Raw genomic sequence first — 55,175 nt, forward strand, 5'->3', positions numbered from 1 at the left:
CCCCAAAAGAGAAAAATTCTCTTCTGGAGTTTGTGAATGTGGCTCCCTTATTTCAACAGATAAAATGTCTCATCAACACCATTTGACAGAGAGCCAGGTAATTACGGTGTTCGAACAGTAAAAAAGCTCCCCGAACGATGCATAGCATCGCTTCGGGAAGCCGTTCCTACTTTATTATTTTGCCAATACCGCTTCGATTTCATCCAATTCTTCATTGCTGAAAGCAAGGTTTTCCAATGCCTTCACGTTATCATCGATTTGGCTCACTCTGCTGGCGCCAATCAATACGCTCGTTACTTTTCCGTCGCGGAGAATCCAAGCCACGGCCATTTCAGCCAATGTTTGTCCGCGTCGTTGCGCAATTTCATTCAGCGCGCGTGATTTCTCGATGGTTTCCTGCACCCGCTCCGCGTTCAGGAACGGTGACGAAGGTCTTCCGGCACGCGAATCTTCCGGAATGCCGTGCAAATAGCGGTCGGTCAACATGCCTTGCGCCAACGGGCTGAAGGCGATAGTGCCCAATTTATTTGCTGACAATACGTCCTGCAAGCCATCCTCGATCCAACGGTTGTACATATTGTAGGCTGGTTGGTGGATGATGAACGGTGTCTTCAATTCTTTGAAAATGGCGGCTATTTCAGCGGTCTGCTCCGCTGAATAGTTGGAGATACCGATATAAAGAGCTTTGCCTTGGCGGACCATCAGATCCAATGCTTGCGCTGTCTCTTCGAATGGCGTTTCCGGATCCGGACGGTGCGAATAGAAGATATCCACATAATCGAGGCCCATCCGTTTCAGACTCTGATCCAGGCTCGCCGTCAAATATTTCTTCGAGCCCCATTCCCCGTATGGACCGGGCCACATATCATAGCCGGCTTTGCTGGAAATGATCAATTCGTCCCGGTAAGGCAGGAAATCCTTCTTTAAAATCTTGCCGAATGTTTCTTCGGCGCTGCCTGGAGGCGGACCGTAGTTATTCGCCAAATCGAAATGGGTGATCCCCAGATCGAAGGCGCGCTGGACCATTTTGCGCGAGTTGTCGAACAGATCCACCTCGCCGAAGTTGTGCCAAAGCCCCAGGGAAATGGCTGGCAATTTCAATCCGCTGTTGCCCACGCGGTTATAGATCATTTTGTCGTATCTGTTTTGTGCCGGTTGATACATGTCATCACCTCAACAAGTTAATATATCCATTATAGCGTTTTCATTATTGGAGCGCAAAGCTTTTACAAAAAACGGACGTTGAATTCCAGCGCTTCCGTCTTCCGGGTTATCGGACAACTTCGCCTGCGACGGTGCTCCGATTGTCTGATTCTCCTAAGTTATCGGACAACTTCCGATGCGACGGTGCTCCGATTGTCTGATTCTCCTAAGTTATCGGACAACTTCCGATGCGACGGTGTTCCGATTGTCCGATTCTTCCGGGTTATCGGACAACTTCCGATGCGGCCGTATATGTAATTCGCAACAGCACACAAGCCAAAAAGGTTGTCCATAACTTGGACAACCTCCCGCATTCTGTTAGGTATCATTCATGCAGCTCCAACGGCAAGCCGTCCGGATCTTTGAAAAAAGTGAATTTCTTGTTCGTGTAGTCGTCCCAGCGGATCGGTTCGGTCTCGACGCCTTTGCGGTTCAATTCAGCCACAGTTGCTTCGACATCCTCCACGTAAAAACAGAGATGGCGCAATCCGACCGATTCCGGGCCGCTCGGTCGCTCTGGAGGATTCGGGAAAGAGAACAGTTCGATTTCGCTATCTCCGAGTTTGAGATCAAGTTTGAATGAGTCCCTTTCAGCCCGGTAGTTTTCTCGGATGATTGGCAATTCCAGCACCTCCGTGTAGAACGCCTTAGAAACATCGTAATTGGAGGCGATGATCGCCACATGGTGAATCTTTTCTAATTTCATGCTAACAGTCCTTTCGGTTTCAGGTTTCTTCCATTTTATCATTATCTGCCGCTGCGTACACGCATTCCATATTAGCTTCGGAACGATTTCTATTTCTATTCCGGACGGACTTTTGATATAATGAGGATATCATCAGAAAGTTATAATCGATTTGTTGCACTGATTGTTCACCGTCAGGAAGAAAGGAAGGTACATCCTATGATTATTACAACAACCGCCCATGTCGAGGGCAAAAAAGTCACGGCCTATCAAGGCATCGTTTTCGGAGAAGTCATCACAGGCATCAACGTATTCAAGGATCTTGGAGCCGGCATCCGCAATATCGTCGGCGGCCGTTCAAAGAGCTACGAGGATGAATTGACTGTCGCGCGCGAAAATGCCTTGGCAGAAATGGAAATTCGTGCGTCCGCAAAAGGCGCAAATGCCATCATCGGCATGAAAATGGATTATGAAGTACTGGGCGCTGACAATGGCATGCTGATGGTCACCTGCAGCGGAACCGCCGTGAAATTGATGGATGAATCGGACTATTTAGGCTAAAACTATCGGAAAAACGGGGCTGTCTCATTGCGGGGCAGCCCCTGTTTGTCGTTATGCGGTTACGTTCTCTGCAACCATACTGCATTGCTGAAATCTGCACTGTTCTTCTCCGGCGAACGGAGGCTTCGCCGGAGTTCGGCCCACATTATGCTCCTGTTCTCCGATTAACGAGGCTTCATCGGAGGTACGAGCGATCCTTGCCGGCGTTCTCCGGTGAGCGGATCCTTCATCGGAGTTGGGAGTTACTCACAGCATTTCGTCACGCCCTCCGCCTAGCGTGAACATAATAAAGAAAAAGGTCCTGCCTCGTTTATTCCGAGACAGGCCCTGCTTTCAGTATGTCTTTTTGCGCACGGGCTTTTTCTTGCTCGGAGCGAACGGTTTGAAGGAAATGGCATAATTGCCGGTTTCGTCTTTCCCTAGCAGCAGGGCCGTCGAAAAGCTCTTGCCGTCTTTTTTCTTGAAACCGGAAAGGCGCTTCGTTTCCTTTCGGGCCAAAAGCTCTTTGGCTTCCTCGGGAGACAGATAACGGCGGGCGATGTAGCGGGAAATCCGGAACGGGCAGGCCTCACCGTAGTCTTGGCATTGGAGATAACTGCCTTTGATGATCGCTTCTTTCCCGCAGACTGGACAAACGCCGACCACCGCACCGTCACCGGCCGCATCAATGCGCTCCGCGATGCCTTCGGACTGCAGCATCTCGTTCTTCGTACCGAGGATTTCCGTGACGAAATGTTTGATGTTCTCCAGGAAATAAGCCTGGTCGCCTTCGCCTTTGTGGATTTTCGCCAAATACTTTTCCCATTCGGCAGTGAAGGCGACATCACTCATTTTGTTGCCGGCCACGGCTTCGCAAAGCAGCGTACCCTTTTCGGTGATCGCCAGCTGGTTCTTCGCGGCTGTTATGTAGCCCCTGTCCTTCAGGTTTTCGATGACGCCGGCACGGGTCGCTTCCGTTCCGATGCCGTGCGTTTCCTTGAGAATCGCCTTGTCTTCGGCATCATCCACTTCTTTGCCGGCGTTCTTCATGGCTGCGATCAGCGTGCCTTCTGTGTAAGGCTTCGGCGGGGTGGTCTTCTTCTCCTTCGTGGCCAGGACGGCCGTTCCGGTTTCCCCTACCGTGACCATCGGCAGGATTTTGTCCTCCGGTTCGCCTTTTTTTCTGGTGTTGCCTTCCAGCTTCTTCCATCCGAGATTCTTGATGATCTTACCGGATGCCACGAAGTCCAGTCCGCCTATATCCGTAATGATGGTCGGTTCATCGTATATGAAGTCCTCCTCGAACATCGCCATTGTCCGGCGCAGGACGAGGTCATAAATTTTCTGCTGGCTCGCATTCAATTTCGCGATCCGTGCCTGATCGGGCACTTTTTTCGTCGGGATGATGGCGTAATGCTCCTGCACTTTGGCATCATCGACGTATTTCTTGCGCGGGGTCAGATTCGGCTTTTCAATGGTGTGACCCAATATCCCCAAGTAGCCGGAAAGATTGGCCTTCAGATAGGCAAATTCATTTTTGGTGATGACCGTCGAGTCCGTCCGCGGATAGGAGAGCAGCTTTGCCTCATACAGGGACTGCACGGTCGCCAGGGTGTCTTTGGCACCCATCTTGAATTTGGCATTGGCCGCCCGCTGCAGGTCGCTCAGGGAATACAGGCGAGGCGCCAGTTCCCGCTTGTTTTCGTTTGCTTCATAGCGTTTGATGAGGGCCGGCATCTCCGCCGCTAAGCCATGCGCTGAGATGAATGCCTTCATTTCTTGTTTGGACTCAAATTCATGCTGATACTTCGCTTCGAAGGTTCCGTTCGTGACCGTGACCCGGGCAAGGCACTCGTAATGCGTCTCTTCCTTGAAGGCCGCAATCTCCTTCATGCGCTTGTAGATCATGAAGAGCGTCGGGGTCTGCACGCGGCCGACCGAAAAGGCTCCTTCTTTGATCCCGGCCTTCTGCAGCGCAATGGTGTACAGCCGGCTCAGATTCATCCCCACCAGCCAATCGGCGATTTCCCGGCTTTGGGCCTCGATGTAGGATGGATAGGTGTCCTTTCCGTCCAACAATTCGCTGAAACCGCGGCGGATTTCATTGGATTCCAGACTGTTGATCCAGAGGCGCTTCATTTCCTTCTTTTCTGCGCCGGCGTGCCGGATGATCGAACGGGCGATGTTTTCCCCTTCGCGGTCCGAGTCGGTGGCGATGATGATGCGGTCTGCTTCCTTGAGCTGCTGCTTGATGTTCGCCATCTGTTTGCCTTTTCCGTATTGAATCTTGTATTTATAGCTTTCCGGGAAAATCGGCAAGTGCTCCAGGCTCCATTTTTTCCATTTCGGATCATATTCTTCCGGCTGCAGCAAGCCCAACAGATGACCCGATGCATGCACGATGACCGTTTCGCCATCGAACAGGCTGTCCTGGATCACGTAGTTCCCGGCAACAGTCGCCTTTTTTTGGAATGAGCTCGCGTAGGCGGCCGCCTGTGATGATTTTTCGGCTAAAATGACTGTTTTCATTTCAAACTTTCCTCCTTGACAGGATTGCCGTTTTATCGTGCTACGGCAATCGATACCTCACAATTATAACATACGCACAGTTCCAGATATGGATCGAAAAAAGGACTGCGATGGGCAACAAAAGCGCCCACGCAGTCCTTTTCGGCAGTATCGTTCTTAATCGTCCAGCTTGAGTTTCTGCAGCGCCTCGAATAAGGCGTTGTTAACCGGCTCGTCATCTTGATTCTGTTTCTTCAGATATTTTTGGACATCCTGCTTCGCTGCCTTGCCGCCGGAGCCTTTTTTGCGGCGTTCGTTGAAAGCCGACAGCTTTTCGCGGTAGCCGCATTTGCAGGTGAATATCTGGCCGTCGCCTTCGCCGTGCAGCTCCATTTTCTTCATGCACTGCGGGCAGCGGGCATTGGTGACGCGCGCCACATTCTTGCGGTAGCCGCACTCGCGGTCCTGGCACACAAGCATCTTGCCCTTTTTGCCGTTCACTTCCAGCATCGGCTTGCCGCAGTCCGGGCAGGTTTTGGTGGAGATGTTTTCGTGCTTGAACTTGCCGTCGCTCGTCTTGATTTCCGAAACGATTGCTTGCGTATAGGCCTTCATTTCAGCGATGAAAACCTCTTTCTTCAGCTTGCCGGCAGCGATCTGTTCGAGCTTCTGCTCCCATTCGCCTGTCAAAGCCGGGGATTTCAGCTCTTCCGGAACCAACTCCAGCAATTGCTTGCCTTTGGAAGTGACATGGATTTCCTGTCCGCGTCTTTCGATCATGAAGGCATTGAACAGCTTCTCGATGATGTCGGCGCGTGTAGCCACGGTTCCCAAACCGCCCGTTTCCTTGAGCGTCTGCGCCAGGGCTTTATCGGTTGTTTCCATATATTTGGCTGGATTTTCCATCGCCGTCAGCAAGGTCGCTTCGTTGAAGTAGGCCGGCGGTTTCGTTTGGCCGGATGTCTCGCTCACGTATTGGATTGCCAACACATCGCCGGTTTCGATCTTCGGCAGCAACTGCTCCTTCAATCCGTCTTCCGCTTCTTCGTCCTCGATGCGATTGCTGTAGACTTCTTTCCAGCCGGCAACGGTGACCGTCTTCCCGCGGGCAACAAAATGCTCGCCGCCGATATCCGCGCGCAAGGTCAGCTGCTCGTATTCGTAGGCCGGATACAACACAGCCAAGAAGCGTTTCACAACCAGATCATAGATTTTGAGTTCCTGAGCCGACAATTTCCCGATCTGGACAAACTCTTCGGTCGGGATGATAGCGTGGTGATCGGAGACTTTGCTGTCGTCGACGAACGATTTGTTCGCTTTGATCGGCTTCGCCAACACCTTGTTGACGAGCGGACGGTATTCCTTGATGGCGCAAGCCTTCAGACGGTCCGGCAGTGTGGCCACGATGTCGTTCGAAAGGTAGCGGGAATCCGTGCGCGGATAGGTCAACAGCTTGTGCTGTTCATAGAGTTTCTGCATGATGTTCAGCGTCTCTTTGGCGGAATAGCCGTAGAGCTTGTTGGCGTCGCGCTGCAGTTCGGTCAGATCATACAAGCCGGGCGCATAAGATTTCTTCGGTTTCCGATCGACCGCCACAACAGTCGCCTGCTGCTTGTCCAACTTTTTGACGATGGCGGTGACCTTATCGCGGTCAAAGCTCTTCGTATCGTTCGTTTTGCTATCCTGCCAGATCAGCTTCAGCTTCGTGTCAGTCTGGGCTTCGATGCCGTAAAAATTTTTTGGCTGGAATTTTTTGATTTCCTCTTCGCGTCTGGCGATGATGGCAACCACCGGCGTCTGGACCCGGCCGCAGTTCAATTGGGCGTTGAATTTGGTCGTAAGCGCACGGGTCGCGTTCAGTCCGATGTACCAATCCGCCTCCGAACGGGCCACAGCCGACTGATACAGATTTTCGTACGCCTTGCCCGGTTTCAAGTTCTGGAAACCGTCTTTGATGGCCTTGTCCGTCACGGATGAAATCCACAGCCGCTTGACCGGTTTATTGACTTTCGCCTTTTCGATGATCCAGCGGGCGACCAGTTCCCCCTCGCGGCCGGCATCGGTTGCGATGATGATATCGGAAACGTCATTGCGCACCAGTTGGGACTTGACGGCGTTGAACTGCTTGCCGGATTGCTTGATGACCATCAGCTTCAGATTCTCCGGAAGCATCGGCAGATCCGCCAAGTTCCAGTTTTTGTATTTCACATCATAAGCTTCCGGATCGGCCAGCGTCACCAGGTGGCCCAGTGCCCAAGTGACAATGTAATCCTTCCCTTCCAGATACCCCTGGCCCTTTTTCTCACATTGAAGCACGCGCGCGATGTCGCGCGCCACCGATGGTTTTTCTGCTAAAACTAAACTTTTACCCATACTATATTTTCCTACTTCCTAATTTCTTGTTTCGACAGGTCCTACTATATCACAGAATTTTTATGCGGGCCCTTCCTTTTTGTTTTCCATTATGCAGGTTTCGGGACCGGTAAATCCGCTAGGGCCGACGATTTCACCCTTCTCGATCGTAAATTAAATTTTTTTGAAACGTGGTGAACCTCAATTGCATGCATGGCATGTCCCCCGTTATTCGAATCAATTTTTGGCTGGCTTGAAATGCTCAATTCAAATGCTTGTTGCCTCATTCCAAGCCTGAACGGGATGGTTCTGTCCCATAAGTCCCGAATGTGCTTATCGATTGAGAAGGCCCCCGGATTTTTACATTATAGTCCTGATCGGTACCGGACACTAGTTTCATTTTCACGAACGGACTCCGAAACGAGTAAAGCCCCGCAGATGTACTACTCGAATCTGCAGGGCTTCATGCCTATTTAATTTGGTTGGTATCCTTCATTACATCAAATAGCGCAAACAACTTTCCAAATCTGCTCTGCTTTGGGATACTTCTTTCGTTAGTTTTCTCTTGACTTCATCATTATCGATCACCAGTCTGTGTCGTTTGAAGAAGGCATACAACTCTTGCCTGAACGCTGCATTCAGGCTTTCGAAATCCAACGGCAAGTGGGTTCCATCTCCCATTGCCACATAATTTTGATACTGTTCCTTCGCCCAACTTTCGGCACGTTCAGAAAAGCCGTCAGCCAGTTCTCGGTTTTCTTTAGATACCCTTTCCCAAGCGAATACATTCTTCGGTTGCAAATAGCTTGACCACAGGGCATCCCTTTGTAAATGAAAGAAAACATTCCGATATTTTTCCAGGTAATACCGCAAGAGCGTTTCTTGGATAAAATCTTTATGCACGGCATAGCAACGCTCTACTTCGCTTTTCTCGCTGTCGTTTGCATCATGTTCAAATTTATAAGTGAATCCTCGTATGGCGCCGTCCACATGAACTACTGAAGGGCCGTAGTTGGCAAGCAACCTGTCTTCTTTTAGGACATCAGTCGATCCGAGATCGAAGTATCTACGGAAAGCTTCAAATAAGCTATAGTCCACCCGGATGAAATCATTCATCGGAACGGCAGGCATCGCTTCGCTGAGTTCCGCGCGCTGAGGGCCTTCCCACGAAGATTCCAAAAACGAGCGCATCCTATCAAAGCTAAAATAATCATCGTCAAAGCCCGACCTCTTTGAGGACATTAGAAAGGCCAAATAGGAACCTATTGCAAACAGCAACACCAGCATCGTGATAAGAAGCCCTCGGAGACCGTCTACAACAAAGCCAATCATGGCAAGTGTTGGAAAAAGAATAAGGACTATATTTTTTATGTTTTTCATGGCCAAAACCCCACAAATTTTTTAGTCAGATTCATCAATCTTACCCTCTTTCTCAGGTAATAAACCGTTCAGCATGACCGCGAATCGTACCCATGCAACCCCATTATACTGGAGTGCACAAGCTATTTCCATTGATAGCTCAGCTTATGATAGGCATGTGCAAAGATGGTCCGTTAGACGTGAGAAATTTGTTCGGGCAAAAAGCCAAAGAAAAAATTCCCAAAAAAATAAGCCATATGGAATGCGCTCTTCAACGAGAGCGTTCCATATGGCTTTTCTTCACCCTTTTTTCAGTTGCGCCGCCAGCAATGGCGCCAGGATCGGTTCCAGGATCAGATAGAAGCCTGCGTTCCCGAGGCCATGCATCAGATCGAAGGGGATCCCCACGGCATAATACGCCCAAAAAGTGTTGATACCCATCATTTTCACCGTGAGCAGCGAAATGATGAATCCGTAGAGTATCCCTCCGAGGAAGGAAAAAACCACAAAATAAGCTTTGTGCGCCTTTTGGTAGAACGGCTTCATGAGCAGTCCGGTGACCACGATCAGCACACCGAAACTGGCGATCTGGGCAATCGTCCAGGGCCCCATCCCCAACATAAAATTAGTCAGGATGATGGACAAGATGGCCACTATGAAGCCATCCGCCATCCCCATCGTCAGCGTCAGGATGATCAAAACGGCCGTCACGGGCTGGACGTTCGGGATGAACTGGAAGACAATCCTTCCGACATAGCACAAAGCCGTCAGAATGGACAACAAGGCGATGCGTCTGACGCCGAACTTCGGTTTGTCCGGTCTTACATTTCTGTCAGATTCCAAACGATTACGTCTCCTTCTTGGAGCGCCACATCAGCGGCTCCGACCATCGAAGGCTCACCGTTGACGTCGAACAGCCAATATTTGGCTTTCGTTTCGGCGGTCTCTTCCACTTGCGCTTGCCCGTCGATGGCTGTGATGAAACCGTCCGCTTCTTCAATAGTATAATTTTCTTTCATGACATCCAACAAGTTGGCGCCCGCTTCGACCGCGATTGTTTTTTCAGAACCCGTGATGACTGTTCCGCCATCCGTCAAAGAAATCGATACGCTGACCGTTTCTGCAGCTTCTGAGCTGACCGCAACAGAAGAAGATTCCGCGACTGAAGTCGATTCTGCCGTGTCCGCAGGGGCGCACCCGAATAATACCAAACTGAATGATAAAGCCAATAATAATTTTTTCATCTTTCTTTCCACCTCTGATCTGTATTTGATAGAAGTTCCCTCGCCAACGGCCGGGATAATGCAAAAAAAGTCCATGCGCCATCGCATAGACAAGTAACGTCACCGTTTTACCTCGAAACGGCACGCATGCAGTAAATAGCATCTTGGAATAAAGACCTGACTAAGACGTTCATGACGTCATCACAGTGGCGGGACCGCGTTGGATTTTCACCAAACTTCCAAATTCCAAGTGTCTTTGAATGGTTTTCCTATCCCCTCCATTTTACCCAAAGCAGAAAAAAATACAAGACCAGTTGCGCTTTTCTGTGCGCCCTGGCCTTGCGATTGATGACAAGTGTGTCAAGTCAATTTTCGATTTTCTGTTATGCCTTCAAGCTTGTGCCGTTGGTTGCGATAACTTCTTTATACCAATTGAAAGATTTTTTCTTGTAGCGGTTCAGCGTGCCGGAGCCATCGTCATTACGGTCGACATAGATGAAGCCGTAGCGTTTCTTCAGTTCCGCAGTCGAAGCGCTGACCAAGTCGATACATCCCCAGGTCGTGTAGCCCATCACTTCCACACCGTCCGCGATCGCTTCAGCGACTTGCACCAAGTGGTCGTTCAGGTAGTTGATGCGGTAATCGTCGTTGACTGTCGGATGGCCGTCTTCGCCCGTCACCAACTGATCGACCGCACCCAAGCCGTTTTCAACGATGAACAATGGTTTTTGATAACGATCCCAGAAAGCGTTCAGGACGATGCGCAAGCCTTTCGGATCGATCTGCCAGCCCCATTCGGAAGCTTCCAGGTAAGGGTTTGGTACGCCACCGAGAATATTTCCCGCTCCTTTCGCTTTCTTGGACTTGTCCGCCGTATCGGTCGAACTCATATAGTAGCTGAAAGAGATGAAATCGACTGTGTTCTTCAGGATTTCTTCGTCTTCCGCTGTGATGTTCAGCTCAATATCGTGTTCGCGGAAATAGCGCTTCATGTAGCCAGGATATGCGCCGCGGACATGGACATCCGAGAAGAAATAATTCTGGCGCTCCGCTTCCATCACGACGATGACATCGTCGGGATGGGAAGTCAACGGGTAGGTAGGCATTGCCAAGACCATGCAGCCGATCTGGAAATCGGGATTGATTTCATGGCCGATCTTTGTTGCGGATGCGCTGGCGACCAATTCATGGTGGATCGCTTGGTAAAGATCGGATTTCGATAGTTGTTCCTTCGGCGTCGCAATCCCGCCGCTCATGAATGGCAAATGGATGATCGAATTGATTTCATTGAATGTCAGCCAGTATTTGACTTTGTCTTTATAGCGCGTGAAGACCGTACGCACGTAGTTTTCGTAGAAGCCGATCATCTTGCGGTTGACCCAGCCATCGTATTCTCGCGCCAAGTGCAGCGGCGTTTCGTAGTGGGACAGCGTGATCAGCGGCTCGATGCCGTATTTTGCCAACTCGTCGAACAGGTCATCGTAGAACTGCAAGCCCGCTTCGTTCGGCTCGGTTTCGTCGCCGTTCGGGAAGATGCGTGTCCATGCAATCGATGTCCGGTAGGTTTTGAAGCCCATTTCCGCAAACAGTTTCACGTCTTCTTTGTAGCGGTGGTAGAAATCGATGCCTTCCAGTTTCATGTTGTCCGGAGTCGGTCCGTCCGTGATCGGCCCGAAGCCGCCCTTCGGTGTGACGTCCTGGACGGAAAGCCCTTTGCCGCCGACGTCATAAGCCCCTTCATACTGATTGGCAGCTGTCGCGCCGCCCCACAGGAAATCTTTCGGAAAATTCAGTTCAGTCAAAATCCTACATCCCTTTCATGGTAGCGTTTTAATACCTTCCATTTTACCGTAACCGCTCCGGAAATGAAACCGTTAACCTAGCATGGCCTATTTCTGCTATGATAAGGGAGAGAGAAATTCCCGCGTCCGTTGCCCTGCTATCCAAATCGTTTGACACGACTTCACAAAAGCGTTACATTTTATTTGTAGTTACGATTACACGCGTAAACGAATCATTTCTGTATTTCCGGAGATCGGAGGAGTGAATAAAATGGACGAACACGACCATTCCCAGCACAAACCTACTGTCGATGCCACTCACAACGATAAGCCCACCAGCCACATCCACCCCAATGAAGCGCACAATGAAGAACGCGCAGGCCATGAACACCATGAACAGATGGCCCACAGTCTCCCTAGCCACTCAGAGCCTGTCCCGCACATCCCAAAGACTACTGCCGATATGCCGCCCGAAGCGCATGCACACGAACACGGAGCAGCCCCAGACCCTGATCATGGCAATATGGATCACGGCAGCGGACACGCAGGCCACCACGAACAGATGGTGGTTGATTTCAGGAAACGATTTTGGGTGACACTCGGGTTGACCATTCCCGTCACCTTGCTTTCCCCGATGATCATGATGCTTTTCGGCTTCCATCTGGACTTTCCCGGGGCAAATGTCATCGTCTTTGTGCTTTCCACCATCATCTTCTTTTATGGCGGGAAGCCTTTCCTGAAAGGCGCTTGGGATGAATGGAAAAAACGCTCACCGGGCATGATGCTGCTGATTTCCTTGGCCATCATCTCCGCTTATATCTACAGCACCTTCACCGCTTTTTTCATAACCGGCTCGGACTTTTATTTCGAACTGGCGACCTTGATCCTGATCATGCTGCTCGGGCATTGGATCGAGATGAAATCACAGATGGGCGCATCCAAGGCACTGGAAGAACTCATCAAATTGATGCCAAAAGTTGCCCACAAACTGGACAGCGCCGGCAACACCGTCGAAGTCTCGATTGAGGACCTCGTTCCCGGCGACCGCATTCTGATCAAACCCGGCGAGAAAATCCCCTTGGACGGCAAAATTTTCGAGGGCGACTCCACCGTGGATGAATCCATGCTGACGGGGGAATCCGTTCCGGTCGAAAAACAACCAGGCATGGCTGCTATCGGCGGATCGATAAACGGCAATGGCGTGTTGAAATTGACAGTGGAAAAGGTCGGGAACGAAACCTACTTGGCGCAGGTGATCCAGATGGTGACCAATGCCCAGCAACAAAAATCCAAGGCCCAAGGATTGGCGGATACGGCAGCCAAATGGCTTTTATACATCGCCGTGGTGGCCGGCATCCTGACTTTCGGCTATTGGCTGTTTGCAGCCGACCAGCCGTTCGCCTTGGAACGGCTGGTGACCGTCCTCGTGATCGCTTGTCCGCACGCGCTCGGACTGGCCGTCCCTTTGGTGAATGCCGTATCGACATCCATCGCAGCCAGGAACGGCTTGCTCATCCGCAACCGGACGCAATTTGAAGCAGCCCGCAAGATCAATCGGATCGTCTTCGACAAGACCGGAACCTTGACGGAAGGCAACTTCGGAGTGACCGACATCATCCCCGCGGAAGGCATAGCGGAAAAGGATTTATTGACGCTGGCCTATTCGGTGGAGCTGCAATCCGAGCATCCGATCGCAAAAGGCATCGTCCGAAAGGGGGAAGCCGAGCACCTCACTCCCCTTGAAGTGAAGGATTACCAAAACCTTACCGGACAGGGTCTTCAGGCCTTGGTGAACGGTGTGCCGGTTGCCGTCGTCAGCCCCGGCACGATGGCGGCACGCGCTATCGCCTATGACCGCACCAGCTACGAAGAACTGGCCCAGCAAGGAAAAACAGTCGTCTTTGTCCTGAAGGAAGATCTATTGCAAGGCATGATTGCCATTGCCGATATCATCCGGGAATCCTCTTACGAAGTCGTGGCGGCTTTGAAGGAACAGGATATCGAGCCGATCATGCTGACCGGTGATAACAGACGCGTGGCCGATTATGTAGGCAAAAAATTGGGTATGGCCCAGGTGTTTGCGGAAGTCCTGCCGGCAGAAAAATCGAAACACGTCGTCGCCTTGAAAGAGGGAAACAATAAAGTTGCGATGGTGGGAGACGGCGTCAATGACGCTCCAGCGCTGGCGGAAGCCGATTTGGGCATCGCCATCGGTGCCGGAACGGACGTCGCCATCGAAACGGCCGATGTTATCCTCGTCGACAGCGATCCGCAGGACGTCTTGACCATCATCCGCTTATCCAAAGCGACTTACCGAAAAATGGTTGAAAATCTGATTTGGGCGGTCGGCTATAATATCATCGCTATCCCGCTTGCCGCCGGTGTACTGAACAGCCAGGGCATCGTCATCACCCCTGCCATCGGAGCGGCCGTCATGTCGATCAGCACCATCATTTGCGCAGTCAACGCCCGGTTGCTGAAGCTGGATTGATTCATGGCCTGAGCGCGTATTCCCCACCGTGGACTGCAAAACTACATCCAATCCACACAATACGGCTGTACAATACTTATAGAGAGAGAAGAAAAGGGGGAATTTGCATGTTTGGCAGATACCTACAATGTTTCGGAGGTTTTGGCATGGGTGGAATGATGTTTATGGGCATTTTCTGGATCGCACTGATCATACTTGTCATTTACTTGGCAAGCAGGCTTATGAATGATAGATCAAGCAAAGTTTCAACAGAGGAATCCGCTTTGGACATCCTGAAAAAAGAATTGGCAAAAGGGAACATTACCGAGGAAGAATTCGACCGCAAAAAGAAACTGTTGTAATCCAAAATGAATAGGAAGAAGGGCCGGCTCCAATACAATGAGCCGTCCCCTCTTTTTTTTAGCCTTATTTATATCTGGTCGAGTATTGAAATGGCTGCAGCTAGCGAACACCAGACAGATGCCGCATCTCTCAGCGCTCTTCGCCGGCGAACGGAGGCTTCGCCGGCGTTCAGGACGCATTCCGTTAACGTTCTCCGATGAAGCGCGCTTCACCGGAGTTCAGTCCGACTGTTACCGGTGTACTCCGGTGAGCAGACCGTTCACCGGAGCTGGGGATGGACTACAAGACTACAAGCACTCCTCCAGTCCAGTGGGCGCAAAGAAGAGTCTATCTCATTACGAGACAGCCCCCTTCGTTTCGTTTGTCATTCATTATGCGCCAGTTTATGCCCGGTGCTGATCCAGCGGAATCGTCACCGTAAACACGGCTCCTTTTCCGATAGAGCTGACGACGCGCACTGTCCCGTTGTGCTTCTTGATGATGCTTTTGACGATGGCCAGACCTAGCCCTTGCCCACCAGATTTGCTGTTGCGCGAAGGCTCCGTCATATAGAACCGCTCGAAAATCTTTTCCTGGTCTTCGGTATCGATGCCGATGCCGTCGTCGGACACTTTCAGAATTGCTTGGTTGCCTTCCGTGTGCGTTTCAATGCTGATATTCCCTTGCTTCGGCGTGAATTTGATGGCATTGGCCAAAAGGTTCGTAAGCACTTGGCTGATTTTGTCCTGATCCGCGGTTATCATCAGCTGTTCACCGGATACCGTCAAGGTGATATGCTTTTTTGCAGCCGCAGCCGTGAAGTTTGTCGCGACTTTTCGGCTCAATGCCTGCAGGTCAAATCGGCTGAATGCCAACTTTTCATGGCTGCTTTCCATTTCGTTGATTTTGTCGATATTCCCGATCAGTCGGGAAATCCGATTCACTTCATCGTAACAGATCTTCAGCCGCTCGTTGCTCGGCTCCCAGATGCCGTCAAGCATCGCCTCCAGATTACCCTTCAAGGTCGTGAGCGGGGTGCGGATTTCGTGCGCAATATCGGAAGAAAGACGGTTCCGGATTTCCTGTTGGTTGTCCAGCTGACGGGAGAGGCTGTCGACGGAATGGATCAGCGCATCTATTTCGACGATGTTCGTTTCTTTAGGTGCCTGCTCCGTATAATTCCCTTTAGCGATTTCTCCTGTAAAACGGCTCACCGCAAAGACCGGTACACTCAATTTTCTGGCGATCCAAAACGCGAAAAAAAGCGATAAGGCGAACGCCAACAGCGCCACAATCAGCAGATTATTGCGGATATCGCGCATGAATGCGACATCATGTTCCGTATAGAAATACGTCCCCATCGTTCCGATTGCCAGGCTGCCGATTGTCCGGGAGTCGTCATTAAGCTCAACAGTGGTCACTGTATATTCACTTTCTGTACCGCCCATCATCTCATCCATCTGCGACATATGGTTCGACATCATCTGTCTGTTCGTCTGTTCCTCCATCGCACTGGGGCTCCAGATCAGCGCCCCTTGACTATCATAGACTTTCAGAATGATGTCGTCCTGCAATGCCTGCCTGCCGATGACCGCTATGGCGTCCTCGTCCCAGCTCTCGGTTTGGGCAAAAACTGCCTCAATTTCATCCGTGTAGCTGCTTATTTCTTCCGTTCGCCGTTCGCTGACATATTCCGAGAAGTGGCTGTTCACCAACTGCATGCTGAACCAGCCGAACAGCCCGATGATGACAATCGAAAAAAGCAGGAAGGAAAGGATCAGGTTCCAACTGATTGTCCGTCTCATCGCTTCCCTCCAAACCGGTAGCCGCTTCCCCGGACAGTCAGAATATAGCTGGGCTGTTTCGGTTCCGGCTCGATTTTTTGCCGGATGTTCTTGATATGCGTATCGATGACCCTGTCCAGACCTTCGAAATCCAGCCCTTTGACGCTCTCCAACAGTTCTTCCCGTGTGAAGAGTCGGCTCGGATTCTTGGCCAATAAGGTCAACAATTCGTATTCGGTAGCCGTCAACGCGACTTCCTGCTGCCGCACGAAAACTTGCTTCGTTTTGGGATGGATCACCAGATTTTCACCATCGAAACTCCATTTTGCTTCAACCTCGACTGGGGCAGCGCGCCTCAGCACAGTCTCGACCCGCGCCACCAGTTCCTTGGGACTGAACGGTTTGACCATGTAATCATCCGCGCCGATCTGCAGGCCGCTCAGGATATCCTTTTCGGATGACCTTGCCGTCAGCATAATAATGGGCACATTGGATTCTTCGCGGATTTTGGCACAGATGTCTGTACCGGCCAGATCCGGCAGCATCAGATCCAACACGATCAGATCCGGATGGAAGGCATGGAATTTTTCCAAAGCCTCCGCCCCGGACTCGGCACGGTATACCTGATATTTTTTGGCGGCCAGATAGGCTTCCACGATGTCCAAAATATTCGGTTCATCATCGACGATCAAAACTTTCATGCCCATCCCTCCAGCTTATTTTTTGGTTTTTCTTGGTTCTATTGTACACTGACCTGAGCCATCATGCCATTGTCCTCATGCTCCAAAATATGGCAATGATACATGAAAACGCCCTTCTCGGAGAAAGTCACGGCAAGCCGGACCGTTTCACCCGGATAAACGGCAACGGTGTCTTTCCAGCCTTGTTCATTCTGCGGCGGCTCCACCCCATCGCGCGAAAGCACTTGGAACTGGACGCCATGGATGTGGAAAGGATGAACCATACTGCCCATCATATCCTGCGCATTGTGGACTTCCCAAATGACCGTTTCATTCAGACGCTGCTCGCTATCGATGCGATTCATATCGAACTGATTGCCGTTGATGTTGACCATAAAGGACATGCCGCTCAGCGTGAACTGTTTGACGGCTGCGCCTTCTGTCGTTGGTTCCGGAATGTCGTTCAAGGTTGCCGGAAGCGTCTTCTGTACATCCGTCTCCTCCGTGATATTCAAGGAAAGGACCGTTGCATTCCCATCCATCAGCTTCAACGTTTCACCTTCGCTATAAGCGCTCAGGTCCACGATGATTTCCGCCCGTTCACCCGGCGTCAGTGTCACGGACGTCAAGGTAACTGGCTGTTCGAGGAATCCGCCGTCGCTGGCGATCTGATGGAAAGTTGCTGCATTTTCCAATCCGAACGTGTAATTGCGGGCATTCGAGCCATTCACCAAACGCAACCGAATCAGCTCATTTTTGACTGCCACATATGGATTGATGGTACCGTTCACAAGCAAAGTATCGCCGTAAGTGCCATCGGGATTATAAGTGCCTTCATAATCGAATTGGTTGTCCGCATCGAAGGTCCTGTCCTGGACAATCAAAGGGAAATCATTCACCCCATAGTCCTTCGGCAAGTCAAGCTGATCGGAATTGTCGTCCTCGACAAAAATCAGACCGGCCAGACCGGCGTACACTTGTTTAGCCGTCGTCCCCAAGGCATGCGGGTGGAACCACAACGTAGCCGCCTCCTGCTTGACAGTGAAGTCCACTTGCATCGTTTCGTTCGGGCTGACCGGGTGATGCGGCCCGCCATCCATATCCGAAGGGAGCTTCACGCCGTGCCAATGGAAAGAGGTGGCTTCGGCCAGCTGGTTTTCAGTCTTGATATGCACTTCCTGGCCTTCACGCACGACCAAAACCGGACCAAGATAGGAACCGTTGTAACCGAGCGTCTGCGTCGTTTCCCCATCCAAGAAAGCAGTCTCCCCCGCTTGTGCGGTGACCGTATAGGTGATTTCAGTAGCGGATTCGGAATCCGGTTCCGCCAGTTCCGGCAGCCGCAGTGCGGTCATTGCCTGCCCGCTTTCATCCAGAACAATGGTTCGATTTCCGCCCATCATCTGCCCCATCCCGATTAAATTGCCTGAGCTGCCCGCATCCTGGTTTGAAGTTGTCACAGTCGTACGGCTCTCCCCGCTATTGAAAAACATCGAAAAAAGATTGGCTGATACAAACAACAATAACGCCACCGAAGCAACCAAAGCCACAATCAACGAGGTTCTCCTACTCATGTTTATCCGTCCTTCCCTTTCAGGCTCTTTTGTTGCCTTCATTATACATCCTCCATGTGTAGAACAGATGGATTTTGCAATCGTCTGGCCCTGAAACGACAAAAAAATCTCCCTTTGACCTGAAATCAAAAGGAGATTAGGTTAAATTAGTCCATCCTCAGCCGAAGAAGGCCAACAGAACCCCGGCCGCAACAGCCGATCCGATGACGCCTGCCACATTCGGCCCCATCGCATGCATCAGCAAATAATTGGAAGGATTGTATTTGATGCCTTCCTTCTGTACGACCCGCGCAGCCATCGGCACCGCCGAAACGCCGGCTGCCCCGATCAAAGGGTTCACTTTTCCGTTCGTCAGTTTGTACATCAGTTTTCCCATCAACACGCCTGCAGCAGTTCCGATGGAGAACGCAAAGAGCCCCAGAACGATGATCTTTATCGTGGTAAGCGAAAGGAAAAGCTCTCCATTCGCCTTCGCTCCAACGGTTACGCCCAGAATGACGGTGATGGTATACATCATGGCGTTCTGCAGCGTTTCGGTCAGCTTCGGCACTTGGCCGCTTTCACGGATCAAGTTCCCGAGCATCAGCATCCCCACAAGTGCCGTTGCCGACGGGACAACCAGACTGACGAAGATGGTCGTTACGATTGGGAATAGGATGCGCTCATTTTTGGATACGGTACGCATCTGCTTCATTACCGTCTGCCGCTCTTTTTCGGTCGTCAACAGCCGCATGATCGGTGGCTGGATGAGAGGAACCAAGGCCATATAGGAATAGGCTGCCAATGCGATGACCGACAAAAGATGGTTGGCCAATTTTGTCGTCAAATAGATGGCAGTCGGTCCATCTGCCCCGCCGATGATGCCGACGGAGGCTGCTTCCTGAGGCGTCATACCCAAGGCCAGGGCACCGAAGAAGGCCGCAAAGATGCCGAACTGCGCCGCCCCGCCCAGCAAGAGTGTCTTAGGGTTGGCGATTAGTGGCCCGAAATCGGTCGCTGCCCCGAGGCAAAGGAAAATCAACGGCGGATAGATACCCAGATTCGTCCCTTGGTAGAGGTAATAAATCAGCCCTCCCGGTTCGCTTTCGGTAGGCGGCGTCATCAAACCGGCCAAGGGTAGATTCACCAACAGGATGCCGAATGCAATCGGAATCAGCAAATACGGCTCATAGCCTTTTTTGATGGCCAAATAAAGGAAAATGCAGGCAATGACGATCATAATGATTTCTTTATACGTAAGATGAGCTAATCCGGACATCCGGATCAAATCAGTCAGAGCTTGGATCATAGGAATCCCCCCCTTCTAGAGAATCAATAACGGCTGGTCGGATTCGACACTATCATTCGCTTTCACAAAGATGCGTCGGACAATTCCATCTTCGTCCGCAACGATCTCATTCTCCATCTTCATGGCCTCGAGAACGATGAGGTTTTCCCCTTTTTTGACTTTCTGACCCTCCTTAACCAAGATGCGCAGGATGGTGCCTGCCATCGGTGCCAACATTGTTTTCCCTTCTTCAAGAGTCCCAGAATCTTCAGCTGGTTTGTTTGTTTCTGTTTTAGGCCCTCCTGGCATGACCGCATCGTCCGGCAATTCCTTCACTTTGACATGGTAAACTTGTCCATCAATTTCGATTTCATACTTTTTCATAAAAAAACCTCCCTTTTAGATCAGCAGATGGCATTTATTTGATGCGCGTTACATCAACGATTTCGAACTTTTTTGAAGGATGTGATTCATATGCGGCGATCAAGGCCGTTATGGCCGCTACTTTGGCTCGCTGCTCATCCACACCCGGATTCGCCAGAACAGGCTGGAGATTTTCTTCCCGCTGCACCGGAGCCGAAGCGACCGCTGCCGGCTCCCCAACCAACTTATGCACCAGTTCCACCAAGAACCACAGGCTGGCCAATACGGCAAAAACAACGATCATCGCAACAACTGTGACAACCAGACCATCGCCTAAATTGAATGTTCCCATTTCTTTCCCCTCTTCCTCTTAACTGCGATAACGGGCTTGGATACGAATAACTGCATCCGCAGGCTCCGCTGTAGCTAGCGCATTCCCGTCCGCTGGTTCTTCTGCAGGGGTTGGATGGTAGACCTCTTGCAGATAAGCTTTGCCGACCTGAGGGAACAAGGCATAAGTCAACACGTCCTCATCCGTGCGCGCCAGCTCGCCCAACTCCGCCTTCAAGCGTTCGAACTCCGGCTGCAGGTGATCAGCCGGGCGATCCGTGATGACGGCATCATCCCCGATGATGCTGCGTCTGAACGCATCATCCACCGGTACGGGTGTCTTGCCGTATTTACCGTGCAGGTAATCCTTCACTTCATTCGGGACCATCTTATAGCGTTCCCCCGTCAAAACATTGAAAACAGCTTGCGTCCCGACCATCTGGCTCATCGGCGTGACCAATGGTGGAAAACCTAAGTCAGCCCGGACCCTGGGCACTTCCTTCAGTACTGCCTCGTACTTATCGCTGGCCTTTGCTTGTTTAAGTTGGGAATTCAGGTTCGAAAGCATACCTCCCGGGACTTGATAGATGAGCGCTTTGGGATCGACCGACAGCATTTTCGGATCGAGCACCCCCGAAGCGATGTACTTATCGCGGATCGGCTTGAAATAATCGGCTATTTCTTCCAATTTGGCGATGTCCAAACCGGTATCATATCCCAGTTCCTCCAATACAAGCGCCATCGATTCGGTAGGCGGCTGACTCGTGCCTTCCGAAAACGGGGAAATCGCGCAGTCGATGATGTCCGCACCCGCTTCGATGGCAGCCATATACGTCATCTGCGAAACACCGCTGGTTGCATGCGTGTGGATATTCAATGGCACATCGATCACAGCTTTGATGGCTGGGATAAGCTCTTTGGCGACTTTCGGCGTCAAGATGCCGGCCATATCCTTGATGCAGATCGAGTCCGCTCCCATTTCCGTCAGTTCCTTGGCCAAATCGGTATAAAATGGGATGGTGTGCACATCGCTGATGGTGTAGCAGATCGTCAGTTGGGCATGGGCGCCGTATTTCTTGACGGCTTCCAGTGAAGCTTTCAAGTTCCGCGTATCATTCAAAGCGTCAAAAATCCGAAAAATATCGATGCCATTTTCAATGGCCTTGCCGACGAAGCGATCCACGATATCATCCGCATAGTGGCGGTATCCGATCAGGTTCTGTCCCCGCAGCAGCATCTGCAGCTTCGCATGCGGCGCGCGCTTGCGGATTTGCCGCAGCCTTTCCCACGGATCTTCATGCAGAAAACGGATAGCCGCATCATAGGTAGCCCCGCCCCAGCACTCGAGCGCGTAATACCCCGCTTCATCCATTTTCTCCACAATAGGGAGCATGTCGTCCGTAGACATGCGTGTCGCCATCAAGCTTTGATGCGCATCACGCAGAACGGTCTCAGTAAAAAGCACTTTCTTTCCTTTTTCCAATCCGATCACATCCATTCTTTTCATTGGTGCCAGCATCACGAAATCTTTTTGTGATATTTTTAGCTATCGGTATTCTAAAAACACCTACTTATACCTCAGGAATTTCTATAACACCGCCTTCTTTGTAAGCGTTTTCCATAAGAATAGCTTACACTAAATTGACCAATAATTCAATCTGTAGATACAAATTAGTAGAAATAACAATGAGTCAATCCAGCTTGAGCAAAGCTACAAGCGCTATTTTTGTCCATATGGGCCGAATTCCGAAGCTTCTTATCAACAACCCACAAGCAGCATCGGATGCTTTTGTGCATAATGACTAATTTATTTAATTTTTTATAGAAACACTGCATTGTTAGCGCTTTAACCCCTTGTTATACTAAGGTCATATTCATTTGTGATTATCTGAACACATAGGAATTGAAACGGTTATCCCAATACACATAATAGACAAGGAGCGATTGATATGGAAACAGGAGGAAGCATTTTTGAAATGGAAGCGATTGAGGTAGCATCATCGAATCAATCAAAGATCAAGGAGCGGTTGTTCAAACTGGATGAGATTGCTCAGTTCGATTCCGAAGCCGGCAAAAAGACCATCTTTTACGAAACAGAGTTTATGGCTGGTGCGGTCTGGTGCTTGGAACCCGGTCAAAAAGTTGTGAACCACTCGCACTCCACTTCCGACGACATCTGGATTTGCATGCAAGGAACGGGCACTTTTTATCCAGGATTTGGCGAAGCTGTGGAGATTACGAAGGGGGACATCATATTCTCCGAGCGGGGCCAGCAGCACGGAATGGTCAACACCGGCAAGGAACAGTTTGTATTTGTGGGCGTGGCAGGACCGATGCCGATGGATTTCATTTCACATGAAGAATAATGCTTGATCAGGGGCTGGCTCAATTGAGTCAGCCCCTAAATTTTCGGACAACTATCCGGGGCTTCCGTTCACTGCAATTCCCCACGCCAAGTTCAAGCATATACAAAAAAAGGTCTGTGGTATTGAGCGCACTCGCTCATATCACAGACCTTTCTATTATTTTTTTAGGCTTTCTTTGTTCTGCCGTTCACCAGGTAGAAAATCGTCGTCCCTACAAGGATGATGATCACGGATAAGTAGAAGGCATAGACCTTTGATCCGGTCGCATCGGAGATAGCTCCGGTCAGTGAAGGTACAATAACCGAGGAGCTCATCCCGAAGAAATTAAAGAACCCCAGTGTCGTAGCAATGCCGCGTTTCGGTGCGTGCTCGCCCAACCATGAAATGATGATCGGTTCCACCGCCAACTTTCCGAAGAAACCATAAGAGATAAGCCCTACCATCAACAATACTTGGTTCGGTGCCTGAACTGCCAGGAAAAGCATGATTGCTGCGACTATTTCCAAAAAGATGATCAAATTGATTTTTTTATGGCTGAATTTATCAGCGATCCGGCTGAAGAACAGGGCACCCGGGATAGCTGCAAAAAATACCATCGATGAAGCCAATCCGATTGTTGCTCCCTCAAAGCCTCTTTCGGTCGACAAGAAGTTAGGAAGCCACGTATCCGTAAGGTAATAAGCGTAGCAGGTCGCAAAGTAAAGACAGTATGCCCCTAACATCTGAGGGCGCATCAAGGCCTTAAATGACGTTTTTTCTTGCGGATTTTCCGTAATCATTTTGGTTCTTGAAATGATGGCTTCACTCTCTTTATTGCCTTTGATATATTTCCGGAAGATGAAAACCATCGTGATGATCAAGAATAACGTAAAGAACAGCATATATTGCCAAGGAAGCCCCAGTTGCGCGACGAAGTAACTGGAAGAAATCATGCCAATTCCGCTACCTAACGCCGTACCGCTGTTCACGATAGCCGTAGCCAAGCTTTTTCTTGAACTCGGTACATGTTCTGCAGTCAAGGAATAGGCCACACCATAGTAGGTACCGCACCCGATTCCCGCCAACACGCTTCCGATGTAAACCACTGGCAAAGTCTGCGCCATGCCTACAACCAGTGTCCCCAATCCGAACAGCATGAAGCCAGGGATGAGGATGGTCTTCTTGCCGAAACGGTCCACCAACAGACCGGAAGGGATTTGCATCAAGACGTAACCCAGGAAATAAAAACTTGAGATGGATCCGAGTTGGGAATCCGTTGCCCCTCCGAAATAAGCGCTGATTTCAGGATAAATGGGTGCTAGAGCTGTACGGTAGACCCATATGGCGACCCAGCCGGCCGTCATAACATAAATGATTTGTTTCCAGTATTCCACTTTCTTTTCTGATACTACTTTTACTTCTTTTGTTGCTTCAGTTTCAACCATCTGATTCTCCTCCATCACTTATTATTGTATCGCTTGATTAAAGGGCCTGACTTCCAAGTTACTCCCCAAGCGCAACGGTAAGCCCTTCCATTTCCTCTTTGATTGATTCCATTATAAGCATTTAAAGCCGCGCAAGCCCTGTACATTCCACACAATAATATGTCCTATTTTGTGAAGAGTGACCAAGTCGGAGATAGGGTAACTCCGGCGAATGGAGGCTTCGCCGGAGTTCAGGATGCATTCCGTTTACGTTCTCCGATGAAGGTGGCTTCACCGGAGTTGCGGCTGATTGTTACCGGCGTCCTCCGGCCAATAGGCGCCCGACCGGAACTGACGAACGCCTTCGGACCCGTTCCTCCGATCAGCGTGCGCAAAGAAGAGGCCATCTCATTACGAGACAGCCCCACCATTGTCGTTTATTTGTTTATTTGACGAAGACAAATTCTCCTGAACGTGTATCCGAAACGCCAGCTTCCAGACTGTACACCGTCTCGCCGCGCAGAATCGTTCTTGCTACTTGCGCTCCGATTTCGCGTCCGACGTACGGGCTGATTTTATTTTTGTACTCTAAATCTTCTGTTTTTAATGTATAAGGCGCATTCGGTTTGATCAGAACGATATCAGCATCTTTACCGATTGCAATGTGGCCTTTTGAACTCAAATTGAAGCGATCAGCCGGATTTGCAGCGATGATATCGGCAAATAATCTTAAGGACATGCCGCGTTTCTGAACGCCTTCATCGAATAACACATCAACGTTGTTCTGAACGCCTGCGATTCCGCCCCAAGCTTCAAAAGCATTCTCTTTATCCTTCAGATCAGGTGTACATGGAGAGTGATCGGAAGTAACGAAGGCGATTTCGCCAGCCAATAATTTTTCCCACATGCCGTTTTGGTTTTCTTTGTCACGGATTGGAGGGGAACATTTAACGATTGGTCCAATTGCATCCAATTCGGAAGTATCAAAGTATAGATAGTGTGTGCACGTTTCACAAGTCACATCAACGCCTTCATTGCGGGCTCTGGTTACTTCTTCAACGCCTTCAGGACAAGCTACGTGGCAAATGTGGATACGGCAGCCAGTTTCTTTTGCGAATAGGATTGCGCGTCTGATCGGCTCCACTTCTGTGAAGACAGGACGGCTTGCTACATAAGCTTTCAGCGTTGTTTCGCCGCTCTTGTAAGCAATCTCTCCCAATCTGTCTGTGATTGTCGCATTTTCAGCATGAATAGCCAATACTTTGCCAGTCTTAGCAATCTGTCTCATTCCTTCGTACAGAGTGTAATCGTCCGCATTCATGAAATCTCCCTCAATCGAACGATCGCCACAGGTAGCCATGAAGCATTTGTAGGCTGCAGCGCCGCCTTCATCCAACTCTTGGATTCCACCTTCAATGTTGAATGGAACCAATCCGCCAAAAGAAGCTACGTCTGCTGTCAGTTTATTTTGGCCTGCATCTACTTTGATCTGTAACGTTTTGGCATCCACTGTCGCTGGAACTTGATTCAATGGCATCTCCATGAAAGAAGTTACGCCGCCTTTGGCACAAGCTTTTGTTCCTGTCAGATAGCCTTCCCAATCATCACGGTAGCTACCGCCTGGATCTGTGATATGCACGTGCGCATCCACCATACCAGGGCTTACAACAAGGCCTTTTGCATCGATTACTTCAGTTGCATCACCCAAGTCGTTACCGATAGCAGCTATTTTACCATCTTTGATGGCTACATCAGTTTCAATTTCACCATTATCCAGGATAACCAAACCATTTTTGATCAGTAAATCGTAATTCATTTTTTTTCCTCCTAATAATAAATGATTTATATCAATATTTTTGAAACCAAAAGTTAGATGAAACTATTTTTTGCCTTTTTTCAGCATTAGATAGATACCGAAGGCCAAGGCAGCTCCGATTATCCATGACAAATTTGATATCATCTGCAGGGCAGGTATAATCTGACCGCTTACAGAAATCAACAGGGCTGCAATCGTTGCGATATAAGCTTCCACGTTTATACCCTTATATGGGTTTTTCGAATTATCAGCATTTACATCCATATACAAAGCATCTAGGTCTATTTCCTGCTTCTTAACGAAGTAATAGTGAGCCAACATAACTCCGGCAACAGGACCAAGCACAGCGCCGATGATGTTCAGGAAAGCGAAAATGCTCGCTGAATTTTCCATCAATTTCCATGGCATGATGAGATAACTGATGACAGAAGCAATCAGAACGCCTTTCTTATAATCAACAGACTTAGGGAACAATGCCGACAATTGATAAGCTGCCGGAATGATGTTACCGGTTGCATTTGTGGAGACGGTAGTCATCAAGAATACAACTACAGCTAAGGCTGCTGCAGGGACACTATCCCATTTGTTGACGATATTCAGTACATTCCATTCCTGTACTCCAAAATGGATGGAACCTCCAATCAAAATCGCAACACTGGATAAAGCAAAAATCAAGTAAGCTACTAAAAGGCTCGCCGTTTGCCCTATTGATTGATCTCTCGTTGAGTTGGCATTCTGCGTAAAGTCGGATACGCTTGCCCCAGGAGCAGCCCAAACGGAAATGACGGAATTGATGATGATGAAATAAGCCAATAAAGGAGTGTATGATTGGACACCTGCGCCAGATGGTGCGTATGCCAAGATATTTCCTAAGCCTCCACCTACATTGATTGCCCATATAGCCATACCGCCGAATACGATGTAGATCAACGGATTCAAGATTGCTGTGAACTTATTCAGTACACCCCCGCCACCAAGACCGATCAGTACATTGATTGCCCAGAAAATTGTAAAGGTGATCAAGCCTGGCAAGTCAATCCCGAAGAAATTGAAGTTCCCTCCAATGGTCAAGAAACCTGGCCAAAATTTACCAATCAAAATCAGCAACGCCAACGACCCGGCATAGTTTTGAAGACCGAACCACGCTATGGCCGCTACTCCTCCTCGCAAGAATCCCGGAAGCTTCGCTCCTAAGTCCCCATAAGTTGATCGCAGATGCATTGCAAAAGGTATCCCATATTTAGAACCTGCTCTGCCGTTGAAAACCATAAAAGCACTGACTGCCAAAGAACTGATGATAAGAGCCAACATAACATTGATCGGCGACAGGCCCAGGAATAGGAATCCCCCTACTGCGGTATAGTTCGGAATATTATGAACCGATCCCATCCATAAGGTGAAATAGTTCTTCACACTCATATTCCTTTTTGCGGCCGTTTTTGGAACAACATCATCATTATAGCCACGTTTCTTAAAATCTTCGACTTGTGCATCACTGACAAAAAGATCAGTCACATGCATTTTCCCCTCATTATTACTTGCTTCCATTTAATAACCCTCCCAATCTTTGTAATCGCTATCAACATTTGATAAGCTTATTGTACAGTGGACCTGAAGCGTTTACATCAGAAAAGATGTACAAAGTGATTTTTATGCTTGTGCACAACCGACAATCCTTTAGTGAAGGACCAAAAAAAAAGGAACAATCAAATTTGAGTGCCATTTTGATTGTTCCTTATCCCCAACTATTGTCTTCTATTTATTGTATTCGTTCAAAGCTGCCAAAACAGCTTCCCCGCGATGGATGGCTGCCCCGTGGAACAGGAGTGCCGCTTCAAAAGCAGCCAGGACGTGCAATACATTTTCCTTACGGCTGCTGAAGCCCATATTGCCGATCCTCCAGACTTTCCCTTGCAACGGACCGAATGATGAAGCGATTTCGACACCGAAATCATGCAACAATGTGTTGCGTACCGCATCGCCGTCGACACCTTCCGGAATCAGAATAGGTGTAACAGTCGGCATTTTCGTTGTGCGGTCGCCGAAGATGAACAAGCCCATCGCTTCGATGCCGGCCTGAATGGCGCGGTCATTTTGGCTGTGGCGCTCATAACCGTTCTCGATGCCTTCCTGGATCATCATCCGCAGACCCTCGTGCAATGCATAGATCATGCTGGTTGATTCGGTATGATGGTTGATGCGCTCTTTGTTCCAGTAGCGTTGCAGTTGGCTTAAGTCCAGGTAATTGCTGCTGATATGGCGTTCATTACGGAAATCCTTGCTCAAGCCAAGCTCTTTCTGATAACGCGCTGTCAACACCTTCTCAACGCGCTCGTTATAGGTGATCAATGACAATCCGGACGGTACGCTTACGCATTTCTGGGTACCCGCGATGGCGATATCAATGCCCCATTCATCCACTTTTACAGGTGCTCCACCATAAGTGGCGACTGTGTCAACGACAAAAAAAACATCGTTCGCTTGGCAGAATTTACCGATTTTTTCCAGCGGTTGCATCTGGCCATTCGCTGTTTCCCCATGGACGAGTGCGACTATTTTAGGGTTGACCCTTTTGATTTCCGCGATGATCGCATCCTGTTCAAAGACACTGTCCCATGCTTTTTCCAAGTAAGTCACTTGCGCTTTCGCGCGTTCACAGATTTCGCCCAACAAGTACGCAAATCGCCCGTATGCAGGGATCAGCACTTTGTCGCCGGGTTCGATCAGTCCGATAAGCGCCGCCTCCAGCCCGGAACGCGATGTGCCGTCGATGGCGAAAGCTTGCTCATTTTTTGTTCCGAACGGGATTTTGATCATTTCTTTCACTTCGTCCATTATGGCTAAGAAAGCTGGATCGAACTGCCCCAAAATAGGTGTGCTCATGACCCGAAGTACATTCGGATGCGCTTCAACAGGGCCTGGTGTCATGATGGTGCGGATGGGTGTGTTGATTTCATTGAACATATATATTCCTCCAAGTTTATTAATGATCTGGTAATTTACTTACATCCTACCATTCTCAGCGAAAATGTCATTGTGCGTTATGAATAAAATAATCTGAAATTTGTAGATATTGCCTAAATAAACGCTTGCTGGTGATGGCGTTTTCATTTAAAATAGAGCCACTAGGAGGGTTTTTAATGACTACAATGAAAGAGCTTTTGGATTTGCCCCGTTTTTCCGATTTAAAGGTGCTGAATGCCGGAGCAGATCTGTCCCATACGGTGACAAGCATAGAAATATCCGAAACGCCGGATGTCGCATTTTACATCCCGAAGGACGTTTTTTTGCTGACGACTGCGATGAGCTATAAGAATGACCAACAAGGGTTGATTCCTTTGATCGATTCTTTGATGCGTGTGAACGCTGCCGGCTTAGGGATAAAAACCGGCCGCTTCCTTCCGGAAATCGATCAGTCCGTCATCAATTATGCCAATTCGGTACGTTTCCCTTTAATCCAAATCCCAAGCACTACTCCGCTCGGGACACTATCCCATCAAATGCTGAACTACTTATGGAACCAAAAGACCGAACAGATGAGCTATGCTTTGGATATCCAAAAACGTTTTTCGAATTTGCTGATGAACGATGCGAGCATTGCGCGCTTCATTTCCGACTTCGGAAAAATGATCAAAACACCGGTCATCCTGCTGAATCCTTTCCGGCAAGTGATCGCCCATTCCAAACATTTCACCCAATCCAGCAAGCCTGCCGAATATTATGTGGGGCAAGTGCATGAGAAAAAGCCGCATCTTTCGGCAGACACAACCGACTCTTTTCTGATAACCGATATGGACAGCCAAGAAATGCAGATTTCAATCTATCCTATCCGTGCGAACAACTATTTCCCATACTATTTGATCATTTTGAGACCAGAACAGATTCCTTATCCCGTATCGGAATTTGCGGTTGATCAGGCCTCGATGGTTCTGTCGTTCGTAATCTACAAAAACCTGAAAGTGGAGGAGTCCAAGCAGGACATCCGCAGTGATTACTTCAAACAATTAATAGAAAATCAGCAGGCTCCAACACTTAAGCAAAAGAATTGGCTCGATTTGGGCCAAAATTTTGGCATCGTCAATTCCCATCATTACCAAGTGATTTACATCAATTGCCGTAACGAAAAGAGTTCAATCTTCAAAGATAAATTGAGCCGGGAAAAAATCCAATTGGTTAACCAATGGCTTACAGATTCGTTAGCTTTCCACTTCCGTGATGCCTTGCTGTTCCCAATGAAAAACACAAACCATTTGCTTCTTTTGCTGCAGTCCAAAAATGAAGCGATAGATGATATCCTACGGACAACTGCAGAAGAACTTGAGAGGGTTCTTCCGATTTCTTTGGCGTTCTCCTATGGCCATCCTTGTGAAAAAATAGATATGATTGCCAACTCATACATCGAAGCTAAGATAGCTTTCGATGAAGGTTTTGCTAAAGATCCACAGCCGCTCATCAACTATTATCGCCCACAAGGCATGCTAAGCTTGTTCGAAAGGATGCAAACCGACGAAATCAAATATTTCTGTCAGTCGGTACTGCATGAACTGGCTTATCCTGAAGAAGACGCCATGATTGAATTGCGTCGGACGCTGAAGACCTACCTTGACTACCAATGCGAAATCACGCGCACCTCAAAAGCAATGTTCATCCACCGCAACACAGTGAAGTACAGAATTAACCATTGCGAAGAGATACTCGGAACACCGATCGATGATCCAAACTTCAGCCTCAACCTAAGACTGGCCCTCGAACTATCTCAAGAAGGCGATGAATAGAGAGTGAGGAAAGTCATTTAGCTCCCCATACGTTGGAGCATCCCACGAAGTGAACCTCTTTTGTTCACTACGCGGGGTGTGAAACATTAGTGGGAGCTGACTTTTCGAACACGTTTGATTAGAGTGTGATGATTCGCGGGTAAAATCGGGCTGCTTATACCACAAATAACCTTCCGAACAGCTTTCGGAAGGTTATTTGTATGTGGATTGTTGCATTTAAGAGGGGGGCTCATAATTCCATGAGCCAGTCCCCCTTTTATTTTTTTTAGCCTTATTCATATCTGGACGGGTATTGAGCCGGCTACAACTAGCGAACACCAGACAGATGCGGCATCTCTCATCTCGACCCTCGCTGGGCGCTCTTCTCCGGCGAACGGAGGCTTCGCCGGAGTTCAGGACGCATTCCGTTTGCGTTCTCCGATGAATACTGCTTCACCGGAGTTAAGTCCGATTGTTACTGGTGTGCTCCGGTGAGCGGACCGTTCACCGGAGCTGGGGACGGACTACACGCACTCCTCCAGTCAGCGGGCGCACCAACAGAAACAGGAGACTGCCTCGGGAATGAGACTGCCTCCTGTTTTTTGTTTCTTAGTTTAACTATTGACGATGCGTGTACCCGCAAACCCGGATAAAGCTTCAGTTGCCTGATCCAATGAACAGATGATGGCTTTTTTCCCTTGCATCGCAAAGTCGATGGCGGCCTCCATTTTTGGTCCCATGCTGCCGTCTGCGAATTGGCCTTCATCCAAATATTGCTTCGCTTTCAGAACGGAAATTTCTTCAAGTTTTTCTTGGTTCGGTTTCCCATAATTGATGTAGACATTGCTGACGTCCGTCAGCATCATGAATACATCGGCATCCAATTGCTCCGCCAACTTCTTGCCGGTGCGATCTTTGTCGATTACGGCTTCAATCCCGGATATTTGGCCGATTTTGTTGCGGACTACCGGAATACCCCCGCCGCCGCCTGCGATTACGATGGTATTCTGTTTCAACAACTTAAGGATCGACTCAACCCCATGAATTTTTTGCGGTTGAGGGGAAGGCACAACCCTGCGGTAGCCTCTTCCGGCATCTTCCATCATGATCCAGCCTTTATCTTCCGACAATTGTTCGGCTTGTTCTTCAGAATAGAAGATCCCGATCGGTTTTGTAGGATTATCAAACGCAGGATCATCCGGTGATACTTCCGTTTGCGTCAATAAAGTCAAGACGCTGCTCGTCAATTCTTCCTCATGCAAAGCGTTCTTCAAAGATTGTTCCATCATATATCCGATGAAACCTTGCGATTCGGCGCTGCAGACGTCCAACGGCATCTGCGGCACGACATCCTTCGCTTCCTCATTTTGACGCAGGATATTCCCGACTTGCGGTCCATTTCCATGCGTCACAACGATTTCATAATCCAATTTTTCTATTTTTGCGATCAGCTCCGCACTCATCTTGATGTTGTGCATCTGATTATCGAACGTCGCTTCTTGGTTCGGACGCAAGATTGCATTCCCGCCTAAAGCGATGACAACTCTTTTTGCCATTGATTGTACCCTCCTTCAAATCTGTTCCATACTAACAGCGCACCTGTAAGGCCTGTCAACATATCCATTCCGGACGTATGTCCGATAGCCATTATGTGTTTGATGCATTCTTCTATGGCTTTTTCTTCACTTTCCTGCTGCAAAACATGCAGCAAACGATGGATGGGCTCGTTGTAAAGACCATCCAGGGCGCACGCCAGATAGTGCTCGCTTACTGTTGTAGTTGGCTTCGGATCTTGCGCCAAACGCTTCCTGATAAGGCCTTCCGTATCCGCCGGGAGCATCCCCAGAAGCTGATCGGCTGCCAAAGCACCCACCAGAAGATCGTCACCGGACGGCGTCAACCCCTTGCCTCTGCCGATGAAGTAGCTTATCGCCTCGCTTCTTTTGCCCGCGTCACCCGAATACAGCCTCAGTATATGATTGCCTTCCAAGGTATTTGCTAAAAATGAATCCCGTGTCAAGTCTGCCATCATGAAATCAAAACCGTTCAATTTTTCGATTTTCGCCATCGATGCCACAAAATGTCGCAAGCTTCCCTGATGCAAACCTTTTTCCGTTGCATAGCGGGACTGATAATGCGGTGACCCATCAACAACAATGGTGCATCCGTCGAAAATCAGCCTACCGTCCGAGATGGACACAGGTTGGCCGGGTTGAACGGTCCCGACCAGTTTCCCCAACATGTCATCCGGAAGATACAGCGCTTTCGGCAGCCGCGGTGAAGATGTACCTGCTATCAGCATCAGATTTTCCTGATCAGCGCTTTGAATGTTCAAACTTTTATTGAATAGGCTATGGACGCGCCAAGTGCTCTTATTTTGCAGCGTGTCCGTCAAGCGTTCGTCATGGTAAGCTGCCTTTATGAACACTGCGACCATCCCCCTTTGTTATTCTTGGAAACCCAATTTTTTGGCATACGCCAAGACAGCTTTTTCGAAACATTCGATCGGTGGATGCACCGTTCCAGCTCCGATTTGACCCAATCCAGCCTTTTTGTTGGCGATGCCGGTATTGATGACCGGTGTGATACCCGTTTCAACGACCTTGCGGGCGTCGATGCCAAGGCAGATGCCTTGGAAATCCCATGTCGGTACAGAGAAGTTCGGATTCTGGTCGATACAGATTTCGCGCATTTCATTGCTTGTCTGTAGTGCATCCTGGAACCCACCGCTGCCTACGAAACGCGTAACTGCAGGCGCTGCGATCATCGCCATACCACCGACACCGAACGTCTCGGTGATGGCACTGTCCCCCATATCCGGAGCGGCATCGTCTTCACTGAAGCCTGAGAAATAAAGCCCTTGCGGAGTGTTGACCGGCCCTGTGAACCATTCATCCCCCATTCCGGCGATACGGATACCGAATTCATAGCCATTGCGGCACATTGCGGTGACGATCGTGCCCTCTTGGATTGTCCTTGCACCATCCAGGACAGCTTTGGCTGCTGCCATCATGATGTTCAGGAAGAATTGGTCCGTATCCGCCAAGAATTGCATGACCTGTTCTTTTTCTTTTTGATCCATATCCAATCCGACGATGATCGGCGCCATTTCCTTCAAAAAGGCCAATGAAGCGGCGATGTTTCTTTGGTGGAATTCATCTCCCATGGCGATTGCTTTGGCGACCAGTACGTTCACGTTCAGTCCGCCTGTTTTTGTTTGCAGCGCTTTGCTCAATGTTGGTCCCAATACGTCACGCATCCAGCGTAAACGAGTGACTACTTCATCGGAATAAGCTCCGAAACGCAGTACTGCGCCGATTCCTTCGTTCATCGTACAGAAAGCGCGGTTGCCATCTGTCCTGTTTTCCACAATCAGAACTGCCATATTTGCTGAAGTAATCCCGCCCATAGGACCGACAGCATTGACATGATGACAAGGGATCAAGGTAACCTCTCCGGATTCCAATAATTTTCTGGCATCCGCTTCATTTTCCGCCCATCCCTCGAAAAGCGCTGCACCCACACAGGCACCTTGGATCGGATCGACCATTTGCTCATATTTGATGGGTGGACCTGCATGCAGCAGGACCTTCCCTTCGTTAAATTCTTTGATCACTGATTTGGCTGGTACAACATCCACTAAGAAAGGGGAGCCAGCGACAATTTTAGCAGCTACTGCTTGATTAGCTTCATCAATCGTTTGATAATGCATCCTTGTTTCTCCTCCCTTATATGCTTTCTGTTTGTTCAGTTTTATAATTATTCAAGTAATACAAAGCTTTCTGCAAGGTGACGTTGCCACCCGCAACCGGACGCCAATCGAATTGCGTCGCTTTCCCGCCGTTTTCACGGATGGTATCGGAGAAACTGCGCAGCCCGATATTCAAAAATTCTTTCGCATGCAGAAGGTCCAACATAGCCTGTGAAGGCGCTAATTCTTCCGTAAATGCAGGTGCATCGATTTCTTCCAGATCTTTCTTGTTGTCCTGGATACGGATGCCCAGCATAGCCAAAGCCGTGCGGACAGCTTGGTTGTTGCTCATCCGGATGATGACTCCGGCATCTTCCAATAATTTTTGTTGCGCCTGGCCGTCTTGAGGATCAGCGTCAGTCCCTACGATCGTCGCAACGAATGCCAATTCTCTGCCTGCAGAAGCAGCTTTCGCTTTTGCTTCCTTGATGGCCGGCACCAATTCGCTTGCCATATCCATGTGCGATCCGTAGCCCAAAACGATGTCCAACAAGATGACGGCTGTCTTCGGATCGTCCGCGGCTTGTCTGATCATTTCGATCCGCTTTTCCGGATCAATCATCGGGTGCGGTTTGCCTTGCGTATAGATGTCGTCTCCCAAATCCAGGACTTCATAGCCCTCGTTCTTCAGGATGTAGCCTTCCTTCTTCTCGGAGTCCCCGCTCAAGTTGAGTCCATCCTTGATCAGCATGGCTGCTTCATTTGCCAAAGTACCGCCGGAATAATAGCCTTTGATGTATTTTTGATCAGCGGAGAAGCTGACAACAGGCACATCGAATGCATCCGCAACGGAGTCGATGGTTTCTTTGTTCACTAATTTGACAGCCAGTTCAGCCGCTTCCTCCAATGTATAGGCATGGTAAAGGTTTGGTTCGTGATAAGTTGGTTTTTCGCCCAAGAAGATGGTTACGGCCGGTTTGGAAATTTTTCTCAGTAAGGCTAGAACCCTATCCCTGACGCTGGCTGCCGGTGGTTTGGAGATGACAACGATCACTTCCGTATTCGGATCCTGTTCCAAGGTGACGATGCCATCCATCAGTGTGATGCCTCCGATAGCTTCCTTCAGATCGCGTCCGCCGGTTCCGATTGCGGTCGTCACACCGCCACCCAATTTATGGATAAGCGTGGAAACTTCCTGGATTCCTGTTCCCGATGCACCGACGATGCCGATTTTTCCGGGTCTGATGACATTGGTGAACGCCAATGGGATGCCGTTGATGATCCCTGTGCCGCAATCCGGTCCCATCAGCAGCAAACCTTTTTCATGCGCCTTCAATTTCAGGCGTTTTTCATCTTCGACCGATACATTGTCGCTGAAACAGAAGACGTGTTTGCCGGCGTCCAATGCGCGTTCGATTTCAAGTGCCGCATGCGTTCCTGGAATTGAGAAGAGTGCGACTTGCGCATCCTTCGCCATCTCCAAAGCCTTATCCCACGTACGGGCGGTCTCTTCTACAGAAGCGCCGCTATTCCCTTTGGCCTGTTCCTCCAGGAAAAGATCGATTTCTTCCATGACGTTAGCGATGACTGCTTCATCCTCCACTTCCAGAACGACAGCCATATCATTCGACGATGCTTTTTCCAGTTCCGGTGTGTACAGCCCTCCTGTTTTGAAGATGTCTTTATTGGCAGGCGTACCCATCATGATGGAAACTTTTGTGACGCCTGCGACTGTATTGATTTTATTCGTCAACAGCATCAAAACGATGGAATCCTGGTAGCTGTTTGATTTGATGATTGTGTGTAACATTGATTGCCTCTCTTCCCCGGTTTCCCGATTCTTTTTATGTGCTTCGAACCTCTATTTATTCCGCAAAAGCTCCCTTGCCGCCGTATTGGTCAAAATGAATCAGATCACTTTTCAGATAGGCGTAAATGCTCTCCTCGACAGGGATGCCCTGCTCCTGATGTTTTTCATAGTTCAATTGATTGATTTCGCCCGGATAATAGACTTGACGGAAACCGGCTGCCGGTTTGACTGCATGCAATTCCGCCACCGTAGTCTCGATTTTGTCCTTGAAACTCTCAATATCCGTGAATTTTTTGGGATCGATGATGATATATAATTGCCCTAGGTTGCGTCCCTCAGAAATTTCGTCATACATCGATGAAACATGCTTTCCGAAAGGCAAGCCCAACAGCACGCCAGAAAGGATGTCGATCATCATCATCAGCCCGTAGCCTTTCGGACCCGAAATCGGCAGCAGTCCATGGACATCATGCGGATTTGTTGTCGGTTTCCCCTCTTTATCCACTGCCCAGGTATCCGGTATGGCCCTGTTTTTTGAACGGGCATCGAGGATTTTCCCCCAAGCCTGCACAGTCGTGGCCATATCGAAGACAATCGGAGGACCATTTTTCCTTGGCGCTGAAAACGCGATCGGATTGGTTCCGTAATAGATTTCTGAACCTCCGAAAGGAACAACCATCGGATCGGATTGGCACATTGCGATCGCAATCAGATCTTGCTCAGCTGCCTGTTTTACGTAATAGGATAGCGCACCACTGTGACTCATTTTGGAAATGCCGACAACAGCCACACCCGCTTCCTTGGCCATGGCAATGGCTTCCTTAAGTCCAAGATTTGCGATATACTGGCCAATCCCGTTATCTCCATGGAAAATCCCGGTGCTTGCTCCTGTCTTTTTGAAAGAAACATTGGGTTCAAGCGTCACGCCGCCCTTGGAGATCCTTTCGGCATAGTAATCGACGCGGACGGCACCATGGGAATGGATTCCGGAAGAATCCGCAAACACCAGATGGTTGGCGACCTCAGTTGCTTGCTCAGAATACAGTCCGGCTCCCTCTAATTTATTTTTGATCAGTCGATGAAGTTCATCAGGCATTACAGTCACTAATTTCGCCTCGACTTCTATTCCAGTCCCTTCCATTGTTATGCTCCTTGTCATCAAATTTTAGGATCGCGGTTACAGTCCTTCGAATAGACGTAACGCAACGGCTCCCCTCTGCCGACTGCATAGGCAGCTTGAGGCACGTACGCACCCATGAAGATATAATCGCCCTTCTCGACAGGCATCCAGTCATTGTCCAAGTTGTACATGCCTTGGCCCGACAGGATATAGGCTCCGTGTTCCTGCACATGGGTCTCGATGTAGCCATGGCTTGCGCCCGGTTCGAAGGAAAGGATATGGAAATTCATGTCAAAACCGATATCTGTAGGCAACAGATCCCACAACAAGACATCTTCCATCCCTTCATATTCAGAAGGAATCAAGTCATTGCTGTTGCCCACGACCTTATGCGCTTCATGGCCTTCCAAAGGCTCGTAGCGTTTTTTGTAAAGGAAGATTTCCGTAGTGGCTTCCTGGTTGTTTTCCAAGTACATCAAGACACCTGCCGGCAAATAGGCATAGCCGCCGGTTTCCAGCTCATGGCTCTCCATTCCGTCGCTGACCTTCAATTTTCCATCCAAGACGTAAACGAAGGTTTCTACTCCTTCAGCACCGAAACCTTTTTCATTTTTGCCGCCCGCCTGCATCGAAATGATGTAATCCACAAAGTTGGCTCCCAATTTTGGTGAAGCCAAAATGGTGACCTCGCAATTTTCAAAGCCGGGAACGACGTTTTTCACCAATCCATCATGCGGAAGCAAAGCATAGTTGTGTCTCTTGATTACGGCTCTTGATTCCAACAGTCCGTCTCTATAGCCTGTATTATTGTTTTTGTACCCCATTCTCTCTCCATCCTATCTCTCTGGTATCGTTCTATTTATACGCTAATTCATAAAGTGCGCTTGCCATCATCTTGACGCCTTCCACCAAATCTTCCAGCTTGGTTGCTTCAGCCGGGTTGTGGCTGATACCCCCGATGCTCGGAACAAAGATCATGGCTGTCGGATAATGCGGCGCGATGATCTGGGAGTCATGTCCGGCTCCGCTGTGCATCACACGGTATTTCATATTTGCTTTTTTAGCGGCTTCTTCGAGAATCGATACGATGTCTGCAGCCATTGGAACCGGCGCTTCATCCATCCAAAGGTCGATGGTTGCCTCGATATCCATTTCATTCGCGATTTCATTGATGCGTTGCTCCAATTTTTGGGTGAAATCGATCAGCACGTTGCTGTCGGTATGGCGGCAATCGATTGTGAACAAAACTTCTCCCGGCACCACATTCACCGTATTCGGTTTCGGTTCCACTTTTCCGAAGGTCAACACCAACGGATCTCCGATTGCTCTCGCCTTTTCGATCGACTCAGAACAAATGCGGCTGAAAGCATAGACTGCATCGCGGCGGTAACCCATCGGTGTCGTGCCTGCATGGTTCGCTTGCCCTTTCAGAACGACGGTGTAACGGCGCTGTCCGGCGATGCTGTTAACTACGCCGATTTGGAGGCCTTCATTTTCTAGGACGTTTCCTTGCTCGATATGCAGTTCCACGAAGGCTTTGATATCTTCTCTTCTTTTTTGCGTGCCCTTCTTGAAATCGAAACCGGCTTGATGCATCGCATCCACAAATCGGATGCCTTCAAAGTCACTGATCGCCTCAACATCCTCAATCTTGGCCTCATTTACGAAGTTTTTGCTTCCCCAAAACACAGTCGGAAAACGGCTGCCCTCTTCTTCGGCCATCGAGATGACTTCGAGTGACCGCAACGGCTGACCATATGTCTCTTTTAAGTAAGCCATGGCTACATAAGCCGCTATCACACCGAATTGGCCATCCAAATTGCCGCCATTTATGACAGTGTCTATATGGGACCCGGACATGATGGTTTCATCCGGGTATTCCGAACCTTCCATTCTTCCGAAAAGATTGCCGATTTCATCAAAATGTGTTTCCATTCCGATTTCTTCCAGTTTGTTTTTTACGGCATTCTGAGCTTCCAACCAAGAATCGGAGTAAAGCAAGCGCGTCATACCGCCCGTTGGATCGCTGCCGATACCCGATAATAAATCAACATTCTCTTGAATTGTCTTAAACCAGTCCATTTTTCCGTTTCCTCCTCCGAAATATCATACTCATATTGTAAGCGCTTCTTGGCAGCTTATCATTAACATAATACACAAAATCGGATATATTTTTGTGCCAAGTGTACACATCGAGCCGTTTTAAATGAAGGCGATTGTGATAAAGTTGAAGGGACTTCAGCGAAAGGAATGATAAAAGAATGAATGCTTCAACCGAAACTTACTTTGTATATGAAGGTTTGCCACTGCAGGCGACGTTTTATCCCGCTGCAACAGAATTCCCTAAACCATTGACGCTCCTCTACCTGCACGGGGGCGGGTTGGTGTTCGGAGACCGCGATGACCTCCCCGATGCATATAAAAAACTTTTGGCGGAGGCCGGATATGCGTTGCTGACGATCGATTATCCCTTGGCTCCGGAAGCTCAATTGCCCGAAATCATGCTGTGCCTACAGCAAGCCGTGGTTTGGTTCAACGAGGACGGGAAAAATTTGTTCCACTTGGGTTCGGCGGATTATGTGCTTTTCGGCCGTTCAGCCGGTGCCTACCTTTCCTTTCAGTTGGCAGCCCGTTCGGCGGATCACCATCTGAAAGGACTGGTCAGTTTTTATGGTTACTATTCACTGGATGAGCCCTCTTTCCATCAGCCGAATGCTTACTACAACACCTTCCCAAAAGTTCCTGCGTCTTATGTGGAGCAGCTGATCCAAAAGCAGCCGCTTGCTGTGGGACCCGTTACTGCGAGGTTTCCGCTATACCTTCATGCCCGCCAGACAGGAAAATGGATTCCACTGTTCCTGAAGGACAAAACAAAACGTACGGCCTTCAATTTGACCGCAGAAGAACTGCAGTTGTTACCGCCTACTTTTCTTACAGCCAGCACGGCCGACAAGGACGTGCCCTACCATTTCACCCAACAAGCTGCTCAGCTGATACCCGAAGTTGTGCTCCATCCTGTTCTGGGAATGCCGCACGACTTTGATGCTGATCTGACAAAGCTAGCAGGACGACGCACATATCAACAACTGATTCACTGGCTTGATGGTTTAAGCAAGAAAAGCAGCTAAGGGACGGCTACTCCGGCGAACGTAGGTTTCAACGGAGTTCGGCGGACATTCTGGTTGTGTCCTCCGGTGAGAATAGCTTCGCCGGAGGTAATGCTGATTGTCACCGGCGTGCTCCGGCGAGTGGTACTTTCATAGGAGCTGCGCACGCATACCACCGCGCTCCTCCGACTGGGAAGCGCACAACAAGAAGAAGGGTTTACCTCAGTTAGAGGCAAACCCTTCTTCTTGTTGTGCGACTGCCTTTATCAGACCGGCGCTTTCTCGATCAGCAATATAATCAGATCATTTACATTCGTACCAGTAGGACCTGTAACAATCAGATCTCCACTGCTTGCAAGGGCCTTATTGGAATCATTGTTCGCCAACAACCCTTCCACGTCTGCATAGCTTCTCCTCATGCGCGCTAAGCTATCGCCATCAACCAGTCCTCCAGCCGCATCCGTAGGCCCATCCGTGCCGTCCGATCCGACCGATGCCAAGACCACCTGCGGCAATCCGGAAATCTGGAAAGCTGCTGCCAACGCCAGTTCCTGGTTTCTGCCGCCCAAACCATCACCTTTGATCGTAACAACAGGTTCCCCACCGGAGATGATGGCACACGGGAGTTGTGCATCTTCTTGCCCAGAGACAATTTTTCTGGCAAGCTTCCCAAGGCGTTCCCCTACCGAAGAAGCTTCCTCTTCAATGGCGGTCGACAGCAACGTTGTGTGATAACCGAGTGATTGCGCATGCATTACCGCCTCGCGGCATAAAATATCCACACTACCGATTAATGTGCTCTTTACATTATCCAACGATTTAGGCGTTTCTCTCAGCAAGGCTTTTTGTGCATTTTCCGACAATTTCAAATCGTATTTCTCCACAATTTTTTCCGCCTCTGTGCTCGTCGAAAAATCAGGGTAAGCCGGACCGGATGCGATCGTATCCAGTCGATCCCCCAAAACATCAGATAGGATGATGGCATGTATTTGACGAGGAGAACACAACTGGGCAAATTGGCCACCTTTTACTTCCGAGAGATGCTTACGGATTGTGTTGATTTCGACAATGTTCGCTCCACAATTCAAAAGTTGCTTGTTGATATCTTCCAGTTCAGCCAAGGAAATCTGATTCCGCGTTTTTTCAAACAAGGCGGAACCGCCTCCGGAAATCAAAAATATGATTGCGTCTTCTTCCGGAATATCGGACACATACTGCAAAATTTCAGTGGTTGCGTCGATGGACGCTTGATCCGGTATGGGATGGCCAGCCTCAAAAATGGTCACTCGTTCTATTTCACCAAGGGAATGTCCATATTTCGTCAAGACCATCCCGCCTTTGAATTGCTGGCCCAGACAATCGACCGCCGCTTTCGTCATGCGCCAAGCTGCTTTTCCGATTGCGATGATATGGATGTTTCCATCTATATCCATCTTACTTAAGGCATTTGTGACGGCTTTATCCGGTAATACCGCCTGAATTGATTGATTTATGATCTGCGTTGCATCATCTCTCAGTTTCATGTCTGTTCTCCTTTATGCTTTGTTTCATCAAGAAACGCGATTCACTGGATTGCCTTCCAAAAATGCCTCAACATTATCGATTGCGATATTCAACAAGCGTAATCTGGCTTCAATCGGCGCCCATGCGATATGCGGTGTGATCAAACAATTTTTTGCAGTGAACAATGGATTTTCTTCCGTCACTGGTTCTGTCGAAACGACATCCACTGCTGCACCTTGCAACTTGCCGGCATTCAATGCTGCCGCCAGATCTTCTTCGACAATCAACGGGCCACGTGATGTGTTGATCAAAATAGCGCTGGATTTCATTTTATCCAAAGCTGCCGCATTAATGATCCCTTCGGTTTCCGGGAATAACGGGCAATGCAAGGAAACGACATCGGAATGCTCCAACAGCTCATCCAAATCCACGATTTTAGTGTGCTCATTCTCTAATGCTTTATTGGCGAAGTGATCATAAGCTAACACTTCCATACCGAATGCGATGGCAATTTTTGCCACAGTTTGACCGATGCGGCCAAACCCGATGATACCCATTTTTTTGCCTGCCAATTCTATCAGCGGATAATCCCAGAAACAAAAATCCCCAGATTCCTGCCAACGGCCTTGTTTGACTGCCTTATCATGTTCACCGATATGATGGCAGACTTCCAACAACAGTGCAAAAGTAAATTGCGCAACAGCTGTCGTTCCGTAAGTCGGGATATTTGTAACGGTTATACCATGTTCGGTGGCTGCAGCCACATCCACAACGTTGTATCCTGTCGCCAAAACCCCTACGTAGCGTATATTCGGACAAGCCGCGAAAATTTCAGCCGTTAATGGCGTTTTATTTGTGAATACAATCGAAGCATCCCCGATTCGCGAGATAACTTCATCTTTCGGGGTGCGATCATAGATAGCGCATTCCCCGAAATTTTCCAAACGTCCCCAAGAGAGATCGCCTGGATTAAGGGTATAACCATCCAATACAACTATTTTCATTTCGTTTCCTCCTTGTTTTATAACAGACTCCACGCCCGGTTCAGCGTACGTTTAGCGTTCGCAATGACTACATCTGGATCTTCATCTTGCCATGGCTTCACTTCAAATGATAGCACTGGCGGATTGACACTATCAAAGAATCCTTCAGTTTGCAAGACTCTCAAAAAATCCAACAATTCCGGCACATCATTTACACTGTTCGGGAAACCGAAGCGTGGGTGTGTATCTCCGAAGGCTTCCGCGCCTTCTTTCAATACACCATTTCCCATGTGCAGATGCGTGACATAAGGTTTAGTGACTTGGATTGCAAATTTCGAAGTTTCATGTGTTTGCGGAATATGGGACAGATCCATCATCAATCCAAAATTATCCACAAGATTCCGCATTTCCGCGGCAAAGAAAGCAGCATAAGGTGCAGGCCCCATCAAAGATTTCTTATCGAGATCATAATCAAAAACTTCTAAAGTGATGCTCATGTCCTTCTTAGCTGCATATTCACAAATAGTCTTTGTCGTCTTGATCAGTTGACGGAAAGCTTCGTCCTTAGTGATTTCTTCATATTTACCAGCAAGGAAAGCTATCCCTTTTGCACCTAAGTATTCCGCTTCATCGATCGAATCGATCAGGATTGCTTCCGCCTTCAATCGTTCCGTCTCATCGATGGCATTCGGATTCAAACCAGCTGTCAGTAAGCGTGGTTGCGCGCCATAGCAGACTTTCATATGGCTGGAATCCAGCATTTTTTTGATTGCTACACGATCTTCATCCTTCTCGATATGCGAAATTTCGATGGCATCAAAGTAATCATCCACAACTATTTTTTTTACAGTCTCTACAATGTTCCCTTGATCTTTAAAGTTCATCGCTTGCGGATAGGCCATAAAATGGATCAAGCCGATCTGCAAATATTTATTCATTGGTTCTATCATGGTTTTCCCTACCTTCACTGTTTTGGTTGATTCCCGCTTTGCCTATAAAGACGGCAGCATTCCCGCTTGCCGAGTTCCACAAACGGAGATGCCGCCTTCTTGTTGCAGCGATTTTATACGAATTCTCTTACAGCCGCGATGCTTGCGCCCATTGAACAGTCTGTATCTTCGTCACATACGATATCGATAATGTATGGTTTTTTAGAGGCATACGCACGTTCCAAAGCTGGTTTGATGTCTTCCGGATTCAAGACACGTTCTGCTTCACAACCGAAGCCTTCCGCAACCTTAACATAATCCATTACACCTTGATTCTCGGGCATATATACTCCGTAGTCAAAGTCATAGCCATACTTTTGGTTTTGACGGATCAAACCTAAGTAAGCATTGTTGACGATGACAACAACCAACGGGATATCGTTGACTGCCGCAACAGCGATTTCTTCAACCATGAAAGTAAATCCGAAATCACCCAAAACGGCAACGGTCTTGATTCCCGGCGCTCCAACAGAAGCTCCGATTGCACCAGGGATGTCAAAGCCTAAAGTACCTGCTCCGCCTGATGGCAAATACTTTCTCGGACGGTTGATATCCTGCAGTTGACCGGACCAAATCTGCGTCAAACCACAGCCGGTTGTAAACATAACCTCATCACCGAACACTTCATTCATCTCTTGGAATACGCGCTGTGGTTTGATTGGTGTGCTATCGTAGTCAGTTTTTCGCTTCATGTCGATACTCAATTGCGGTAATTCCGACACAAGCCCTTTGGCTCCGAACGATTCCATTTTTTTAGCCTCAGACAGCAACGCTTCGATTGCCATTTTCGCATCCGCTACGATGCCGATTTCAGCCGGGATAATTTTCCCGATTTGGCTCGGTTCGATGTCGATATGGATGAATTTACGGCCTTCCGAATAAACTTTGATATCCCCAGTATGACGGTCCGTGAAGCGGCAACCGATTCCCAAAACAACATCCGCTTCGCTCAATACTTTGTTTCCAAGCGGGCCACCGCATTGAATACCGGCATGTCCTGCATTCAATGGATGATTAACCGGGATTCCGCCTTTAGCCATATAGGTAGTAATAACCGGTAGCTGCAACATTTCAGCAAGTTCAACGCATTCGCTTGTTGCTTCAGAAAGGATGACTCCGCCGCCCATAATCATGACTGGTGCTTTCGCTTCTGAGATCAAACGTAAAGCCGCTTTGATTTTATCTGTTTCTGGCGCTGGTCTTTCGATTTCATAAGGAACGTAGCTGTCGATGTCAAAGTCAATTTCGGCCATCTGTACATCCAACGGCAAATCAATCAGAATCGGACCTGGTTTGCCTTCGCGTGCAATCCGGAAGCCTTCACGGAAAATCTCGACGGTATCATTAGGATCCATGACACACCAAGCGCCTTTTGCGATCGGTTTAGCGATCGACACGATGTCCACTGATTGAAAAGCATCCTTGTTCAGTTGTGATCTTACGGATTGTCCTGTCAATGCCAAGAATGGAATGGAGTCAATGTTCGCAGTATAAATACCCGTAATAAAATTCGTTGCTCCGGGACCGGCTGTACAAGCAGCCACTGCCATTTTCCCGCTGGAACGGTAATAGCCATCTGCTGCGTGGGTACAAGCTTCTTCGTGTCTCATGACCATGTGTTTGATGGAATCGGATTTCTCCAAATATTTGTAGACTGGGTTGATGCCTGCACCTGGGATTCCGAAAACGTCTTCAATTCCTTCTTTTTCCAAAATTTGTACAATCGCTTCTGCTACTAACATATCATTACCTCCAAGGCATTTCACTCTGTGAAATTGATTTTTACTTTTGTGTAACCACAGTTTAGCAGAGGCTTTTCTCGCTGTCAACAACTTTTGAAATTAAATTTCTCTTAGTGAAATAAAAATTGAGTAATTATGATGGATATGGTAAACTGCAATCAAGAGAAATCCTTTCATGAAGGGGAGAAACAATGTGATCGAAAAAAAAGTCAAAAAAAATCAATCCGTCGAAAAAGTACTGCAGATCATCGAACTACTCGTATCCCAAGGTGGTGAAATGCGGCTTCAGGACATCGCGGATCAAGTAAATTCACCCAGCAGCACCGTATTGCGTTATTTAAGCACGTTGCATTCCTTCGGTTATGTTTACCAAAATGCCGACTCATCAAAATATGCACTCACTTTGAAATTGGCCCAACTAGGCAGCCTGGTGAGTGGACAATATGATATCCGTAACTTGGTCCATGATGACTTGGTTGCGTTGTCGAAAGAATTCCAGGAATCTTCCTGTTTGGCTATCGAAGAAGATCACGAAGTGGTTTACATCGATGTCATCAACGGGCCGGACAACATGCTGAAGACGATGCAACGGATCGGAAAAAGGGCTCCCTTGCATGCGACCAGCGTCGGAAAAAATATCCTTCAAAACTATACGGAGACGGAAATCGAGGCTATCCTGAAAGATAAAGGGATGCCGGCATTGACCGCCAAAACCCTCACAACATCCGAAGCTCTTTTCAAAGAGTTGGAAACTGTCCAGGAAACAGGCGTGGCGATGGATAACGAAGAATGCGAAATCGGAGCCAAATGCATTTCGGTGCCGCTTATCGATTACACCGGAAAAGTCGTGGCAGCCATCAGCATCAGCGGCCCCGTATTCCGCATGACCGATGAAAAAGTGGAGAAAATTAAAGAGTACATGCTGCGCATGTCAGAGGAAATCTCAAAAAAACTCGCCTATTCGAAATAAAAAAATAGCCCATGAGATTCTCCTTTTGAAAAGGAGAATCTCATGGGCTATTTTATTGGATTCAGTTTCTCATTTCACTTTCAATCCCTGCAATTGTTCGCAGAGATCGTCAAATGGTGTGTCCGCCTGCACCAAAGCCGCTGCCGTATAGGCTCCTTCGACGAAGGCAACATCGCAGATGATGAGCTTCTTGTCGGTCAGATCGCGCACCAGCTCCAGGTTCATCTTTGCGCTGCCCAAGTCATAGAAGGCCAGGATTTCCGGTTCTTTCATTTTGCCGAGTGCGCCCATAATTTTATCGAAATCGGTGCCGATGCCGCCGTCTTCCGTTCCGCCCACCGCCTTCACGTTTACATCCTTCGCTGCTTGCTTCAGCAATCTGGCCAGCCCGTCAGCGAGCTCAGCGACATGCGAAACCAACAAGATGCCGTACTGTTCACTCATCGTACACCCCCGCTTCCAGCATCGCTTCAAAGAAATAGCCGCAGGATGCCGCTCCGGGATCGATATGCCCGTTCAATTGCTCCGAGACATACGCCGCCCGACCTTTCTTCGCCTGAAAATCCTTTGTGCTGATGACATGCTCATTGATTCTCTCCAACGACAGGCGCTGGTTCCGGATGTCTTCCATGACCGGAATCCAAACATCCACCAAGGTCTTCTCCTTCAGTTCCGCGTGGCCGACCTTTTGGATTCCTTCCAGACCACCTGCAAGGCCTCTCAACAGATCAGCACTCTCCTGAAAAGCGCGTGCCATATGCAGAAAGGCTTGCCCGTAGAGAAGACCGGCTGTACCGCCGGTCTTCTGGATGAAGGACCAACCGGCCGTTACGAACAGCTCCGGCAAATCGGCAGGCGGCTCCTGCGCCAGTTTGCTCCGCAGCTCCCTTGCTCCCCGAACCATGTTGGTACCGTGGTCGCCATCCCCGATTGGAGCATCCAACGTGTTCAGATAGTTCTCGTTTTTTTCTAGCTTTTCGATGAACAGGCTCAACCATGTTCTGGACGTTTCGACAGTCAACATTTCCATCACCGCCTTGGATTCCTCAAGCACACGCTTTACATGCTATCTCTGCTTCCATTGTAACCGTTTTATGCAAAAACGACAATCCGGAGGCTCCTGGAGAATAGCCTGCAGATTGTCGATTCACTATTTTTTGCTGAGCATTTGCGCCGCTGCTTCATCCAGTATCACGGTCACATGCTTATGTGTCTGCAGAACGCTCGCCGGCAACTCTTCCGTGATTGGTCCTTCCAACGCTGCTTTGACGGCAGCGGCTTTTTCTTTTCCGAAAGCCATCAGGATGATTTTTTTAGCTGATAGAATTGATTGGATCCCCATCGAATAGGCAAAACGCGGGACATCCTTTTCATCTTCAAAGTAGCGTTTGTTGGAATCGATAGTGGATTGCCACAGTGCCACTTTCTGGGTCCGAGAATCAAAAGAGGTGCCGGGTTCGTTGAAACCGATATGCCCATTCGTACCGATGCCAAGAATCTGCACATCGATAGGATGCGCTGCAATGATTTCTTCAAATTGCGCACATTCTTCTGTCTCATCCGACAATCCGTCGAGCAGATAATTTTTCTTGAAGGGTTTGGCATCGAATAAATGCTCATGCATAAAGTGATGATAGCTGTGTGGACTGTCCTCGGACAATCCCATGTATTCGTCAAGATTGATCGATGTCATCCCTGAGAAATCAAGATCGCTTTCCCGCATGATGCGGTACAACCTCTCCGGTGTGCTGCCGGTAGCCAACCCGAGCACATTTGCCCCGCTTCCTATTTCCTCCTGGATTTTTTCGAATGCGCAACGACTAGCTTCTTCTGGATTCGCTTTGATGATTATTTCCATTATCTACGCCCTACTTTCTATTTTTTTGAATACTGTCTGTCCATAACTGATTGTCTGTTCCACCGTGAATGACTTCGAAAGCAGCACCATATCCGCGTCTTTTCCAGGAGCGATGCCCCCTTTTCGCACCAGGCCGAATTCGCGTGCCTGATTGACCGAACTCATCTTTACCGCATCCGCAATGCTGCATCCGGTAAAACTGATGATGTTCTTGAAAGCTTCCTGGAATTCAAGCACACTTCCTGCCAGATTTCCACTTTCCAGACGGGCTTCTCCATCCTTGACGATGACCTTTTGCCCGCCCAATTCGCTGATACCATCGCCCATCCCTTTGGCGCGCATAGCGTCGGTAATCAATTCGATGCGATCGGCACCCTTTTGTTTGAACGCAATCTTCACCATTTCCGGATCGATATGCAGACCATCGACAATCATTTCCGCATAGATGCCATCCTCCAGGAATGCATGTCCGGTCACACCCGGTTCCCGGTGGTGGAGTCCCCTTTGCGCATTGTAGAGATGGGTGATATGCGTTGCTTTGGATTGCTGCAATTGCTTGCGTAAAGCATCCGAATGCCCGACTGAAAGTACGATTTGGTTATCCAGGCAGTACTGTTCGAAGGCAGTCGCATCACTCGTCTCCGGTGCAAAGGTGACTAAGCGAATCAAACCGCCGCTCAAGTCCTGCCACTTTTTCATTAAGGCTGCATCCGGTAGTTTGATGTGCTCTTCGGGTTGCGCCCCCTTATGGACAACAGAAATGAACGGCCCTTCGAGGTGGATGCCTTGGATGACAGGATGTTTTTCTGCAGCCTTGCGGATACCGATCAATGCCTTCTCGATATTTTCAGTCGATTGCGTCATCGTTGTCGGAAAATAGCTGGTGATTCCTTCTCGGTGCATCGTTTCAATCATCCGGTTGATTTCATCGGCATCACCGTCCATGTTGTCCACGCCATATCCGCCGTGGCTGTGGACATCAATGAAGCCCGGCATGAGCCTGCTTCCTGTGGCATCGATCACTTCCTCGTCTGTTTCGGCAACGTATTCCGACATATCCCCGACTGCGCTGATTTCTTTTCCGAACCGGACAAACCCATCGGCGATGACGGTTTCCCCGGTATACACTTCTGCATGGATGATCACTTTTTTCATTTGTCTTTTCCCTCTTTCATCCTGAGCTTTATTTGACTTGCACAGCCACATAGACTAAGCCCGGCCCCTCGCTACTCCGCTTTTTTTGAATAGCCTTGCACATTTGCTCTCGTCAGATCCATGTTGTATTGGAAATCCTCGTCCTGCAACAGGAAGGTCGAGATCACATCGATCAGATACATCATCCCGAACTGCGTATTGACGAACACCGTGTTGTTGACGAAGCGCGAGTGGTAACCGAAGCACGTGACGTCCGCCAGTTTTGTCAGCGAACTGTTTTTGAAGCTCGTCAGCGCGATGATCTTCGCTTTTTTCTTTTTCGCGATCTCCAATGACATAATCAACTCCGGTGTTTCACCCGAATTGGAAATAGCGATCACCAATTCATCCTTTTTGATGATCGAGCTGTTGATGATCATCAGGTGGGAATCTGCGACCCCCGTGACATTCAGCCCCATCCGGATCAAGCGTTGCGCCAATTCTGCGGCGGTGAATCCGGAACTGCCGATGCCGTAGATGACAGTTTTGCTTGCGTTTTTGATCCAATCGACAACCGTTTCGATCGCTTGGTCCTCGATCATCTGATTGGTTTCATCGATGACTTGCGTATAATAGCCATAAATATCATCATAGACGGTCAGCATTTCTTTCGACGGCTGCTTGCTTGTCGCTGAGCGCAACGCAATCTTCATATCTACAAACCCATCGATGTTGATATGTTTGCAGAAGCGGGTGATGCTGGACGTCGAGGTATCCACCTTCGCCGCCAAATCCTTGATGTTCATATTTTTGATGGAAGCTTTGTTCCGGAGAATGTAATCCGCGATTTTTTTCTCATTTGCGGAAAAAGCGGAATACTGGTTTTGGATTTCCTCGATGATTGTCACTGCTTGTTGCCTCCTACTTTGCACAAACGTCAAATGCGCGGTGCGCATTTCTTGACTTCGCCTTTTCTCTACGCTGATAGAATAACACATGAAAATAGTTTTTTCAATTATTATTTAATGAAAATTATTTTCTTTCGCATTCCGGTTAGTTGCCTACCCTTATGCTCACCCGTTCACTGGAGGAGAGCAGCGGAAATAATCGCCAGCTCCGATGAGCAGCTTTAGCTCGGAGAACAGCGGTCACAATAGGGCTTAACTCCGGCGAAGTTGTACTCATCGGAGAAAAGTTCAGAATGCGAGATTCAACTCCGACGAAGCCTCCGTTCGCCGGAGAACGACAAAAAAACAACCGGGTCGCTTTCCGATTGTTTTTTCGTTAATCTATCCGACCTGTCTGACTTCCCAAAAACAGATCGGAAATGGAGCTGGTTTTACATTCTGTTCCGCACCAGCACATTCCTTTTTTCCATTTCCCGGATGATGAAATAAGCCATCCCCGCTCCTATGGCGGAACTGATCGCAAAGCTAGGAAGGAAGATCATCAATGCCGCTTCCATTCCCATAAAGAGTTGCGCCAACAAAGTACTCACCAACGATCCCAAGATGCCCGTCCCTACCCACTCACCCAGTGCAGCGTAACCAATTTTTTGCGTTCTGGCATAAAAAAGACCTGCGCAAACAGCTCCAATCATGCTGCCAGGAAAAGCAAATATGGTTCCCGTCCCCAACAAGTTGCGCAGTACGGAAACGCCAAAAGCCTGCAGGACGGCATATCCGGGTCCTAACCAGACAGCGGTCAAAACATTCAATAAGTGCTGCATCGGTGCTACTTTGGCAATGCCGATCGGAATGACGAATATGCTGTTGCTGACTACCCCCATAGCGATGATCAAGGCAGTGGTGACTAATTTTTTGGTATTCATTTGTTTTCCCCTTTTCAGTCTGATTTATTCGTTTTTCGATCCCTTTTTTAACCCTATCTTTCCGAACGCTTGCCCTCCTCCCTGAGTTTAACGAAAATAAAAAGACACCTCCCCTGAGATGTCTTGGAAATACGTACGGATTCCAGCTCGACCTCAGTTCCCTCCGCCAGTATGAACTGGATCAGGTTTGAAGGGTTCCGAAAATACCGGTCTCAGCGCAGTTGCGCACCCCTACTGAAATTAAAAAACGCCATATGATCTGATGCGAAAATCAGAAAATATAACGTTTTGATGTCTATCTATGCGAATAGTCAAACGCCACATTCCCTACGCTAGTATGAACTAGATCAGGTACAAAGAGTTCCGACAGCGTCGGTCTCAGCGCAGTTGCGCACCCCCAGTGTTTCTCATTCCATTCTAACCAATAACCTACGGAAACGCAACCCTATTCAGAGGCTCTTTCTCCCTCAGCGCTCGGATCCAACACGATTACTTTCCCGAAACTGTCTTGGCTCTGCAAAAATCAAGAAAATCTACGTCGCAATACGACCTCAACAAAGTACAAGATGACATTGACAAACAGACTCAACAAAATCGACAGCGAAGTGCCCCACAGCAGTTTAACGACGCTGAATGTCCGCAGGCCATCGAAAAGGACTGTCCCCAGTCCGCCGGCATTGATCGTTGCGGCGATGGTTGCGATACCGATCGTTGCGGTAGCGGCAATCCGGATCCCGGCGATGATGGCTGTCGTTGCCAATGGGATTTGGATTTTCCGGAAAATCTGATTTCGGGTCATGCCCATTCCGACAGCGGCTTCGATGATCGTCGGATCGATTTCCCGGATCCCCGTAGCAAAACTGCGCAATAGTATATATTGACAATAAATCACCAATACGATGATTGCTGTATTCCTGCCCAATCCCGTCAACGGGATCAAAATGGCAAACAGCGCCAGGCTTGGGATCGAATAAAGCAAAGATGTCAAGTAAATCAAAGCGTTCATGACCCGTTCATGATGTATGCAGGCCAGGATCACTCCACTTGCGATGAGGATGGCTATCAATAGCGTCGTACCCACTAACGCAATAGGCTGGGCTGCATGGTGGCCAACAGTAGTTTCTCATGGTAGGCATTCCAATAGGCAATCATTTCAACTCACCCCAAAATGCCTCATGTTCCTTTACGGTGGCGATCAAATTCACAACAAATTCCGTTTTCGGATTGCGTATGATTTCCTGCGGCGTATCAAATTGGCAAACTTTTCCTTTATCCATTATCAGCACTCTCGTTCCCAACTTGAAAGCCTCGTTGATATCATGGGTAACCAAGACAAAGGTTTTATCGCTCAATTCTTTATGGATCTTTTGCAGTTCCTTTTGCAGCTGCAGACGCGTAATCGCATCAACTGCTCCAAAAGGCTCATCCAGCAGCATCACTTTCGGATTTGCGGCAAGCGCTCGCGCAACGCCGACACGCTGTTGTTGCCCTCCGGATAATTCTTTAGGCTTTCTGTCGGCAAATATTTCCGGATCAAGTTGGACCAGCGCCAACAATTCTTTGATGCGCGATTGGATGTCCTTTTTATCCCACTTCAGCAGTTCCGGGACTGTCGCGATATTCTGGGCTACGGTCATATGCGGGAACAGGCCGATTTGTTGTACAACATAACCAATTTCCCTTCTAAGATCCACTTCGTTCATTTCGCTGATGTCTTCCCCAAAGAAGGTAATGTTTCCCGAATCTTCGCGGATCAAACGATTGATCATTTTTAAAATAGTTGTTTTGCCGGATCCGGAAGACCCCAGGACAGTGATGAACTCGCCTTCCTTGATTGCAAAGGAGATGTCATCAACCGCCTTCGATTTCTCTTCCCCATATAGCTTCGTCACATTTTTGAATTCTATCACGGTTTGCAGCATGCGGCCTCAATGCCTCCTTACTTTATCGAATCGAAGTATTCTTTGGCGACCTCTTCATATTCTTGGCCATCGACATCGACTTTGGCATTCAATGCGGTCACTTTTTCTGTGTCCAGCGTGCTGCTGATGTTGTTCAGGATTTCCGCCACGTCAGGATTCGCTTCCAATACTTCATTGCGGATTACTGGAGCCAAGTTGTACGGCGGCCAAAATTGCTTGTCATCCACCAAAACGGTGAACTCCTCTGTATTGGTCAGTTGTCCTTCTGTCGTGTAGGCTGGGGCGACATCCGCCTCGTCATTTTTCAAGACTTCATATTTCAGGCTGTTATCGTAGACCGTCGAACTCTTCCAGTTGAATTCGCCGTAAGCTTTTGCCAAACCCGGTAGGCCGTCTTCCCGCTGATCAAATTCACCCTGGGAAGCGAAACGAAGCTCGCTGGCATGCTCCTGCAGATCGGAAATCGTAGCGATGCCATATTTTTCGGCTACGCTCGTCTTGATGACCAGCCCTGCGCTGTCATTGGCTTGCGCATAATCCAACCAGGTCAGATCAAACTGTTCGTTATATTCTTTTTTGATCGTGTCATATACTTTCTGGGGATCGGTCTCCATATCCATCTTTAATACGACAAGCAATCCCGTTCCGGTGTATTCCGGATAAAGATCGATTTCATCGTTTATTACCGAAAAAACAGGATCCCAACGATGATGTCATCGTCAGGATCCTGCTTTGTGTGATACCGGCGGCCGGGGTCGAACCGGCACGCCCTCGCGGGCACTGGATTTTGAGTCCAGCGCGTCTGCCAATTCCGCCACGCCGGCATGATATGAAGCTTGCAATGTTCCATCTTGTTGTTATGGAAAGGCGGTAACCGGATTTGAACCGGTGATAGAGGTTTTGCAGACCTGTGCCTTACCACTTGGCTATACCGCCGAAATGCTGTTATTAGAAAAAAACTGGGCTAGCTGGATTCGAACCAACGAATGACAGAGTCAAAGTCTGTTGCCTTACCGCTTGGCGATAGCCCAATAAAGAGGGCGACCGATGGGAATTGAACCCACGAATGCCGGATCCACAAACCGGTGCGTTAACCACTTCGCCACGATCGCCATCATAAGAATGGAGGGAGGCAGATTCGAACTGCCGAACCCGAAAGAGCGGATTTACAGTCCGCCGCGTTTAGCCACTTCGCTATCCCTCCATCATATAAAAAATGGTCCGAGACGGATTCGAACCGCCGACACCTTGAGCTTCAATCAAGTGCTCTACCAACTGAGCTATCAGACCAACATAATAAAAAAATCAGAATCCGAGAAGCTAGCCATCTTGTCAGATGTATAGCCCACTTTCCAGAAACTTAAACGGCTCCGACGGGATTTGAACCCGCGATCTCCTGCGTGACAGGCAGGCATGTTGACCCCTACACCACGGAACCAATGGAGGTTGACGGGATCGAACCGCCGACATTCTGCTTGTAAGGCAGACGCTCTCCCAGCTGAGCTAAACCTCCATAATGCTGGTAAATATATGATCCGTACGGGAATCGAACCCGTGATACCGCCGTGAAAGGGCGGTGTCTTAACCGCTTGACCAACGGACCATGCTTTTATTTTTTTTTGATAAAGCTACGGAGAAGGAGGGATTTGAACCCTCGCGCCGCGTTAACGACCTACACCCTTAGCAGGGGCGCCTCTTCAGCCACTTGAGTACTT

The 55,175-nt window shown here is 48.9% G+C and carries 44 protein-coding genes, 9 tRNA genes, 2 pseudogenes and 3 riboswitches; of the genes and pseudogenes, 7 read left to right on the top strand and 48 right to left on the bottom strand.

Annotated features, from left to right (window positions below; all coding sequences use genetic code 11):
• Positions 1-174 precede the first annotated feature (174 nt).
• Together mgrA and gloA2 are read right to left on the bottom strand one after the other, a co-directional pair.
• Positions 175-1,164, bottom strand: coding sequence for an L-glyceraldehyde 3-phosphate reductase (gene mgrA / locus C8U37_RS12235; protein ID WP_108033512.1), 990 nt, complete (start codon positions 1,162-1,164; stop codon positions 175-177).
• A gap of 364 nt (positions 1,165-1,528) precedes the next feature.
• The gene (gloA2, locus tag C8U37_RS12240; RefSeq protein ID WP_108033513.1) at positions 1,529-1,909 is read right to left on the bottom strand and encodes an SMU1112c/YaeR family gloxylase I-like metalloprotein; all 381 of its coding nucleotides are present in this window, start codon (positions 1,907-1,909) and stop codon (positions 1,529-1,531) included.
• A gap of 198 nt (positions 1,910-2,107) precedes the next feature.
• On the opposite strand from gloA2, the gene C8U37_RS12245 reads away from it, so the two are divergent.
• Positions 2,108-2,449 carry a heavy metal-binding domain-containing protein gene (locus C8U37_RS12245; protein ID WP_108033514.1) on the top strand — a complete coding sequence of 114 codons (342 nt, stop codon included), beginning with the start codon at positions 2,108-2,110 and terminating at the stop codon, positions 2,447-2,449.
• Positions 2,450-2,782: 333 nt separating this feature from the next.
• On the opposite strand, the gene C8U37_RS12250 is transcribed toward C8U37_RS12245, so the two are convergent.
• From C8U37_RS12250 to C8U37_RS12275, 6 genes are all read right to left on the bottom strand, one after another.
• Entirely contained in the window at positions 2,783-4,957 is a 2,175-nt protein-coding gene (locus C8U37_RS12250) for a type IA DNA topoisomerase (RefSeq protein ID WP_108033515.1), read from the bottom strand.
• 156 nt (positions 4,958-5,113) lie between these two features.
• Positions 5,114-7,309: a DNA topoisomerase III gene (locus C8U37_RS12255; protein ID WP_108033516.1), complete on the bottom strand. Its 2,196-nt coding sequence runs from the start codon at positions 7,307-7,309 to the stop codon at positions 5,114-5,116.
• Between the two features lie 474 nt (positions 7,310-7,783).
• Positions 7,784-8,668, bottom strand: coding sequence for a hypothetical protein (locus C8U37_RS12260; protein WP_146161834.1), 885 nt, complete (start codon positions 8,666-8,668; stop codon positions 7,784-7,786).
• 279 nt (positions 8,669-8,947) lie between these two features.
• Entirely contained in the window at positions 8,948-9,490 is a 543-nt protein-coding gene (locus C8U37_RS12265) for an ECF transporter S component (RefSeq protein WP_108033518.1), read from the bottom strand.
• The gene (locus C8U37_RS12270) at positions 9,469-9,891 is read right to left on the bottom strand and encodes a DUF4430 domain-containing protein (protein ID WP_170100287.1); all 423 of its coding nucleotides are present in this window, start codon (positions 9,889-9,891) and stop codon (positions 9,469-9,471) included. The genes C8U37_RS12265 and C8U37_RS12270 overlap by 22 nt, the downstream gene beginning before the upstream one ends.
• Positions 9,892-9,982: 91 nt before the next feature.
• A riboswitch (adenosylcobalamin (AdoCbl) riboswitch) is annotated at positions 9,983-10,138 on the bottom strand.
• A 115-nt stretch (positions 10,139-10,253) separates the two neighbouring features.
• Complete coding sequence (locus C8U37_RS12275; RefSeq protein WP_108033520.1) at positions 10,254-11,672, bottom strand: glycoside hydrolase family 1 protein; 1,419 nt, start codon at positions 11,670-11,672, stop codon at positions 10,254-10,256.
• A gap of 250 nt (positions 11,673-11,922) precedes the next feature.
• On the opposite strand from C8U37_RS12275, the gene C8U37_RS12280 reads away from it, so the two are divergent.
• Together C8U37_RS12280 and C8U37_RS12285 are read left to right on the top strand one after the other, a co-directional pair.
• Positions 11,923-14,142: a copper-translocating P-type ATPase gene (locus C8U37_RS12280; RefSeq protein WP_245879838.1), complete on the top strand. Its 2,220-nt coding sequence runs from the start codon at positions 11,923-11,925 to the stop codon at positions 14,140-14,142.
• 146 nt (positions 14,143-14,288) lie between these two features.
• Entirely contained in the window at positions 14,289-14,483 is a 195-nt protein-coding gene (locus tag C8U37_RS12285; protein ID WP_245879839.1) for an SHOCT domain-containing protein, read from the top strand.
• Positions 14,484-14,867: 384 nt separating this feature from the next.
• Here the strand turns inward: C8U37_RS12285 and C8U37_RS12290 are convergent, their stop codons facing one another.
• The 7 genes from C8U37_RS12290 to C8U37_RS12320 all read right to left on the bottom strand — a co-directional run bounded on the left by C8U37_RS12290 (position 14,868) and on the right by C8U37_RS12320 (position 21,980).
• Positions 14,868-16,268, bottom strand: a complete 1,401-nt coding sequence (locus C8U37_RS12290) for a sensor histidine kinase (protein WP_108033522.1) — start codon at positions 16,266-16,268, stop codon at positions 14,868-14,870.
• Complete coding sequence (locus C8U37_RS12295; RefSeq protein ID WP_108033523.1) at positions 16,265-16,948, bottom strand: response regulator transcription factor; 684 nt, start codon at positions 16,946-16,948, stop codon at positions 16,265-16,267. The genes C8U37_RS12290 and C8U37_RS12295 overlap by 4 nt, the downstream gene beginning before the upstream one ends.
• Before the next feature lie 38 nt (positions 16,949-16,986).
• The gene (locus tag C8U37_RS12300; protein WP_108033553.1) at positions 16,987-18,501 is read right to left on the bottom strand and encodes a multicopper oxidase family protein; all 1,515 of its coding nucleotides are present in this window, start codon (positions 18,499-18,501) and stop codon (positions 16,987-16,989) included.
• 157 nt (positions 18,502-18,658) lie between these two features.
• Positions 18,659-19,789 (bottom strand): sodium ion-translocating decarboxylase subunit beta, encoded by a 1,131-nt coding sequence (locus C8U37_RS12305; protein WP_108033524.1) that lies wholly within the window; start codon positions 19,787-19,789, stop codon positions 18,659-18,661.
• Positions 19,790-19,804: 15 nt separating this feature from the next.
• Complete coding sequence (locus C8U37_RS12310) at positions 19,805-20,152, bottom strand: biotin/lipoyl-containing protein (RefSeq protein ID WP_108033525.1); 348 nt, start codon at positions 20,150-20,152, stop codon at positions 19,805-19,807.
• A 34-nt stretch (positions 20,153-20,186) separates the two neighbouring features.
• On the bottom strand, positions 20,187-20,483 hold the full coding sequence (locus tag C8U37_RS12315) for an OadG family protein (protein WP_108033526.1): 297 nt from the start codon (positions 20,481-20,483) through the stop codon (positions 20,187-20,189).
• Between the two features lie 18 nt (positions 20,484-20,501).
• Positions 20,502-21,980 carry an oxaloacetate decarboxylase subunit alpha gene (locus C8U37_RS12320; RefSeq protein ID WP_425445667.1) on the bottom strand — a complete coding sequence of 493 codons (1,479 nt, stop codon included), beginning with the start codon at positions 21,978-21,980 and terminating at the stop codon, positions 20,502-20,504.
• A 430-nt stretch (positions 21,981-22,410) separates the two neighbouring features.
• Between C8U37_RS12320 and C8U37_RS12325 the strand changes: the two genes are divergently transcribed.
• The gene (locus C8U37_RS12325; protein ID WP_245879840.1) at positions 22,411-22,827 is read left to right on the top strand and encodes a cupin domain-containing protein; all 417 of its coding nucleotides are present in this window, start codon (positions 22,411-22,413) and stop codon (positions 22,825-22,827) included.
• Between the two features lie 164 nt (positions 22,828-22,991).
• Here the strand turns inward: C8U37_RS12325 and C8U37_RS12330 are convergent, their stop codons facing one another.
• The 4 genes from C8U37_RS12330 to C8U37_RS12350 form a co-directional block, all read right to left on the bottom strand.
• Positions 22,992-24,251, bottom strand: a complete 1,260-nt coding sequence (locus C8U37_RS12330; protein ID WP_146161835.1) for an MFS transporter — start codon at positions 24,249-24,251, stop codon at positions 22,992-22,994.
• 424 nt (positions 24,252-24,675) lie between these two features.
• Complete coding sequence (gene allB / locus C8U37_RS12340; protein WP_108033528.1) at positions 24,676-26,046, bottom strand: allantoinase AllB; 1,371 nt, start codon at positions 26,044-26,046, stop codon at positions 24,676-24,678.
• 63 nt (positions 26,047-26,109) lie between these two features.
• Entirely contained in the window at positions 26,110-27,567 is a 1,458-nt protein-coding gene (allW, locus tag C8U37_RS12345; RefSeq protein WP_108033557.1) for an allantoin permease, read from the bottom strand.
• A gap of 234 nt (positions 27,568-27,801) precedes the next feature.
• A complete protein-coding gene (locus C8U37_RS12350; protein ID WP_108033529.1) occupies positions 27,802-29,010 on the bottom strand; it encodes a pyridoxal-phosphate-dependent aminotransferase family protein in 1,209 nt (402 codons plus the stop codon).
• A 176-nt stretch (positions 29,011-29,186) separates the two neighbouring features.
• Between C8U37_RS12350 and C8U37_RS12355 the strand changes: the two genes are divergently transcribed.
• A complete protein-coding gene (locus tag C8U37_RS12355; RefSeq protein WP_108033530.1) occupies positions 29,187-30,821 on the top strand; it encodes a PucR family transcriptional regulator in 1,635 nt (544 codons plus the stop codon).
• A gap of 593 nt (positions 30,822-31,414) precedes the next feature.
• Here the strand turns inward: C8U37_RS12355 and arcC are convergent.
• Genes arcC through allC form a run of 7 tightly spaced genes read right to left on the bottom strand, consistent with a single transcriptional unit; the run spans position 31,415 to position 39,503 of the window.
• Positions 31,415-32,356: a carbamate kinase gene (arcC, locus tag C8U37_RS12360; protein ID WP_108033531.1), complete on the bottom strand. Its 942-nt coding sequence runs from the start codon at positions 32,354-32,356 to the stop codon at positions 31,415-31,417.
• A complete protein-coding gene (locus C8U37_RS12365) occupies positions 32,329-33,228 on the bottom strand; it encodes an oxamate carbamoyltransferase subunit AllH family protein (RefSeq protein WP_170100288.1) in 900 nt (299 codons plus the stop codon). Before C8U37_RS12365 ends, arcC begins: the two co-directional genes overlap by 28 nt.
• A gap of 18 nt (positions 33,229-33,246) precedes the next feature.
• Positions 33,247-34,512 carry a YlbE family protein gene (locus C8U37_RS12370; RefSeq protein ID WP_108033533.1) on the bottom strand — a complete coding sequence of 422 codons (1,266 nt, stop codon included), beginning with the start codon at positions 34,510-34,512 and terminating at the stop codon, positions 33,247-33,249.
• Between the two features lie 16 nt (positions 34,513-34,528).
• The gene (gene fdrA, locus C8U37_RS12375) at positions 34,529-36,301 is read right to left on the bottom strand and encodes an acyl-CoA synthetase FdrA (RefSeq protein ID WP_108033534.1); all 1,773 of its coding nucleotides are present in this window, start codon (positions 36,299-36,301) and stop codon (positions 34,529-34,531) included.
• Positions 36,302-36,356: 55 nt separating this feature from the next.
• Positions 36,357-37,442 carry an ureidoglycolate dehydrogenase gene (gene allD / locus C8U37_RS12380; protein WP_108033535.1) on the bottom strand — a complete coding sequence of 362 codons (1,086 nt, stop codon included), beginning with the start codon at positions 37,440-37,442 and terminating at the stop codon, positions 36,357-36,359.
• 17 nt (positions 37,443-37,459) lie between these two features.
• A complete protein-coding gene (allE, locus tag C8U37_RS12385) occupies positions 37,460-38,245 on the bottom strand; it encodes a (S)-ureidoglycine aminohydrolase (RefSeq protein ID WP_108033536.1) in 786 nt (261 codons plus the stop codon).
• A 31-nt stretch (positions 38,246-38,276) separates the two neighbouring features.
• Positions 38,277-39,503: an allantoate deiminase gene (allC, locus tag C8U37_RS12390; RefSeq protein WP_108033537.1), complete on the bottom strand. Its 1,227-nt coding sequence runs from the start codon at positions 39,501-39,503 to the stop codon at positions 38,277-38,279.
• 179 nt (positions 39,504-39,682) lie between these two features.
• Here allC and C8U37_RS12395 point away from each other — a divergent pair, with 179 nt between their 5' ends.
• A complete protein-coding gene (locus C8U37_RS12395) occupies positions 39,683-40,549 on the top strand; it encodes an alpha/beta hydrolase (RefSeq protein ID WP_108033538.1) in 867 nt (288 codons plus the stop codon).
• 245 nt (positions 40,550-40,794) lie between these two features.
• Here the strand turns inward: C8U37_RS12395 and C8U37_RS12400 are convergent, their stop codons facing one another.
• The 4 genes from C8U37_RS12400 to C8U37_RS12415 all read right to left on the bottom strand — a co-directional run bounded on the left by C8U37_RS12400 (position 40,795) and on the right by C8U37_RS12415 (position 45,745).
• Positions 40,795-42,051, bottom strand: coding sequence for a glycerate kinase type-2 family protein (locus C8U37_RS12400; RefSeq protein ID WP_108033539.1), 1,257 nt, complete (start codon positions 42,049-42,051; stop codon positions 40,795-40,797).
• 27 nt (positions 42,052-42,078) lie between these two features.
• On the bottom strand, positions 42,079-43,035 hold the full coding sequence (locus C8U37_RS12405) for a D-2-hydroxyacid dehydrogenase (protein WP_108033540.1): 957 nt from the start codon (positions 43,033-43,035) through the stop codon (positions 42,079-42,081).
• A 17-nt stretch (positions 43,036-43,052) separates the two neighbouring features.
• On the bottom strand, positions 43,053-43,964 hold the full coding sequence (locus C8U37_RS12410; RefSeq protein WP_108033541.1) for a sugar phosphate isomerase/epimerase family protein: 912 nt from the start codon (positions 43,962-43,964) through the stop codon (positions 43,053-43,055).
• 113 nt (positions 43,965-44,077) lie between these two features.
• On the bottom strand, positions 44,078-45,745 hold the full coding sequence (locus C8U37_RS12415) for a thiamine pyrophosphate-dependent enzyme (protein ID WP_108033542.1): 1,668 nt from the start codon (positions 45,743-45,745) through the stop codon (positions 44,078-44,080).
• Between the two features lie 193 nt (positions 45,746-45,938).
• On the opposite strand from C8U37_RS12415, the gene C8U37_RS12420 reads away from it, so the two are divergent.
• Positions 45,939-46,715, top strand: a complete 777-nt coding sequence (locus C8U37_RS12420; protein ID WP_170100289.1) for an IclR family transcriptional regulator — start codon at positions 45,939-45,941, stop codon at positions 46,713-46,715.
• A gap of 69 nt (positions 46,716-46,784) precedes the next feature.
• Here the strand turns inward: C8U37_RS12420 and dhaM are convergent, their stop codons facing one another.
• From dhaM to C8U37_RS12510, 18 genes and pseudogenes are all read right to left on the bottom strand, one after another.
• On the bottom strand, positions 46,785-47,159 hold the full coding sequence (dhaM, locus tag C8U37_RS12425) for a dihydroxyacetone kinase phosphoryl donor subunit DhaM (protein ID WP_108033544.1): 375 nt from the start codon (positions 47,157-47,159) through the stop codon (positions 46,785-46,787).
• On the bottom strand, positions 47,152-47,739 hold the full coding sequence (gene dhaL, locus C8U37_RS12430) for a dihydroxyacetone kinase subunit DhaL (RefSeq protein ID WP_108033545.1): 588 nt from the start codon (positions 47,737-47,739) through the stop codon (positions 47,152-47,154). Before dhaL ends, dhaM begins: the two co-directional genes overlap by 8 nt.
• A gap of 126 nt (positions 47,740-47,865) precedes the next feature.
• Positions 47,866-48,573 carry a glucosamine-6-phosphate deaminase gene (nagB, locus tag C8U37_RS12435; protein ID WP_108033546.1) on the bottom strand — a complete coding sequence of 236 codons (708 nt, stop codon included), beginning with the start codon at positions 48,571-48,573 and terminating at the stop codon, positions 47,866-47,868.
• Positions 48,574-48,576: 3 nt separating this feature from the next.
• Complete coding sequence (nagA, locus tag C8U37_RS12440; protein WP_108033547.1) at positions 48,577-49,728, bottom strand: N-acetylglucosamine-6-phosphate deacetylase; 1,152 nt, start codon at positions 49,726-49,728, stop codon at positions 48,577-48,579.
• 71 nt (positions 49,729-49,799) lie between these two features.
• The gene (locus tag C8U37_RS12445; RefSeq protein ID WP_108033548.1) at positions 49,800-50,615 is read right to left on the bottom strand and encodes a MurR/RpiR family transcriptional regulator; all 816 of its coding nucleotides are present in this window, start codon (positions 50,613-50,615) and stop codon (positions 49,800-49,802) included.
• A 431-nt stretch (positions 50,616-51,046) separates the two neighbouring features.
• On the bottom strand, positions 51,047-51,538 hold the full coding sequence (thiW, locus tag C8U37_RS12450) for an energy coupling factor transporter S component ThiW (protein ID WP_108033549.1): 492 nt from the start codon (positions 51,536-51,538) through the stop codon (positions 51,047-51,049).
• A gap of 141 nt (positions 51,539-51,679) precedes the next feature.
• Positions 51,680-51,781: riboswitch (TPP riboswitch) on the bottom strand.
• Between the two features lie 63 nt (positions 51,782-51,844).
• A riboswitch (TPP riboswitch) is annotated at positions 51,845-51,947 on the bottom strand.
• A gap of 114 nt (positions 51,948-52,061) precedes the next feature.
• A pseudogene (locus C8U37_RS12455) lies at positions 52,062-52,690 on the bottom strand (ABC transporter permease).
• On the bottom strand, positions 52,687-53,460 hold the full coding sequence (locus C8U37_RS12460; RefSeq protein WP_108033550.1) for an ABC transporter ATP-binding protein: 774 nt from the start codon (positions 53,458-53,460) through the stop codon (positions 52,687-52,689). Before C8U37_RS12460 ends, C8U37_RS12455 begins: the two are co-directional and overlap by 4 nt.
• Before the next feature lie 17 nt (positions 53,461-53,477).
• Positions 53,478-54,146: pseudogene (locus C8U37_RS12465) on the bottom strand (glycine betaine ABC transporter substrate-binding protein); the annotation flags it as partial.
• Between the two features lie 54 nt (positions 54,147-54,200).
• Positions 54,201-54,284: transfer RNA gene (locus C8U37_RS12470), tRNA-Leu, on the bottom strand.
• A gap of 41 nt (positions 54,285-54,325) precedes the next feature.
• Positions 54,326-54,396: transfer RNA gene (locus C8U37_RS12475), tRNA-Cys, on the bottom strand.
• Between the two features lie 23 nt (positions 54,397-54,419).
• Positions 54,420-54,491: transfer RNA gene (locus C8U37_RS12480), tRNA-Gln, on the bottom strand.
• Positions 54,492-54,499: 8 nt separating this feature from the next.
• Positions 54,500-54,572: transfer RNA gene (locus tag C8U37_RS12485), tRNA-His, on the bottom strand.
• Positions 54,573-54,583: 11 nt separating this feature from the next.
• Positions 54,584-54,664 (bottom strand) — tRNA-Tyr (locus C8U37_RS12490).
• 13 nt (positions 54,665-54,677) lie between these two features.
• Positions 54,678-54,750, bottom strand: a tRNA-Phe gene (locus C8U37_RS12495).
• A gap of 75 nt (positions 54,751-54,825) precedes the next feature.
• Positions 54,826-54,898 (bottom strand) — tRNA-Asp (locus C8U37_RS12500).
• Between the two features lie 2 nt (positions 54,899-54,900).
• Positions 54,901-54,973 (bottom strand) — tRNA-Val (locus tag C8U37_RS12505).
• An 18-nt stretch (positions 54,974-54,991) separates the two neighbouring features.
• Positions 54,992-55,063: transfer RNA gene (locus C8U37_RS12510), tRNA-Glu, on the bottom strand.
• Between the last annotated feature and the right edge of the window lie 112 nt (positions 55,064-55,175).

Source organism: Trichococcus patagoniensis (genome assembly GCF_003051085.1).
Taxonomy (GTDB): Bacteria; Bacillota; Bacilli; order Lactobacillales; family Aerococcaceae; genus Trichococcus; species Trichococcus patagoniensis.

What these genes read in the sequence shown, in the direction of transcription:
- C8U37_RS12370 (WP_108033533.1), bottom strand. Translation starts at nt 34,512, where the DNA reads ATGCATTATCAAACGATTGATGAAGCTAATCAAGCAGTAGCTGCTAAA.
- C8U37_RS12310 (WP_108033525.1), bottom strand. Translation starts at nt 20,152, where the DNA reads ATGAAAAAGTATGAAATCGAAATTGATGGACAAGTTTACCATGTCAAA.
- C8U37_RS12350 (WP_108033529.1), bottom strand. Translation starts at nt 29,010, where the DNA reads ATGTTCAATGAAATCAACACACCCATCCGCACCATCATGACACCAGGC.
- C8U37_RS12400 (WP_108033539.1), bottom strand. Translation starts at nt 42,051, where the DNA reads ATGAAACTGAGAGATGATGCAACGCAGATCATAAATCAATCAATTCAG.
- C8U37_RS12290 (WP_108033522.1), bottom strand. Translation starts at nt 16,268, where the DNA reads ATGAGACGGACAATCAGTTGGAACCTGATCCTTTCCTTCCTGCTTTTT.
- allB (WP_108033528.1), bottom strand. Translation starts at nt 26,046, where the DNA reads ATGAATTACGATTTACTGATCAAAAATGGTTTGGTTATCCTGGATAAT.
- mgrA (WP_108033512.1), bottom strand. Translation starts at nt 1,164, where the DNA reads ATGTATCAACCGGCACAAAACAGATACGACAAAATGATCTATAACCGC.
- C8U37_RS12280 (WP_245879838.1), top strand. Translation starts at nt 11,923, where the DNA reads ATGGACGAACACGACCATTCCCAGCACAAACCTACTGTCGATGCCACT.
- C8U37_RS12295 (WP_108033523.1), bottom strand. Translation starts at nt 16,948, where the DNA reads ATGAAAGTTTTGATCGTCGATGATGAACCGAATATTTTGGACATCGTG.
- allE (WP_108033536.1), bottom strand. Translation starts at nt 38,245, where the DNA reads ATGGGGTACAAAAACAATAATACAGGCTATAGAGACGGACTGTTGGAA.
- C8U37_RS12300 (WP_108033553.1), bottom strand. Translation starts at nt 18,501, where the DNA reads ATGAGTAGGAGAACCTCGTTGATTGTGGCTTTGGTTGCTTCGGTGGCG.
- C8U37_RS12285 (WP_245879839.1), top strand. Translation starts at nt 14,289, where the DNA reads ATGGGTGGAATGATGTTTATGGGCATTTTCTGGATCGCACTGATCATA.
- C8U37_RS12245 (WP_108033514.1), top strand. Translation starts at nt 2,108, where the DNA reads ATGATTATTACAACAACCGCCCATGTCGAGGGCAAAAAAGTCACGGCC.
- C8U37_RS12250 (WP_108033515.1), bottom strand. Translation starts at nt 4,957, where the DNA reads ATGAAAACAGTCATTTTAGCCGAAAAATCATCACAGGCGGCCGCCTAC.
- C8U37_RS12330 (WP_146161835.1), bottom strand. Translation starts at nt 24,251, where the DNA reads ATGGTTGAAACTGAAGCAACAAAAGAAGTAAAAGTAGTATCAGAAAAG.
- C8U37_RS12410 (WP_108033541.1), bottom strand. Translation starts at nt 43,964, where the DNA reads ATGATAGAACCAATGAATAAATATTTGCAGATCGGCTTGATCCATTTT.
- nagA (WP_108033547.1), bottom strand. Translation starts at nt 49,728, where the DNA reads ATGAAAAAAGTGATCATCCATGCAGAAGTGTATACCGGGGAAACCGTC.
- C8U37_RS12405 (WP_108033540.1), bottom strand. Translation starts at nt 43,035, where the DNA reads ATGAAAATAGTTGTATTGGATGGTTATACCCTTAATCCAGGCGATCTC.
- C8U37_RS12260 (WP_146161834.1), bottom strand. Translation starts at nt 8,668, where the DNA reads ATGAAAAACATAAAAAATATAGTCCTTATTCTTTTTCCAACACTTGCC.
- allC (WP_108033537.1), bottom strand. Translation starts at nt 39,503, where the DNA reads ATGGACTGGTTTAAGACAATTCAAGAGAATGTTGATTTATTATCGGGT.
- C8U37_RS12355 (WP_108033530.1), top strand. Translation starts at nt 29,187, where the DNA reads ATGACTACAATGAAAGAGCTTTTGGATTTGCCCCGTTTTTCCGATTTA.
- dhaL (WP_108033545.1), bottom strand. Translation starts at nt 47,739, where the DNA reads ATGTTGACTGTCGAAACGTCCAGAACATGGTTGAGCCTGTTCATCGAA.
- C8U37_RS12270 (WP_170100287.1), bottom strand. Translation starts at nt 9,891, where the DNA reads ATGAAAAAATTATTATTGGCTTTATCATTCAGTTTGGTATTATTCGGG.
- C8U37_RS12325 (WP_245879840.1), top strand. Translation starts at nt 22,411, where the DNA reads ATGGAAACAGGAGGAAGCATTTTTGAAATGGAAGCGATTGAGGTAGCA.
- allD (WP_108033535.1), bottom strand. Translation starts at nt 37,442, where the DNA reads ATGGAAGGGACTGGAATAGAAGTCGAGGCGAAATTAGTGACTGTAATG.
- thiW (WP_108033549.1), bottom strand. Translation starts at nt 51,538, where the DNA reads ATGAATACCAAAAAATTAGTCACCACTGCCTTGATCATCGCTATGGGG.
- dhaM (WP_108033544.1), bottom strand. Translation starts at nt 47,159, where the DNA reads ATGAGTGAACAGTACGGCATCTTGTTGGTTTCGCATGTCGCTGAGCTC.
- C8U37_RS12415 (WP_108033542.1), bottom strand. Translation starts at nt 45,745, where the DNA reads ATGTTAGTAGCAGAAGCGATTGTACAAATTTTGGAAAAAGAAGGAATT.
- C8U37_RS12255 (WP_108033516.1), bottom strand. Translation starts at nt 7,309, where the DNA reads ATGGGTAAAAGTTTAGTTTTAGCAGAAAAACCATCGGTGGCGCGCGAC.
- gloA2 (WP_108033513.1), bottom strand. Translation starts at nt 1,909, where the DNA reads ATGAAATTAGAAAAGATTCACCATGTGGCGATCATCGCCTCCAATTAC.
- arcC (WP_108033531.1), bottom strand. Translation starts at nt 32,356, where the DNA reads ATGGCAAAAAGAGTTGTCATCGCTTTAGGCGGGAATGCAATCTTGCGT.
- fdrA (WP_108033534.1), bottom strand. Translation starts at nt 36,301, where the DNA reads ATGTTACACACAATCATCAAATCAAACAGCTACCAGGATTCCATCGTT.
- C8U37_RS12320 (WP_425445667.1), bottom strand. Translation starts at nt 21,980, where the DNA reads ATGCTGGCACCAATGAAAAGAATGGATGTGATCGGATTGGAAAAAGGA.
- C8U37_RS12305 (WP_108033524.1), bottom strand. Translation starts at nt 19,789, where the DNA reads ATGATCCAAGCTCTGACTGATTTGATCCGGATGTCCGGATTAGCTCAT.
- C8U37_RS12460 (WP_108033550.1), bottom strand. Translation starts at nt 53,460, where the DNA reads ATGCTGCAAACCGTGATAGAATTCAAAAATGTGACGAAGCTATATGGG.
- allW (WP_108033557.1), bottom strand. Translation starts at nt 27,567, where the DNA reads ATGCATGTGACTGATCTTTTTGTCAGTGATGCACAAGTCGAAGATTTT.
- C8U37_RS12395 (WP_108033538.1), top strand. Translation starts at nt 39,683, where the DNA reads ATGAATGCTTCAACCGAAACTTACTTTGTATATGAAGGTTTGCCACTG.
- nagB (WP_108033546.1), bottom strand. Translation starts at nt 48,573, where the DNA reads ATGGAAATAATCATCAAAGCGAATCCAGAAGAAGCTAGTCGTTGCGCA.
- C8U37_RS12315 (WP_108033526.1), bottom strand. Translation starts at nt 20,483, where the DNA reads ATGGGAACATTCAATTTAGGCGATGGTCTGGTTGTCACAGTTGTTGCG.